The sequence below is a fragment of the Mucilaginibacter sp. A5337 genome, from assembly GCF_059690695.1.
The window spans coordinates 461,374-519,044 of sequence record NZ_JCAWEC010000002.1 but is presented as its reverse complement, the minus strand read 5'-3'; the positions used below and the strand labels follow the sequence as shown (position 1 = coordinate 519,044).

The 57,671-nt window shown below is 40.2% G+C and carries 39 protein-coding genes and 1 tRNA gene (2 of these 40 only partly in view); 15 read left to right on the top strand and 25 right to left on the bottom strand.

Annotation, left to right across the window (positions count from 1 at the left end; translation table 11 throughout):
- From AC59JO_RS07025 to AC59JO_RS07005, 5 genes are all read right to left on the bottom strand, one after another.
- On the bottom strand, positions 1-60 hold the beginning of the coding sequence (locus tag AC59JO_RS07025; protein ID WP_497304354.1) for a RagB/SusD family nutrient uptake outer membrane protein. 1,473 nt of this gene lie to the left of the window's left edge; the window shows 60 of its 1,533 coding nt (coding positions 1-60); it begins with the start codon at positions 58-60; its stop codon lies beyond the left edge, outside the window.
- A 21-nt stretch (positions 61-81) separates the two neighbouring features.
- A complete protein-coding gene (locus AC59JO_RS07020) occupies positions 82-3,495 on the bottom strand; it encodes a SusC/RagA family TonB-linked outer membrane protein (RefSeq protein WP_497304352.1) in 3,414 nt (1,137 codons plus the stop codon).
- Between the two features lie 282 nt (positions 3,496-3,777).
- Positions 3,778-4,968: a FecR family protein gene (locus tag AC59JO_RS07015; RefSeq protein ID WP_497304350.1), complete on the bottom strand. Its 1,191-nt coding sequence runs from the start codon at positions 4,966-4,968 to the stop codon at positions 3,778-3,780.
- A gap of 125 nt (positions 4,969-5,093) precedes the next feature.
- The gene (locus AC59JO_RS07010) at positions 5,094-5,792 is read right to left on the bottom strand and encodes a LytR/AlgR family response regulator transcription factor (RefSeq protein ID WP_497304348.1); all 699 of its coding nucleotides are present in this window, start codon (positions 5,790-5,792) and stop codon (positions 5,094-5,096) included.
- Positions 5,789-6,877, bottom strand: a complete 1,089-nt coding sequence (locus AC59JO_RS07005) for a sensor histidine kinase (RefSeq protein ID WP_413667990.1) — start codon at positions 6,875-6,877, stop codon at positions 5,789-5,791. The genes AC59JO_RS07010 and AC59JO_RS07005 overlap by 4 nt, the downstream gene beginning before the upstream one ends.
- A gap of 186 nt (positions 6,878-7,063) precedes the next feature.
- Between AC59JO_RS07005 and AC59JO_RS07000 the strand changes: the two genes are divergently transcribed.
- Positions 7,064-9,493, top strand: coding sequence for an outer membrane beta-barrel protein (locus tag AC59JO_RS07000; protein WP_497304346.1), 2,430 nt, complete (start codon positions 7,064-7,066; stop codon positions 9,491-9,493).
- Between the two features lie 173 nt (positions 9,494-9,666).
- On the opposite strand, the gene AC59JO_RS06995 is transcribed toward AC59JO_RS07000, so the two are convergent.
- The 8 genes from AC59JO_RS06995 to AC59JO_RS06960 all read right to left on the bottom strand — a co-directional run bounded on the left by AC59JO_RS06995 (position 9,667) and on the right by AC59JO_RS06960 (position 22,568).
- Positions 9,667-10,227 (bottom strand): RNA polymerase sigma-70 factor, encoded by a 561-nt coding sequence (locus AC59JO_RS06995; RefSeq protein ID WP_413667988.1) that lies wholly within the window; start codon positions 10,225-10,227, stop codon positions 9,667-9,669.
- A gap of 383 nt (positions 10,228-10,610) precedes the next feature.
- Complete coding sequence (locus AC59JO_RS06990) at positions 10,611-12,779, bottom strand: alpha-galactosidase (protein ID WP_497304344.1); 2,169 nt, start codon at positions 12,777-12,779, stop codon at positions 10,611-10,613.
- 172 nt (positions 12,780-12,951) lie between these two features.
- Entirely contained in the window at positions 12,952-13,200 is a 249-nt protein-coding gene (locus AC59JO_RS06985; protein ID WP_413667986.1) for a hypothetical protein, read from the bottom strand.
- Between the two features lie 4 nt (positions 13,201-13,204).
- Positions 13,205-16,627: a DUF8693 domain-containing protein gene (locus tag AC59JO_RS06980; RefSeq protein WP_497304342.1), complete on the bottom strand. Its 3,423-nt coding sequence runs from the start codon at positions 16,625-16,627 to the stop codon at positions 13,205-13,207.
- Between the two features lie 235 nt (positions 16,628-16,862).
- Positions 16,863-17,396: a hypothetical protein gene (locus tag AC59JO_RS06975; RefSeq protein WP_413667984.1), complete on the bottom strand. Its 534-nt coding sequence runs from the start codon at positions 17,394-17,396 to the stop codon at positions 16,863-16,865.
- 98 nt (positions 17,397-17,494) lie between these two features.
- Positions 17,495-18,187 (bottom strand): helix-turn-helix domain-containing protein, encoded by a 693-nt coding sequence (locus AC59JO_RS06970; protein WP_413667983.1) that lies wholly within the window; start codon positions 18,185-18,187, stop codon positions 17,495-17,497.
- 94 nt (positions 18,188-18,281) lie between these two features.
- Positions 18,282-19,724: a beta-helix domain-containing protein gene (locus tag AC59JO_RS06965; protein WP_413667982.1), complete on the bottom strand. Its 1,443-nt coding sequence runs from the start codon at positions 19,722-19,724 to the stop codon at positions 18,282-18,284.
- A gap of 54 nt (positions 19,725-19,778) precedes the next feature.
- On the bottom strand, positions 19,779-22,568 hold the full coding sequence (locus AC59JO_RS06960; RefSeq protein ID WP_497304339.1) for a TonB-dependent receptor: 2,790 nt from the start codon (positions 22,566-22,568) through the stop codon (positions 19,779-19,781).
- Positions 22,569-22,768: 200 nt separating this feature from the next.
- Here AC59JO_RS06960 and AC59JO_RS06955 point away from each other — a divergent pair, with 200 nt between their 5' ends.
- Positions 22,769-23,098, top strand: coding sequence for an ArsR/SmtB family transcription factor (locus AC59JO_RS06955; protein ID WP_413667980.1), 330 nt, complete (start codon positions 22,769-22,771; stop codon positions 23,096-23,098).
- A 19-nt stretch (positions 23,099-23,117) separates the two neighbouring features.
- On the opposite strand, the gene AC59JO_RS06950 is transcribed toward AC59JO_RS06955, so the two are convergent.
- Entirely contained in the window at positions 23,118-24,311 is a 1,194-nt protein-coding gene (locus AC59JO_RS06950; RefSeq protein WP_497304337.1) for a hypothetical protein, read from the bottom strand.
- 670 nt (positions 24,312-24,981) lie between these two features.
- On the opposite strand from AC59JO_RS06950, the gene AC59JO_RS06945 reads away from it, so the two are divergent.
- From AC59JO_RS06945 to AC59JO_RS06930, 4 genes are all read left to right on the top strand, one after another.
- Positions 24,982-25,338 carry a hypothetical protein gene (locus AC59JO_RS06945; protein WP_497304335.1) on the top strand — a complete coding sequence of 119 codons (357 nt, stop codon included), beginning with the start codon at positions 24,982-24,984 and terminating at the stop codon, positions 25,336-25,338.
- A 151-nt stretch (positions 25,339-25,489) separates the two neighbouring features.
- Positions 25,490-25,579 (top strand) — tRNA-Ser (locus AC59JO_RS06940).
- A gap of 867 nt (positions 25,580-26,446) precedes the next feature.
- Positions 26,447-27,487 carry a glycosyltransferase family 61 protein gene (locus tag AC59JO_RS06935; RefSeq protein WP_413668181.1) on the top strand — a complete coding sequence of 347 codons (1,041 nt, stop codon included), beginning with the start codon at positions 26,447-26,449 and terminating at the stop codon, positions 27,485-27,487.
- A 29-nt stretch (positions 27,488-27,516) separates the two neighbouring features.
- Positions 27,517-28,251 (top strand): sugar phosphate nucleotidyltransferase, encoded by a 735-nt coding sequence (locus AC59JO_RS06930; RefSeq protein WP_413668182.1) that lies wholly within the window; start codon positions 27,517-27,519, stop codon positions 28,249-28,251.
- Between the two features lie 360 nt (positions 28,252-28,611).
- Here AC59JO_RS06930 and AC59JO_RS06925 read toward each other — a convergent pair whose 3' ends face one another.
- From AC59JO_RS06925 to AC59JO_RS06895, 7 genes are all read right to left on the bottom strand, one after another.
- On the bottom strand, positions 28,612-29,457 hold the full coding sequence (locus AC59JO_RS06925) for a hypothetical protein (protein ID WP_497304333.1): 846 nt from the start codon (positions 29,455-29,457) through the stop codon (positions 28,612-28,614).
- Positions 29,457-30,524 carry a glycosyltransferase family 2 protein gene (locus tag AC59JO_RS06920; RefSeq protein WP_497304331.1) on the bottom strand — a complete coding sequence of 356 codons (1,068 nt, stop codon included), beginning with the start codon at positions 30,522-30,524 and terminating at the stop codon, positions 29,457-29,459. The genes AC59JO_RS06925 and AC59JO_RS06920 overlap by 1 nt, the downstream gene beginning before the upstream one ends.
- Positions 30,525-30,556: 32 nt before the next feature.
- Positions 30,557-31,063: a hypothetical protein gene (locus AC59JO_RS06915; protein ID WP_497304329.1), complete on the bottom strand. Its 507-nt coding sequence runs from the start codon at positions 31,061-31,063 to the stop codon at positions 30,557-30,559.
- A gap of 2 nt (positions 31,064-31,065) precedes the next feature.
- Positions 31,066-33,240: a peptidase domain-containing ABC transporter gene (locus AC59JO_RS06910; RefSeq protein ID WP_413668186.1), complete on the bottom strand. Its 2,175-nt coding sequence runs from the start codon at positions 33,238-33,240 to the stop codon at positions 31,066-31,068.
- On the bottom strand, positions 33,230-34,096 hold the full coding sequence (locus AC59JO_RS06905; RefSeq protein WP_497304327.1) for a DUF6625 family protein: 867 nt from the start codon (positions 34,094-34,096) through the stop codon (positions 33,230-33,232). The genes AC59JO_RS06910 and AC59JO_RS06905 overlap by 11 nt, the downstream gene beginning before the upstream one ends.
- A gap of 645 nt (positions 34,097-34,741) precedes the next feature.
- Complete coding sequence (locus AC59JO_RS06900) at positions 34,742-36,334, bottom strand: vitamin K epoxide reductase family protein (RefSeq protein WP_497304325.1); 1,593 nt, start codon at positions 36,332-36,334, stop codon at positions 34,742-34,744.
- 89 nt (positions 36,335-36,423) lie between these two features.
- Complete coding sequence (locus AC59JO_RS06895; RefSeq protein ID WP_413668189.1) at positions 36,424-37,497, bottom strand: glycosyltransferase family 4 protein; 1,074 nt, start codon at positions 37,495-37,497, stop codon at positions 36,424-36,426.
- 368 nt (positions 37,498-37,865) lie between these two features.
- Between AC59JO_RS06895 and AC59JO_RS06890 the strand changes: the two genes are divergently transcribed.
- Both AC59JO_RS06890 and AC59JO_RS06885 read left to right on the top strand, forming a co-directional pair.
- Positions 37,866-39,377: a glycosyltransferase gene (locus tag AC59JO_RS06890; protein ID WP_497304323.1), complete on the top strand. Its 1,512-nt coding sequence runs from the start codon at positions 37,866-37,868 to the stop codon at positions 39,375-39,377.
- A gap of 26 nt (positions 39,378-39,403) precedes the next feature.
- Positions 39,404-40,453 (top strand): glycosyltransferase family 61 protein, encoded by a 1,050-nt coding sequence (locus tag AC59JO_RS06885; protein WP_413668191.1) that lies wholly within the window; start codon positions 39,404-39,406, stop codon positions 40,451-40,453.
- 2,096 nt (positions 40,454-42,549) lie between these two features.
- Here the strand turns inward: AC59JO_RS06885 and AC59JO_RS06880 are convergent.
- The 4 genes from AC59JO_RS06880 to AC59JO_RS06865 form a co-directional block, all read right to left on the bottom strand.
- Positions 42,550-43,548 carry a hypothetical protein gene (locus AC59JO_RS06880; protein WP_497304321.1) on the bottom strand — a complete coding sequence of 333 codons (999 nt, stop codon included), beginning with the start codon at positions 43,546-43,548 and terminating at the stop codon, positions 42,550-42,552.
- 107 nt (positions 43,549-43,655) lie between these two features.
- Complete coding sequence (locus tag AC59JO_RS06875) at positions 43,656-43,847, bottom strand: hypothetical protein (RefSeq protein ID WP_413668193.1); 192 nt, start codon at positions 43,845-43,847, stop codon at positions 43,656-43,658.
- Positions 43,848-44,111: 264 nt separating this feature from the next.
- Positions 44,112-44,867, bottom strand: a complete 756-nt coding sequence (locus tag AC59JO_RS06870; protein ID WP_413668194.1) for an SDR family oxidoreductase — start codon at positions 44,865-44,867, stop codon at positions 44,112-44,114.
- Between the two features lie 178 nt (positions 44,868-45,045).
- Entirely contained in the window at positions 45,046-47,673 is a 2,628-nt protein-coding gene (locus AC59JO_RS06865; protein WP_497304318.1) for a sigma 54-interacting transcriptional regulator, read from the bottom strand.
- Between the two features lie 494 nt (positions 47,674-48,167).
- Here AC59JO_RS06865 and AC59JO_RS06860 point away from each other — a divergent pair, with 494 nt between their 5' ends.
- The 7 genes from AC59JO_RS06860 to AC59JO_RS06830 all read left to right on the top strand — a co-directional run.
- The gene (locus AC59JO_RS06860; RefSeq protein ID WP_497304317.1) at positions 48,168-49,841 is read left to right on the top strand and encodes a capsule assembly Wzi family protein; all 1,674 of its coding nucleotides are present in this window, start codon (positions 48,168-48,170) and stop codon (positions 49,839-49,841) included.
- A gap of 164 nt (positions 49,842-50,005) precedes the next feature.
- The gene (locus tag AC59JO_RS06855; RefSeq protein ID WP_497304315.1) at positions 50,006-52,489 is read left to right on the top strand and encodes an SLBB domain-containing protein; all 2,484 of its coding nucleotides are present in this window, start codon (positions 50,006-50,008) and stop codon (positions 52,487-52,489) included.
- Between the two features lie 31 nt (positions 52,490-52,520).
- Positions 52,521-53,591 carry a lipopolysaccharide biosynthesis protein gene (locus AC59JO_RS06850; RefSeq protein WP_497304313.1) on the top strand — a complete coding sequence of 357 codons (1,071 nt, stop codon included), beginning with the start codon at positions 52,521-52,523 and terminating at the stop codon, positions 53,589-53,591.
- A 91-nt stretch (positions 53,592-53,682) separates the two neighbouring features.
- Entirely contained in the window at positions 53,683-55,074 is a 1,392-nt protein-coding gene (gene wzx, locus AC59JO_RS06845) for an O-unit flippase-like protein (RefSeq protein ID WP_497304311.1), read from the top strand.
- Positions 55,071-55,931 (top strand): glycosyltransferase family 2 protein, encoded by an 861-nt coding sequence (locus tag AC59JO_RS06840; RefSeq protein ID WP_497304309.1) that lies wholly within the window; start codon positions 55,071-55,073, stop codon positions 55,929-55,931. The genes wzx and AC59JO_RS06840 overlap by 4 nt, the downstream gene beginning before the upstream one ends.
- Before the next feature lie 17 nt (positions 55,932-55,948).
- A complete protein-coding gene (locus AC59JO_RS06835; RefSeq protein WP_497304307.1) occupies positions 55,949-57,187 on the top strand; it encodes a glycosyltransferase in 1,239 nt (412 codons plus the stop codon).
- A gap of 31 nt (positions 57,188-57,218) precedes the next feature.
- On the top strand, positions 57,219-57,671 hold the 5' portion of the coding sequence (locus AC59JO_RS06830) for a glycosyltransferase family 4 protein (protein ID WP_497304305.1). Its footprint extends 690 nt past the window's final position; only the first 453 of its 1,143 coding nucleotides appear in the window; it begins with the start codon at positions 57,219-57,221; its stop codon lies beyond the right edge, outside the window.

Here is a 57,671-nt window from a genome sequence, read left to right as displayed (position 1 = left end):
ACTACTAACCATTAAAACGGCAGTCAAAAAAAGCATCAAATATTTTATCGTTGTTTTCATGATCGTTTCAAATAATAAATGTTAAAATGTAGCTCTTACACCAAAAGAGTAAACCTGATTTTGCGGGTGGGTAACATACCTTGTGTTGGAAACTATCCGTTCGGGATCAAGACCGGGGAACTTGGTGAACGTAACAAGGTTATCGCCTGCAAAATAAATCCGCAATCCCGACATAAACAGGTGTTTAACAAAATTCTTAGGTAAATTATAGCCAAGCTGAACGTTTTTTAACCTTAAAAAGGAAGCGTCTTTTAAATAATAGGTAGATGCCGTGTTGGCGTTGCTGCTGATGTTTCCCTGGCCCAAAACATATACCATAGGCATGGTTGTACTTGGGTTTGATGGTGTCCAGGCATTTAACCACTCTTTGGGCGGAGGCGATCCCTGGTTAAACGGCTGTATGCCCCAGCCATTAACGTATAATTTTTGCCCGTATGATCCATAAAAAAACACCGTGAGGTCAAAATTATTCCAGTTGACACCAGTGTTGAAAGCATAATTAAATTTAGGATAGGCACCAGGTACTATTACCCTGTCACTGTCATCAACCTTTCCATCGCCATTCGTATCCGCATATTTCATGTAACCTGGCTGAGGGTTATACTGCTGTGTTGGTGAGGCTGCAATTTCTGCCGCCGACTGAAAGATGCCCACGTATTTGAGCATGTAAAAGCTGCCATAGGGTTGCCCTTCCTGGTTAATGGTATTGGTACCGGTGCTGATGGCCGGAGCACCGTAAGAAACTAAAGTATTTTTATTGGCCTGAATATTTCCGCCGAATGAAAAGCCCACGTTTCCAAAGCGGTCGTTGTATTCAAATGAGGCTTCAATACCGGTATTTTTCATTTTACCATAGTTTATAACCGGCGCGTTCAAACCAAAATAAAGCGGGGTAAGCGTGGTGGCCGTTTCAAGAATGCCCGATGTTAATTTATCATACCAATCGAATGAAAAGCTGAGTTTATTATTCAACACTGTAACATCTGTACCAATATCAAATACCCGGGTGGTTTCCCATTTAATATTAGGATTGGTTAGTGAATTATTAATAACGCCGCTTGTTACTGTAGTGCCAACAAACGGATAAGCGTAGCTTGTTTTGTTATTATAGTAGCTTTTGAAGTTATAAGTTTCCTGGTAAGGATAGTTACCAATATTTTGGTTGCCTAAGTTACCCAGCGACGCCCTTACCTTTAAATTATTTAACCAACTTACATTTTGCAGAAATTTTTCTTTGGTAGCTGCCCAACCTAATGATACTGATGGAAAGAACGCCCACCTGTTGTTTGCCGGAAAACGTGACGAAGCATCATACCTGGCATTGGCCTCCAGCAGGTATTTCTCCTGGTAATCATAATTTAAACGGCCGTAGTATGAATGCAATGAGTAAATATTACTTGTTCCGTTGGTTAATTGTGAAGCTATAGGCCCGGCATCAATTTCCTGTAAAGTATTGGATGCAAAGGGCAAATTGCGCAACCCTTCCAGGTTTTGCGATTTATTATATTCAACCTGGGTACCGGCTAACAACTTAAAGTTATGCTCATTATTAATTGACCGTGAATATGTAAACTGCGTATAGGCAACCGGATAAAACGAATTATTATCGGTTACATCAATGCCCTGTCCGTTTACATCCAGGGTGCGTTCGGGTGCATCGCCGGGTTTTGCAAACCAGTTATACTGATTAATTACAGGCTTAAAATCAATGGTTTTATTATAATCAAAGTTAAAACCACCGTTGGTTCGCCATTCCAGCCCTTTTAAAAGATGGATGTTTAAATAAAAGCTGCTTTGTAAGTAATAGTCGTTTTGCTTATTGATGGCATTTTGGGCAATTGCAATTGGGTTTTTATTGGGTGTTTGAACACTCGGGAACACCGAATTGGTATACCTTCCGCTGCCATCGGGCAATATGGGGCCATACATCGGTTGTTGAGACAACGCCGATAAAAACTGATCCTGGCTTCCCCTTGAGGTATAACCTCTTTCACTGCTGTTTAAAGTAACACTTGCGCCAAATGCTGCCCATTTATTTAGCTTTGAGTTGAGATTTAATTGAATATTGTATTTTTTATAATAGTAACCCAGCATAACATCCGGCTGATCAACGTAACCTAAACCTACATTATAGGTAGTTCCGTTACTGCCACCGGTTATCCCCAAATGATGTGTTTGCACATTAACCGTATTGAATATGGCATCTAACCAGTTATAATCCGGATATAATTTATGATCCGTAGCATTGGTATAAAGTGCTATCTGCGCATCGCTATATTTATTGGGATAATTTGAATTGGTTGCGGCCTGGTTCCAGAGGGTCATGTACTGGGCCGAATTATATATAAGATTTTTGGGCAGTGAAGTAGCCCTGGTGATGCCAAGGTTATAATCATAAGAGAGCTGCATCTTACCCTCTTTGCCTTGCTTGGTAGTTATCAATATAACGCCGTTTGCAGCGCGGGTACCGTATATAGATGCAGAAGCCGCATCTTTTAATACTGTTACCGATTCGATATTCTGCGGATCAAGGGCCGTAATGCTTCCGGGTAAACCGTCAACAATGATGAACGGCGAATTGCCCGCGCTGCTGAAAGTGCCTGTGCCCCTTATGCGAAGCGACGTTCCTTCATTACCGGCCTCACCAGAGCCTTGTACAACCGACAAACCCGGCAATTTTCCCTGCAGTAATTGAGTTGGGTCTGTAGCTACCCTTTTATTTAACTCTGATCCTGTTACAGTAACAACGGCGCCTGTTAAATCAACTTTCTTTTGCGTTCCATAACCTACAACTATTACTTCGCTAAGCCTGTTAGAAGCTTCTTTCATAGTGATGTTGATGGCCGTTTTATCACCTACTACCACTTCCTGGGTTTCAAAACTCACGTAGGAGAATATTAACACCGCTTGCTCATCCGGTACTTTTATGGTATACTCTCCCTGTGCCCCGGTTATGCTCCCCAATGTAGCCCCTTTCACTTTTACATTAACGCCGGGTAAAGGCTGCCCTTTTTCATCAACTACTTTACCGCGGATCTCAATGCTTGCCGTTGCTTCTGCCTTTATCTCCTCTTCCTTTTTTTTTACGATGATAGTCCCCTGGATTATGGTATAAGTAATTGGCTTATCCCTGAAGCATACGTTTAACGCCTCTTCTACCGTGGCATTCTCCAGGTTAATATTTACCTTGCCCATCAGGGTTATTTCGGGCTTCACATTTACCAGCATAACGTGGTACCCGCTTTGTTTTTCAATATATTTCAGCACCTGTTTAACAGATACATTTTTTTCATGGAGGGTAACAGTTTGACTAAAGCTTTTGGCGCTTACACTGGTAAAAACAGTAATCATGATGATGGCAATCAGTTTCATAACCAATAAAACTTTAGTTATAGCAGGCCACACGCCCGCTACAGACTTAGAAATGAATTTCATACTTTTGTACGGTTTGGGTTAGACGTTGAATTTCAATTATGCTTTCCAGGGCTAATTGGTTTACCCAGATACTACCGGGCGGTGTTACGAGCACTTCCCGGTTATTATCTTCGTTTTTCGTAAAATCGCATTATAAGCATCTGCTGCTATAAATACGGGCGGAGTAAATTCCCTTTAGGGAGAGATAAGTATTTGTTTTCTCATCATTTTTAATTTAAGTGAATAACTGGTTGTTATATATATATTCAGCGGGTTAATCTTCTCACACATTAACCCCTGTCATTATTTTGCTACAATTACCGTTTTACCTTTGATGGTAAAGTTTAATCCGGCGTATTTTAATATATTGGTAAATCCGTAAAAATCAACTTTGCGCGATAGCTGGCCCGAAAACTGAAGCTCTGGCACCTTTCCCTCATAAACCACCTCAATATCATACCACCGCGAAACCTGTTGCAAAACATCTTTAATATTAGCCTTATTGAACATGAACAATCCGTTTTTCCAGGCTACCTCTTCATCAACGTCAATGTCGCTGGTTATTTTTTGCTGGCCACCGTTATCAATTATTGCCTGCTGCCCCGGCTTAATCTCATTTATCATAGCCGATGACCGTACCCTAACAGCCCCTTCCAAAAGCGTGGTCTTGCAAAGGTCTTCATCGTTATAAGCTTTCACATTAAAATGAGTTCCTAATACCTGAACCTCAGCTTTATCGGTTTTAACAATGAAAGGCATCCTGGCGTTTTTAGCCACTTCAAAATATGCCTCACCTGTTAAATAAACTTTACGTTCGCTGCCCGAAAAGGAAGTTGGGTAACGTAATGAGGATGCGGAATTCATCCAGATCTTTGATCCATCGGCTAATACCAGTTGATATTCGCCCCCGCGTGGAATTACAATAGTATTATATATTACCTCCCGTCCGGCGCTTGCATTTCCGGTATGTTTATAAGCCAATATTTCATTTTTGTTAGATACTGCAGTTCCATCATCTTCATTGATAGATACCTGTGTGTGATTTTTAAGCGCCACCTTTTGGCCGTTGCCTAAAATCAGTATAGCGTTATTACTTCCCGGGCGGATTTGATTTTGAGCGACAGGCTTACTATCATAATTTTTCATCCTGCTTGTGTTGTCACGATATAGTAAAACGGAAACGCTTAATACCAATATCACAATAGCAGCATATTTCAATAACGATAAATAATTAAAACGTTTTGCCGGCCCCAGCTCTGCTTCAGGTAACTTCCCCAGCAACTCATTCCACGCTTTATCATTATCAATTTTGTTCCAAAAGCTTAGTTTATTTTCGAGGGAACCAGCATCCGTCAGCTTTTCAAATTGTACCCGGTTTTCAGTGCTTTCATTAATCCAGCCTTTTAACCACAGATCTTCCTCCGGTGATATATCACCTTTTAAAAGTTTGCCGATTAGCTCAGCTACATAAAATTCACGCTCGTTTTTTTCCATTTAATACTATACAAACAACTAAAGGAAGCCAACGGGTGACAGCAGCGTGATATTTTTTTATTTTTTTGATCTGTGTGAGGATTCACAGATAGTCTGCAAGTATTTGCTGCATCTGTTTTTACTGTTCAACGCCCCTTCAAAAGTTTCATCACCGTAGCCTTGTAGCTTTCGCCGATGGGCAGTTCGGTTTTACCAATTTCCACATCATTGGCGGTAAAGGCCGTCACTTTTTGCGGGTTGACGATGAAGGAACGGTGGATGCGGAGGAAGCCTTTAGGTGTTAGTTCGGTTTCCAGGTCACTGATCCGGTATTTCGCCTGGAGGGTTTCGCCTGTGGTGACGATCTTGACATAGTCTTTCAGGCTTTCGATGTACAGGATGTTATCGGTCTGTAACCTGATATTTTTACTCCCGGATTTGATACAGATCGAATCCGGTAAGATTTCAGATGCTGACGAAGGCGGTTCATGGGTGCGCAGATAGCGCTCCACGGCTTTAAAGAAACGCTCGAAGGTAATAGGCTTGAGCAGGTAATCAACGATGTCGAGATCATAGCCTTCCAGGGCATATTCGCGATAAGCGGTGGTAAGAATGACTTTGGGCGGATGGTGGAGTGTTTTCAGGAAATCGATACCGCTGATGGCAGGCATGCGGATATCCAGGAAAAGGAGATCGATAGTGGTGTTTTTCAGTACTTCAACCGCTTTCAGTGCGTTCGGGCAGGTGGTTGCGACTTCCAGGAAATCCAGTTGCCTGATATGGTTTTGCAGCAACGAAATCGCCAGTGGTTCGTCGTCCACTAATAAACACCTGATCTTTTTCATGCGTATTGCTGGTTTAATGGAATATCCAGGGTTACCATAAATTGTTTTTCCTCCGGTGTTACCACTAACCGGTACTCGTCTCCATAGATCAGGTCCAGTTGCCGTCGCAGGTTACTCAGCCCGATCCGTTCACCCTTTAGCTGCTTTTCGGCGGCGCCTGCGATGGAGTTGGTGATATTGAATTGAAGTGCATCGCGGTTAACTAACAGCCGGATATGGATGGTAGGTGCACCTGCATCGTGGCCAGCGCCGTGTTTAAAAGCGTTCTCCACCAGGGATAGCAGGATCAGTGGCGCAATGTAAACTTCGTTTTCGATATGCGTGTGAAAGTCGATGGTCAGGCGTTCATCGTAACGCAGTTTTTCCAGGCCGATATAATTGTTGATGAGTTCGATCTCGGCGGACAGCGGCACCAGCGGATTGTTGCAGCGGTACAGGATATGATCCAAGATATCGGCCAGCCGCGCAATGGATACCGGGGCTACAGGTGAACCGGTTAAAGAAAGTGAATAGATATTATTCAGCGTGTTGAACAAAAAATGCGGGTGAAGCTGGGTCTTCAGCAGCTTGAGTTCGGCTTCGGTTCTTCCTTTTTCCAGTTCAAGGGCATGTTGTTTCACTTCGATCTGGTCTTTGAATAGTTTAAAGCAAACGAACACAAAGGCACCGGCCATGATCTGGAAAAAATAGACGTAGATCAGTTTGGGGATATCGGTGAGAATTTCTTTATACGTTTCAAAGGCTTTTGGAGGGACGCCCGCCAGCGGCTCACAGACTTTGACAATGATGATTCGGCCCAGTGCACTGGTGAGATAACTGATGCCAATGAAGGCGAGGACAGACCAGACATATTTTTTTCGCTCAAACAGTTTGGGGATGATCACATAGGCTACCGTATAAGCGGCGATCATATATGTGAGCTCATACAAAAAATCTGACAGGAACTCAAAGCCATAACTACCTTTTGCCCCGTCGCTGTACTTGCTGGAGCTCACGTCCACAAGCAATACCGCCGTCCAGTAAGCCACGTGGCTCGGCCAGCGGTGCTTGCGGTGAAACTCAAGGAGGCGGTCCAGCAAATTCATATACAAGTATAACGATCTGAACACCGTTCCAGTTGTATCGTCGACAAAAAGGCAAAAGCGCCCCCTGAACCGGCGTTTTTTGCGCACAGACCGGATTGAAAGGTCGTATGGGCCTATCTGTCACCGGACTCAGACGGTCTGCCGTCATTTTGATTTTCGGATGCCAGTGTAGTTTATTATTGACAAATGAAATCTACAGTCCGTTACTTCCTCCTTTTTTCAGGTATGGTTTATGCGAACCTGTGCTATGCGCAAGGGTACATGAGCGGCCGCGTTACCGATGACAAGGGCTTGCCTTTGCCGGGCGTGGTCGTGCGTTTGCAAAAGCTGCCGGATACGGCGCTGCTGCAAGCGGCGGCCACCGACACCTCCGGGAGATTCGTTTTTAAAAAAGTTGCTCCGGGAAACTACCGGCTGCAAACCTTGATGATAGGTTATCAAACCACTGTACGGATGGGACTGGTCATGGGTTCGGCGGATACTTTGGAAGTTGGCAAGATCGCTTTGACACCAGTTGCCACGCAGCTAAAGGAAGTTGCGATCCGCTCAACCATGCCTTTGATCGACCGGCAGCTGGATAAAACCGTCGTGAATATCGAACAGAATATTACCAATACCGGTACAAACGCGCTGGAACTACTGAAAAAGCTGCCGGGTGTGACGGTGGGCCCGGAGGGGCAGATCTCTCTCAACGGGAAATCGGGGGTGAATGTCATTTTGGATGGCAAGACCACTTTTTTATCAGCTGATGACCTGGCAAGCCTGCTGACTAATACGCCCTCTTCAGACATTTCCAGGATAGAACTGATGACCAACCCTTCAGCTAAGTATGATGCACAGGGCACCGGTGGTATCATCAATATCATCCGCAAAAAAAGCCACCAAAACGGGCTGAACGGCAGTTTTACTACAAGCGCGGGACAAGGCTTTTACGGCCGAAATAGTAGTAGCCTGGCGCTGGCTTATCAAACAGGCAAATACAATGTGTACCTGAATAACAGCTATGGCTATAACAAGGGTTATAACCTGAACCAGGTGACGACCGACGTGCTGAATCGTAACGCACTGGCTTCGGAACAGATGTCTGTTAATACGGGTGTTACAATGAACCGCACGTTCAATACATCGGGCGGGCTGGATCTGTTTTTGTCTAAACAAACAACCCTGAGCCTGACGGGCAGCGTGTCGGCACGCCGCTATTATAATCTCCTGACTTCGGGGATGACGCTCGCGGACAGCAACCGGAACAAAACTGGCAGCGAAAACTTTTCCGCGCTCAACCGGGATCAGCCGCTGAATTACATGGCAGGGCTGCAATTATTACACAAACTGGACACGGCAGGCAGGCAGTGGTCCGCTGATGTGAATTATGCCAGTTACCGTTACCAGCCAGGTCAGTATAATACGGCACTAAACTTTGATGCAGCCGGTAATTACGCAAGCCAGGACAATGTGTTTATCGATGAATCGCGGACGCTGAGGGTGTTTGGTGCAAGGGTGGATTATGTCCGGCCGCTAAGCGGCGGCGGCAAGCTGGAGGCCGGGCTGAAATCCAGCTATGTCAAAACTGTTAATAACAGCATTTATTACAACCAGTTGAACGGGCAAAATATTCCTGACCCCTCGCAAAGCGATGATGATATCAACACTGAAAACATCAACGCGGCTTATATCAACTTTAATCGCCAATATCAAAAGCTAACCGTGCAGGCGGGTTTGCGTGCTGAGCAAACCGTGCTGAAAGGGCAACAAGTGCTGACCGGTGAATCAGTCGATCAAAATTACTTCGGCCTGTTTCCAACCCTGTTTTTGAGTGATCAGTTAAACGACCAGCAGACTTTGAATTTTCAGTTTGGGCGCAGGACAGACCGCCCCGATTATCACGAATATGTGCCTTTCCGAAGAGCGCTTTCCCCCACAATCTATTTCCAGGGTAATCCCAACTTGCTGCCTGCCTTCAACTGGCATACGGAATTCACCTGGTCCTGGAAGCATACATTGGCAATCACCGCGGCTTATGATATCAACCGCAATTATATGCGCACGTTGTATTATCTCGATGCTAATCAAACGACGATCACCCGGATGCCGACCAACATACAGGGCGCGCGTTCCTGGAACTTAGACGTCAGTTATACAAAAGAATTGACGAAATGGTTAACTACCAGCACCAGTGCGACGATCTATCAGAATTACTTTAACGGCAGTACCTTTCAAGGTTATAGCCTAAACGATCCGGGTATGGCGACCATTGACCTGGTGTCTAATAATACCTTCCGCTGCAATGAAGGTTTATCGCTGGAAGCCGATTTTGAATATGAATCCAAACGCCAGTTTGTGGGCTCGATTTTCGGGGCCTATGCAACGGTAGACGCAGCAGTGCGGCAAAAGCTGTTTCATGGCAAGGGATCGCTCACGCTCAACGCGATCAATGCGCTGAATACAGACCGGCGCCGCTCGACGGACCGATACCTGAACCTTTACCAGCACGGTTCTTCGCATATTTATTCGCAGGCGCTCATCGCTACTCTCACCTACCGTTTCGGCAATGGCAAGACCCGGAAGACCCAGCAACGGTCGGGGTCAGAGGAAGAACAAAAAAGAGCCGGTAATTAAACAACGTGAACCGTTGCATTGGTCAAGTTCAAATCCTGTCACGCAGTTGGCCAGTAACCATTAAAATATTTATGGTTATGGGTTAGTGAAAGCGGATGATTATCTGTAAACAATCACAATTTGCAGCCTTTCAGAACCGAAATCTTATTAAAAAAAGAAAGAAGTTAACGCTATTACAGAACTTTATGCATCAGCAATACCAAGGCTGTTGGAGAATGCTTCAATATTTCACGAAGGATGCGCAGGCTGCGCACTTTTTGTGTTTTAACTGTATTGATGGAAACATTTAAGTAATCGGCAGTCTCCTGATTACTAAGTCCCTCAAAATAACTAAGGTAAATAACCTTACGATAGCTTTGCGGCAACTGCTGTACGGCCTGCTGAACTTCATCCAATACTTCGGCCTCTATAAGCCGATAAATTATGTTTGATTCATCTGTGCTTTCAGCCTGATAGCTCTCAAATTTTTCAACCACCTTTTGATGCTTATAGGTATTAAGACAGCTGTTTTTGGTGGTTAAGTATAAAAAAGCTTTTATTGATGTTAAACTATCGAAACTTAAGCGGCGCTCCCATAACTTTACAAACGCATCCTGAACAAGATCCTCCGCAGCATCTTCACTAACAATCCCCGCGGCAAAAAAGCACACCCGCTTATAAAACATATTAAAAATATGATTAAAAGCTTCCTTGTCCCCATTTTGAAATGCCACCATTGAAATTGCTTCAGGCATAAACATCAAACTTTAAGTTTACTAAAATTAAACAACAACAAACAACACAACCCGCCCAACTTAGTGTATTGGATACACATTAAACCCTGCCTTTTTTGCGTTTAAGCAACAATAAACAAACGGAGTTTAAACATGGCGGCAATGTTATTTGTTTTATTAATACCCTTATCAATGTTAAAAATCAACAACCATGTTGCAAAAGTTATGATTATGCATTGCCGGGCTATAATTGGTAAAACTAAAGTAGAGATAAAATTTAATAGTAAAATGATAATTTACTACAAAATACGCAAACGTTTGCGTTATGACTATTGCAAACGCAGTAATAACGTGTACGTACCCTGTTTAATCAACGGGCTATAGCTTAGTGTTATGAGATATTTTTAATTTGAGGCGTTTATTTCTATTATCATGCTGCTTAAAGGCATCAGTTTTCCGGGAGTTAAATTAAGTCCGATGGTCATCAGGTAATCCCCGCTAAATGTGCCACCGTTTTCTGCAAGGCTTGATTTAGTGCCTGGCATCAGGTTTGTTTCTTCTATCCGATACAATTTGTGGCTGTCCAACCCTTGTAAACGTACACGGTTAAATACTTCTTTGTAACGTGTATTCAGGTTATAGTTGAACAGTACAGCTTTTGATTTTTCGTTATTTACATACATAGCCACCATACGGTTTTCCTCATATGGCGAGATAATACGGTACAGATCGCCAAACCAAATGATATTGCTGAGGCGGTTATAGTTTTTGACCGCCTGTTGGCTAAACTGGAGCTCCTCATCCGTCATTTTATTAACCTTGATATCATATCCCAACTTATCCATCATGGCAACATCCGTTTTAAATTTAATGGATTGCTTACCCCACGAAGTAACATGACTCGATATCGTTAACGATGGAAAGAAATTGCTGTAGCCCCATTGAATATACACACGCTCCAAAGGGTCGGTATCATCGCTGGGCCAAAATTCGGTGAAATATTTTAAAGCTCCGTAATCGGTGCGCCCGCCGCCTCCGGCACATAACATAATCGGCAAATGCGGATATTTTTGGCGTAAACGATCCAGGATCTTATACAAGTTCAAAGTATAATCAATATATAAAGACGACTGTTTATCTTTTAAATAAGGCGACCAGGCATTGGTCATATTGCGGTTACAATCCCATTTGATATAAGCCAAACCAGGATTTTTAGTCAGCATATCATCTACAATATGATACACATAATCTGCCACCTTGGGGTTGGTAATGTCAAGCACCAGTTGATTTCGCTGGTAATTTTCATCACGGTTGGGCAATTTCAGGATCCAGTCGGGATGCTGCTCATATAGTTCACTTTTGGGGTTTACCATTTCAGGTTCAAGCCAGATACCAAACTTCAGGCCTTTGGCTTCGGCTTGTTTTACCAGGTAAGCAATACCATTTGGCAATTTTGATTTATCTTCCTGCCAGTCGCCCAGTCCTGCTTTGTCATTATTGCGGGGATATTTATTTCCAAACCATCCGTCATCTAATAAAAACAGATCGGTACCCAGCTTTTTGGCGCCCTCAAATAAATTAACTAATTCCTTTTCATCAAAATTAACGTGCGTAGCTTCCCAATTATTAAGTAAGGTAAGGCGCGGTTTATTACCATCAAGTACACCATAATTACGGGCCCATTTATGTAAGTTACGACTGGCCTGCCCTTTTCCGTTAGCCGAATACGTAAAAATAAAGGCCGGAGTTGTAAAAGTTTCGCCATTCTTTAGCTCATATGCCGATGCATAAGAGTTAATACCCGGTATGATCCTCAAGGCGTTGCGCTCATCAATTTCAAAGTGAAATTTAAAGTTGCCCGTCCAGGCCAGCGTTGCGGCTATTAACTCGCCCTTTGTTTCATCTGCCGGTTTATTCATTGCAAGAAAAAAAACCGGAGTTTGATACATATCGGCCCTTGTACCTAATTTGCTCTCAATCTCTTTTACGCCGCTGGTCAATTTGCTTTCCTGCATTTTCATCTCAGATGCCCAGTCGCCGTGAAACTGGGTAAGCCAATAGTCCTTAGCATCAAGGTGAAGCATGCATGAGGCATAGTCTTCGAGGGTTACGCTTCCTTTTTCATTGTTGGTGATTTCTGTCCATGCTTTTATAACATCTTCCCTGTTATAGGCCAGGTAGTGCAAAATCACTTGTATGGGATATTTCGGGTCCTGCAACTTAATGGTTGTTTCGCTAACATTATCGTTGAGCTTTTTCGTGATACGGCTAACATATCTCAACTCAAGCGAAGGATTATGATCGTTATGTATTAAACGGATGGCAGGCTGCAGTAAATCCTCCATCCCACCGGTAATATATGCCTCATGTTTTCCGATAGGGATAAGGCTGATTTCTTCGCTATTTAAAAGCCGCTTACCCAGGTACGATTGATACACCCTGCTATTTGCACCAATGTTAAGCACCATGCTTACATTATCGGTATTGATCATTATTGCCTTACCGGTTTGTGCATTTACAACAGCCGAACTGCAAAAAAGGGCTATGGAAACAACCCATATAAATTTATTCATGCTATACGCTTTGTATTAATACAAGCGCTATGAGGTTTGGTACCATGCTAATGTCCTTAAATATGCGGGAAGGTTTGGTTGAGTTACCGATACAATGATAGCAGGCTTCCTTAAAAGAATGAAAGCCCCAACCCGCATGCCATTGCGCCCTGGTTTAAAATGAGTACCCAGATCAGCCGGCTTGTTGCGGCGCTGTCTTTACGTTATTTCTCCGGCTCAGGTGCTTTATGGTAAACGCCGCAGCTACTAAAATTAACACCCAAACCCATGTATCTAACGGACACCCATCCGGCCCGCCATCATTGCCATCGCAAAGACCATCTCCCGGATCGGCAAAACTCCAGGATACAGCGAATAGGTTGATTATTATAATAGCTAATATTGTTTTCCATTTTGATGTAATCATAGGTAATATGTACATGCTGTTATTGTTTAAAGAACATTCCGCTTCCAATTCTGTCTCCCGTGCTTTCATTAACTGCAACCACTATGTAAAGTCCCCTGCCCAGGCTATTAACATTTTCCTGTAAGGTATTTGTACCTGTTGCCGACAGCTTTCTGACAATAGCCCCCGAAGGACTAACTATACTTATCCTAACAGGCCTGGAGGATGTTTGTTCTAACTTTATATTAACGGTACTGGCCGAAACTACGGTTGGATATACCAGGAATTTATTTAAACCAGGGCCTGGCTGTATTTCAAAACTGAGGTTATCAGACAATTTATTTTCGCCGGTTACCAGGTTTTGGCTCAGCCGGTAAATGATCCGGCCGCTGCCCGGAGTTTGATCGGTATAAGTATATTTACCCGCCCCTGTTGATTGCAGGCTATCGACGGTTAAAAAAGTTTTGCCGCCATCGGCACTTTTCTGAACCGCGAATTTGGTAAAGCTGCTTTCATTATTGGTTTCCCAGTTCAGGACTATCCCTTCAGTAACTTTCTTCCCTGTAAAGGTCAATAGACGGTAATCATGTCCGGGTACTATGCCAATTTTAAGATAAAACCTGTCATGAGCGTAGCTCGCCGGGTTTGACTCAACCTTAAATGCATACTCGGCATTATGCACAACATCAAGCGAATCGTTGGTGTATTTATCTTTGAGGTAGATTGAATACCTTGCGTCGATATTCTTTTTTACCGGCGAGGTAAGTTTATATGTTCCATAATTGGAGAAAGTAACAATCAGGTTTACCCGTTTTAATTTTTCGAGATTGCCGGTGTAGTTAGCAAAGCAACCTATCGAATCGCTGCTTAACGAGTAGAACAAATCGCCCTGCCCGGATGGCTGATAGTATGGAGCATCTTCGCCCGGAACAAATTTAGAGCTGGCATTACCATCGAAATTAATATCGGTTGAGTTGTGAACTACTGTATCCTGCACCAGTTCCATAGTAAGGCGGGGCAAGGGGCTTTCAATATCATTGGTAGCCTTGCTTGCAAATGAAGCGGCAATATTTTTACCAGGATTACCTACCACATTAAATATCGGATTGGATGAAGGGGCGCCTGTATATGCCGAATAGGCCACTTTCATACTTTCATCAAATTTGATGGCCGATGCCGAAGCTGCTAAAGTGAAAAAACCCTGCCCGGATAAAGCATAACGGCTTGAGCCCGCACCTACAGAGCCTGTGCTGGCATCATACAACGCAAACTTGGTAGACGAACTGTTGGTTCCGGTACTGGCATCTTTTACCAGCATGTAGTAAAATTTATTAGTAGTATTTGCCAGGTAAAGTGCGTGCAGGTCAATTACCGAGGCATAAGGGTTACCAATAAGATTAAGCCCCTTTTTTGTAGAATTACTTGAACTGAACGACAGGGTTTGCGGAGCACTTACCGCTGTAGCGGTATAATAAGTTGGCGGCGTAGAAGGAAAATTGACAATATTGGCTGTTAGTTGTGCGTTGGTGGCTCCTGAACCTTTAATGACTGCTCCAAAAAAATTTAAAGTGGCGTTATCTGTTGCGGGGAATGGCCTTACAAATGGATTAGCTACGCTCCTGCTCCCTCTGAAATAATATAAAAAACCGTTGGCGGCCGGTAACCCCTGGCTTGTTGAACTAAATGGTTTATATTCATTATTTACGACCTGGTTGGGATCTGTACTGGCAGGTGCGTTTTCATCATAAACAAAAACCGAAGGGCTATTATTCGTGGCGGTGGCATTATCAAACCCGTTTGTTGAACCGCCAGGCCCGGTGATATAAGTTGTTGCAATAAGTGGAAGGAGATTATAAGTAGAAAGCGACCCAGTTGTTAAAAACGTAGTTGTACCATTAAGCACCGGCGATGAAAGCAACATATACCGGCGTAAAGTACCTTTCACATAACGTTGAACATTTATATTGCCAGTAATAGTACCAGCCGCAAGTGTACCAATACTGGCATCTCCTGACTGTGTGGATAGTAAGGTAAGCGCCGTTGTGCTTGAACTACTACCTACCGCAAGAGTTGACGATGAATTTACATTTAACGTATATAATGGAGCAACAGTAAATTTGCTGCCTGATGCCATTGTTTTGGTTCCGCTACCCGTGAAAGTCACGTTGTAAAAATTTGTACCGGTGCTTGTTGCATCTGTAAGAGTTTGCGTTGTACCATCAAATGATATCAGTGCCGATGCGTTTGGTGTAAAAGTGCCTGTATTGGTATAATTGCGGGCAATGGTTGCATTCCCCGCCCCCATGGTCATTGTTCCTGAATTGCTAAGGTCGCGGTTAATATCTGTTGTACCTGCACCACCTGTAACGGTAGCGCTATTGGTCCAGTCGGTACCTACAGTGGTAGCAGTACTATATGTAGCAAACGTTACATTGCTTGTAGTTGTAAATGCAGAATCAAGTATTAAGGTACTAGCATTGGTTGCGCCTGAGGTACCTATTGTGGCAGTACCCGTACCTTCTATAACGAGGTTATCATAAGTTGGCGTAGTGCCATTATATGAACCTCCACCAGATCCAAAGCCAGTATAAGATGAAGTATAAATTGTAGGATTTGCCCCTGTATAGTGAATAGTAACCCTGCCCCCCGAAGTCCCCCCTTGTCTGTTGCCATTAAAGTTAACAGAACCGTAGGGAGGCGTTATTGAAGCTATCGCACTACTGTTACTAAGATACAGACTTGGACTACTTTTAGGGGAGTTTGTGTTATAGGTTCCATTTACAGTGAAATATACCAGGTTATTACCTGAAGTATACCCATTGGGATTTGTAATAACTATCTGCCCATCAAGTTTCATAATGCCATCCTCTAACCTGAAGCCGCTGCCATTAACTAAACTTGTACTCGGGATGAGATAAACGCTGCCGGTTACATATAAATTAGCTACATGCGAAAAAAGGAAACTGTTTTGCCCCCCTGTGGTACCGGAAGTGCCGACTCTTATGTTGGCACATTGAACGGAAGCTGTGCCATTTATAAAGTTATTAACGGTTGTATTGGAGCCATTGGTGGTATTAGGGGTTTGGCTGATGTCGCCTGTAACCATTAGTTTCCCTGTTGTGCCATTGACTGTTAAAGTAGTGCCGGTAACACCAGAGGTGATGCTATATTCTCTTGGCCCGAATGTAATTGACGCTACGGTTAATGTTTGATTGGTGGTTAATGTTAAAGTGGGTTGAGTAAGGTATAAAGCGATTATGTTTACACCAAACTGCACGACGTCGGTATTCCTGTTTTGACCTGGATATTCGAGTGCGACAACCCCTCCTACAGTCCAGTTTGCGGCGGTGGTCCAACTTGTTGAAATAGTTCCGTTCCAATCAAAAGTAGCTGCAAAAGCGCGTATATTTATTAAGAGTGCACAGATTGACAGCAGGGTTATTTTCAGATAGCTCGTTTTCAAATTGTTTTGCGCTCGTTGTTTTTAGGCATTTCTTTATACGCTATAATTTTCTTAAAAGTTATGCTATCAATGCAAAAAAACACGTTACAATTAACAAATGTGCATAAAAAGAATTATTACAAATTTCAGCATGATCCATAACGTTCAGCTTTTTTCAAGGAATTTAGCTGAACCTATACAATGAAACGGTACTCTTATTAACCTGGAGTGCCACGGAAGAAATCAATTATTACGACTAATCAATTACAAAATTTGGATAAAAATATTGTTTAATAAAAACAGTGTCTTTTAATTGAGGGTTTTCATCGGCCTGTAAAAATATCTTTGCCTCTACAAGCCATTTTGTTTGATCGGCCGGCTTACCCGGAGTGGTATTAATACCTTTTACGTAACCATCCACCGGCTTAAATGGGATCATATAACAAGCGGGACATGAACTGTTAACTTGTATTTTACCGGCAAGGATGTCGGCTTTTGTGAGCGAAAAACTTTTACCCGGCATAGGGGCTTTGATATATAAAGTAGAGGTAATACCTGAACCCTGTTGAATGCTCCAAAATACACGGTATGTACCTGGTTTAAGCGTAGTGTAGCCTTCAAAATCAGCTTGTTCGGTAAACATGAAACTACAATTGGCGCCTGCTGTACATGTAGTCAAATTCTTGTCGTCTATTTTTAATTCGTCTTTTTCACTCTTTTGTTTACTGCATGAGCTAAAAAAAGCGGCGCTACTTAGTAATAATAATGGCAGGATAAGTTTTGATTTCATATTAAAGGTTATTTATACTGAATATAACGTACAGATAACCTATTGTGCTACAATTAACTATATTAATTTTATATTAATTTACACATATCCAAAAACTATCAAACCGCAGGCAAAAAATAATTGAGCCTGGCTAATACACTTTTTAATATTACATCGCTAAAACCGCTTTCTTCAACCATATTTACTATCCTTGAGCTGTAGTACTCCCTGGTAAGGCTATCCAGATCGATATAAAGGGCTTTCGACAGTAATATTAGCTTTTCAGAACCGGGGTTTTTCTTTCCGCATTCAATCCTGCTTAATTCGGCCCTGTCGATATTCATTTCCCGGCTCAATTTTTCCTGCGAAATTTTTAATGCTAAACGATGTTTCTTTATAAATGCTCCAAAACTAAGGTTGTTACCAGGAGTTTCCAATGCCGTGCCGGCTATGTTACTTACGGTTTGGGTTTCTTTTAAGGCTGGCGCCTGCAATTGCTCAATGTTGTTTAAATTATCAAACAACGAAAAAAAACGCGATACCATCCGGTTAAACAGAGGGATATCTATACTGTATATTGTATTAGGTTTTACCCCGCTTACTTTTATAATTCCTGTTGCTTTAAGTTCGGCTACGTGCTTCAGGATATTTTCCATTTCAAATGGCACATTACAAATCTCCTTTTTACTGATGGAATTACCATTTTCAACAATCATCCTGATGATATAAACTCTTACAGGAAGTGCAAGTATGCGGGCAAAGCGGGCCAGTTCACTATCAGTTTCAGTAAATTTTGATTTTAATGTAAGCATAGATATGAGATAAGCACTAAAAAACAGGATGATATTCATGAATGTAAAAAGGCCTCCCAGCTTGCTGAGAGACCTTTTTCAACATGTAGTTTAATTATTTTTTAACAGCGCCGGGTGTTGTATATGGCATTGTTTGAGGATCAAAGTTAGCCCAACCAGCAGTCCAGTCGGTTGAACCGAAAGCACCTTTGTAATCAACTTTATCAAAGAAGGCATCGGTTAATTTTGCATCAGTAAACAAAGCACCGGTGGCAGCAATTGAACCTGCTTTCACAGTAAAGTCAGGAGTACCTGCATTAGCAAAATCAGATGAGAATTTGAATGGGGCATTGATAACTAAATCAGCATATTTAAGAGCATCAAAAACGTTATCAGCCCTAAGTTTGGTTTCAAATGATGCTTTGTTTTCGCCTTTAACCTCGTTGCTTTTTTTGTTGCTGCCTAAAATAATGTTGTTTTTGAACACCAAACGACCTGCAGTGTAGTTAGCTAAAGTTGAGTTAGGTGTGGTTTCTTTTGTATCATCGATATAAATGCCTTCAACATAACCTGAGAAGATTGAATTAAAGATACTTATAGCTGAGTTACGACGAATTTGAGCAGCGTGCTGATAGTTAGCGTTAACGTTAGTTTCGCCATCTTTAGTGATTGGGCCTAACAATGTCATGTTAGTGAACACCGCAGAAGTTTGCGGTGTTTTGTCTGAACCAGAACCATCGTTATCGCTTTCAAAGCTGTTTGAGCCAGAGATATCGGCGATGGTTTTGAAGCGCTGGCTTAAACCAAACTGTATTTTACCGGCAAATCCAAAGTCGGTATCAAAATCGTCATCTAAACTACCCATTGCAATAAGGTGTTTACATTGTACTGTACCACCAAACCATTCAAAAGCGTCATCACCTGAACGGTAAACTTCAACATAATCAATAGTAGTTCCTTTACCAACACCACCGAAAGTTAAACCGTTAATTTCATTATCAGGCGAAAAAGGGATACCGGCATACTCTATACGTACATATTTCAAAGTACCGGAGTTGTCGTTAACATCTGTACCACCGTATTGGATATATTTGGCGGGGTCGCCTTTTGCGTCCAGGCCACCTTCTATACCAACGTTATCGCCCTGGTTAACAGGGGCTTTTCCCAACAGGATAATGCCACCCCAATCGCCGTTTGCACGTGCGCCGGCATCAAATTGCGATGTAAATACAATCGGCTTATCGGCAGTACCAACCGCCATGATCTTGGCGCCACGGGTTATTGTAAGGGCAGCTTTGCTTGATTTTTCGCCTTTAATTATTGTTCCTGGCTCAATAGTAAGTGTAGCACCATTGGTAACGTACACAAACCCTTTCAATAAATAAATTTTATCAGCTTTCCAGGTAGTGTTGGCAGCAATATCGCCGGTTACAGTAACAACATTACTTACTTTGGTAGTATCTTTTGGCGGATTAGTGTCAATAACAGCTTCTTTCTTGCTACAAGCAGCTGTGAAAAGAGCCACAATACACGCTAATAATAATCCTTGTTTTTTCATAATTTTGCTTTTTTCGATTTGAATCAGTTTGTTTTAAGTTATTCTTATCCGTTGTTAAAAGGTATAGTTGAATGAAAGTGCGTAGCTTGAGCCTGTGCGGTAGCTTTTGAATATATAGCCCGATCCGGATGGGATATAAGGCTTGCCATCAAGCTCATATATGAAACTGTATTTCTGGTTAAGTATATCCGTAGCACTTAACTTTATTTCGCCTTTGCTTTTCAGCACTTTGTAGCCAATCTGGCAGTCGAGCACGTTTCTCGGTTGTTCGTAAACGCTTGAAAACCTTTCGCCGCCAGCATAAAAGATCCTTTTACCAAGTCTGTTGAATAATACATTCACCGATAATTTGTTGTCAAATTCGGTATGTTGCAAACCTGCATTTACCACATAAGGCGATTGTCCTACCAGGGCACGGTCTTTTTCAAGCCTCACTACCCCGTCATCAGGGTTGGTTACTTTTGATTTGTTGATGGAAAGGTTAGCATATGCCGTTGTAGTTTTAAAGAAAGAACCACCATTTATAAAATCAAGCGTTTTACGGGCTTCCATCTCAAAACCATATACGTATGCCGATTTTGAGTTGAAGTAGCTGATAGTAGTTGAAGAATTCTGATCTTCGATCTTAGGTTCAATAGCATTCTGGAATTTTTTATAGAAAACAGAGAAGGATAAGATCTGCCCTGCTGAAGGATAAAATTCATACCTCAAATCGGCATTGTCGATAAGTGTACGTTTCAAATCAGGCTCGCCCTGCAGGGTTGCCAATAGTTCGTAATCGTAATAAGCAAAAGGTGCAAGTTCCCTGAATTCGGGACGGGCAACAGTTCGGTAATATGAAGCCCTGAAATTTGCTTTTTGCGTTAGGCTATAGGTAAAGTTTACTGATGGTAAAAAGTCGGTATTATCTAATTCCGCGCGTGGCTGTTGAACAGCAACCTCTTCTGTACGAAGTTTCAAATTAAACTTCTCAACCCTTAAACCGTATACTATCCTGATTTTTTCGCTGAACTTACTATCAAGCATTGCATAGCCGGCGTTAGTTAAGCTATGGGCGTTATACCTATCTGTCGGGTTTGAAATTTCATCAAGCGAATAAAGACCGGTGTTGACAAGATTTGGCCCAAAAATGGTTTGGATTGGCCGTTGTAATATGGTATTGATATCATAATCAGGATTGTTAGTATTGATAACAAGCCCAATGAACCTTGCATCAAATTTCCTGTCGCGGTATTGCGAATTAACACCCAGTTTAAGTGTACTTTGTTTAAATAAGTTAACGGGCAGGTTAAAGTCCACTTTACCAGAGTAGATATTTTCGTTTAAGTGAGAGAAAACACGGGCGTTCTCTTTGCTCAGGTTAGTAACCTGGGCATAAAATGGCTCGCCGGCAGCGCTTTGCCTGTAATTGGTTTTACGCTGATCGGGCTGATCATTAATGATATTACTATAGCCAAGGTTCCATTTCAACTTTGAGCTTTTTGCGCCAAGGGCGTGCTCACCTTCCAGCGTAGTTTTAAACAAAGATTTTTCGAGCAGGTCGTTAGCATAAAAACGACTGTCATAGCTTCCGTTGCTGGAGTTTGAGCCTGTACGGTAAGTAAACTGATCATCAAAAACCCGATTGTAGAGATTTTTTAAAGTGATCTTATTTTTACCAAAGCTGTATGCCAGGTTGGCGAGGGCGCCAACATTGGTCGAAAACTTATATTGCGTATTGCTATAATTATAGTTATCAAATTGTTGTATCAGGTCGGGTATTATAGTCTGTGTGTTGCGGTAAGTTAACGCCACCGTGGTACCCAGCCTGTTTTTATTAGCGCCAAGTTCTTTTACATTCCCTATGGTAAACTGGTAATTTTGACTTGGTAAGGCAGTGCTCTTGTAAATATTAAAATCGTTATTCAGGCTCCTTATAGACTGGATTGTTTGAGTGGTACTTAACTGTTTGTTAACAATTTGAGTTGTTGTGGGAAAATTGCTCACCAGCTTACGTGTTCCGTCGTCAAAACCAAAGTAGTCGCTGGTAGCACGAAAACCGCTTTGAAAATCTTTAAAGGTACTTTGTGAATTATACCCCACACCTACTCCGAGGCTTACAAAGTTCTGATCGGGTATATCCTTTGTTATGATTTGCACGTTACCACCTGCAAAATCTCCCTGGATATCAGGCGTAGCAGTTTTGCTGATAATGATGTTTTCGATCAAACTTGCAGGAACTATATCAAAAGAAAAGGCTTTGCGGTTGGGTTCGGTGCTTGGCAGCGGAGAGCCATCTAACGAGGCCGTATTATAACGATCGCTCAAACCTCTTACCACAACAAATTTATTGTCTTGTATGGTTGTACCGCTTACCCTTTTCAAAACATCACTTGTACTACGGTCTGGCGACCTTTTAATTAATTCTGATGAAATGCCATCGGATATTGAAGCACTGTTTTTTTGAACCGCATACAGGGCAGCCACAGAAGCCTGCCTATAAGTAGCTTTTACAACCACCTCTTTAAGTGTAGTTGAAGTTGCTGCACTTAAAGCAATATCAAGTGAAGTAGCGGCCCCGGCTTTTACCTCAACATCCGAAATTGACTTGGTTTGATAACCAATATATTTAATGATCAAGGTATATCTTCCTGGTTTTACATCAGTTAATACATAGCTTCCGTCCACGTTAGTGGCTGCCCCCCTTTGGGAACTTTCAATACCAACAGTAGCACCAATAAGGGTTTCGCTTGTTTTTTGATCAATGATTTTACCAACTATTTTCCCGTTGCCCTGGGCAAAAGCGCCGGAGGCGATAAAAAATACGGATAAGGTTAACAGGAGTAGCGTTTTGATTCTGTTCATAAATTTTTAATGACGGGTCAAAAGTATCCCCGTTAAATTAAATTCATGTTAAGTCAGAATTATCAAATCGAATATCTTAAATATTAAATTAAATAGAAAAGAATGGATTTTATCTAATATCATGAAGATTAAATGAAGAGGCAAATTTCTAATGACTTAGATTTTAATATGAATTATATATTTGCAGCACACATTTAAACATGGCTAATCACAAAAAGGCTGAGTTTGCCGCAACAGATCAGGATATATCAATGGTAGCAAGGGCGCTTTCTCACCCCGCCAGGATTGCCATTATGCGCATTTTGGCGCAGCATAAACATTTTACTTGCGGCGAAATAGTTGAAATACTTCCGTTAGCGCAGCCAACTGTATCACATCATTTAAAAGAATTATTGGATGCCCGGCTAATCACAGTTGCAATTGATGGCAAAAAATCGTTATATGATGTAAACTGGCCCACCTGGAACAGGTATACAGCTGAGTTTGAGAATATGCTTAGTGCCATTAACAACGCAGAACAACAAGCCTGACATATTCCCCGAATTTAGTTTATGGGGTATATTCATACACAACCTTGTACGGTATTTGTGTAAGCGAGGCTGACACCTGCCCTATCTTTAAATCGTGCAATTGTGGTGTAGGTTCACAAAATGAATAAGCTTTTCCTTTATAAAGCAAAGGTTTCCCAACCGGTTTTTCAAATTGCACTGCCATAGTTATGTGCGTAGGATATAACACAGCTATCATAGGCAAATTGTAGATCTCTTTTACCAGGTAAAAAAACAGCGCAGCGCGGTCATCGCAGTCGCTATACTGTGCAAACAAGGTTTCTTCCGGGCTTAGCCGCTTCTCCTTGCCAAAATTTATATTATCATTTTCATACAAAAAGGCATACCGGGTAAAATGCATCAGGTAATCAACTCCTTTTGTGACATCCATCCTGCTCACATTTTGTTTAAGTAAAGGGATCAGTGATCCATAAGTTTCCTTACTTAAAGGGATATTGAAATATGATTCAAAATCAACAACCGGGTAGTTCCTGAAAATAGAATCAACCAATGGATTAAGCTTAATTTTGAAATAGTATGCCTTGTGCCTGTAGGTAAACTGCAAATCTTTTTCAATATAATCCGCCGGCGTAAATTCAGGCATCCGTGTAACTTTATATGAAAACGGGTTAACAGCCCCAGGTACATCGATATTAACAGGCATAGCAGGCTCTGTTGTGAGATCTGTACCCGGATAATCATGAATATTCAGGCACATATACTTTTTGCCGTCAACGGTATATGAAGGTATATCGGATATATCCTCGTTGTTGTACACATAAAAAATGATCTTTTTCCCAGCCAGTGCTAACCGGGCATCATACCCAGATTTAACCATCAGGAACCATTTATATAAGGTATAGTTACTATAGTTTTTTTCTTTGGGGCTTATTTGCTGTGCAGTTTTGCGCACAAGCTGATAGTAAAGCCAGTCGTTTAATTTGTGCTCCTCTTTATAACTTAACAATGCCTGAAGTAAAGAATTATAATTACCCGCGTTGACATTATCATAAAAGTTTTCGATGTTTTTTAAAGATGGCTCATGTGCAGTATCGGAAAGAAGCAAGGTACCTGCATCAGCATTAAATGTACCATCATAAAAAGCAAAGCAAAGCCTCCTGTTGTTTTGAGCATACAAGTTAATCGTACTAAAAAGCGACAAACAAGCTAATAAAATCTTAACATATCCGTTCATCAAAAGGGAATTATTACCTGCAAAAGAATTGAAAAGAGCCCGGGCTTATAACTTTTATACAAGTTAACAATTAAACGCCAATTCAATTAATATTATTTTAATCATTGATAAACACAATAATAACACTGCGCAGCTAAATTTGTATTTTGAAAATCCGGTTCATGAGGTCAGTATCATTAGGAAAAAGAATACTTTGTTTATTTATAGCAATTGGGTACTTCTTTTTCTCATGCCTGTATGTTACACGGTGTCCTAAAGTTGCCGGTCATACTAAAACCGGAGCGTATTATTTATTTAACAATCAGGTAAAACAAAGTAACGCTGTCATTTCAAGTACCGCTAACAACAAATCTATACCGGTTCTTTTTTTATCACGCCCTCGTGTTGTCTTTGGTAAAAACCTGGTAGCCTTAACTAATCAATTCAGATTAATACGCGCTTTTGAGTTTTGTCCGTTCCGATATTTAACAAAAAATGATGTTCAGGATAGATTTAGGGCCCACAAGATATTTTACACCGCCAATATCTTTTCCATTATCCGTACCTGGAAAATCTGAGCTATCGCTCCTCTCCTGCTGATACCTTTTACAATGTTTCTTAATTTTTATCACCTGCATTTTACGGCCACCATCGCTGCTATGTCAAATGCAAAAAAACGTACGGATAAGTTATGCCTTATTTTAACTTAAAATTTTCAAATACCGATAACGAGCTGGCCAACTTTGCAAAAGCCCTGGCTTTACCTGTCAGGATTGCTATTGTCCGCATCATCATAGCTAACAACAATTCAATATCTAAAGAAAGTTTATACACAATTCCATTTAACCATGAAACAACAACCAAGCATCTTGCCGAATTAAAACGGATGGGAATAATCAAGGCGCATGGGTTTCGCGGTTCAATTAAGTATAGCCTCGATGAGCAGCTATTTAAGCAAATGGCCAGCGGATTTGCAATGTTATTTGAAAGCATGAGGCCTGCAGAACATGATATACAGTTTACTAAACATATTGAACGCGGTTTTTAGCTGATTTTTGCAATTAAAATGGCTGATCGTAAAAAAAAATGCATTTATAATAACCTGATAAACAGGCACTGTATTATAACATTTACTTAACCTAAGCTTAAAGTACCAATTAGGATTTGGCAATTCGGTTCAGATTTGTACTTTTGTCGCCGGAGAGTTGGCAGAGTGGTCGATTGCGGCAGTCTTGAAAACTGTTGAACTGTGAAAGGTTCCTGGGGTTCGAATCCCTAACTCTCCGCCAGATATCAATTAGGATCAAAAAGCGCTGTAAAATTATTTACGGCGTTTTTTGTTTTTAACCCACTGGCGTTTCTATCGAAAGCGTATCTAAAATGCTCGGCCATACCAATATCAAAACAACTCAGCACTACGCGAAAATCCTTGATATGAAAGTCGCACAGGACATGTCTAAACTTAGGCAGCTTGATAGTTGCAATTAGCGCCCTCAACGCTGATCGTCAAACAATGTTTTCCCTGTTTTTTCAATAAGTGATTCTTCTTTCTCAAAACATGCCTGCCTATTTGATTTATCATTTCATTAGGATTTAACTCCTGTTTAAAGCACAATGTGGCGGTCATTATTTTGGTGAAAACGGATATCAAAATCTGTATACACATGTCACCGAAACGTTATAAAGTTCGCGGTAACCATATCACCGGGGGCAGGCAGAAGGCTCATCAACGCATTTTGCAACCTCCTAAAAAACTCCATTAGCCATATTAGAAAAGAAAGATATGCAAAAGCATCGCTGATCACGGAGTTTCCGCAGGCTATAAGAAATCTACCTCCGCAGCCATTCGATCCTGCAAATGACCTGTTATGAGGGGAGGCTAAAAGAAGCCTGCCTTCGGACAACGCATTGTAAATAAGCCTATAAGATTCAGAACCATCTTTACAGGACGATACAATTATTATTATCCGCATACTTGCATTTTGAATTTTTAATATTATTTTTATAACACCAGACATAAACCCATAATCTCTATTATCGCTTGCTTTTGCTGTCCTGTATTTTCCTTTGGGAAAACTATCTTTCAGTAGTTGCCTGCGGCAGAACAGATTACTTGAGTTTATAAACCTAAACAGTCCGCAGACCTAACACTACTTATGCCAGAATGTATTGTTTTATCGCTTCCCCGTAATGTGCAAGAAGGGGAGAAACATTTATTCGCCTCATTTCTGTCTTTCAAAACTCCGCAAATAAAGGTTAAAAATTTAAAAAACGTATTTGTAACAAACAGCGGTTTTTGCCTTAACGATAGCGGCCTCGTTAAAGAATCACATCACGCATATCCAGCACACCTCGATAAATATTTGAAAGAGGCTAGTTTCTATTATTACGATGCACTTGACAATCCAGATAAACTTGTATACCTCGAAAGTGAGGATCGCTTTTTAATGATTCACCATCCCTGGTTTATGTATTACCATTGGCTATGTGAATCGATATTCAGACTTTGGGCGGTCAAAGACAATCTGTCACAGCTCATACTTTTATTGCCTGAAGAATACGCAGGCATCGATTTTGTGAACAAAACCCTGCTACCTTTTGGCATCGGAAAAATCTTTTACATTCCCAAGGGGAAAAGCTTAATGGTAAGAAATTTATGCCTTCCGCAAATTAAGCCGTTCATAGAATCTTATGATTATAAACTCCTCCTGCAGGTCAGGGACTTCTATCTGAATTATGTGACCAGTAATTATACCTATAACTTTAATCTCGGCGACCGACTTTATATAAGCAGGGAGAAGGCAGCAAGAAAAAAGATCATTAACGAACCCGAATTAGTCCCGGTTCTGGAAAGATATGGTTTTAAAGTCATATATAACGAAGATTATGACTTTTTTGAACAGGTAGCGATTTATTCCAGGGCGAAATGTGTGATCTCTATCCATGGCTCCGGTTTGACCAATATGCTTTTTATGCCCCCAGGGGGCGTTGTTTTTGAGTTCCAGAAACGACTGACAAATAGCAGGGATTGGCATAGTGTTGCTTTTTGGAGCCTATCTGAGGTATTAAAACATCATTACTACCACCAGATATGCGAACCATCAGATATACAAGCGGACTATTTTACTGCCAATTATGTCGTTGACATAAACCTTTTCGAAAAAAACATGGAGTTATTAGCTCTGGATTTGAAATAATTTTTTTCGTTTCTTAAAACAACCCACCAATGAAAAAACTTTACGGACTGTTACCGGCCGCCGGGCATGGTATGAGGATGCGCCCCTTTAGATATCCTAAAGAGCTGCTTCCTGTTTATTATGAATCTGTCAACCAGGATGAATATGTGCGTCCTAAACTACTTATTGAACATTCGCTCAAAGCATTTTCGTTGACCGGAATCCAGGATATATATGTCGTTGTACCTGAATGGAAACCGGAGATCATGCGATACCTCGAAGATGGAAAACAATTTAATCACCATATCGCCTATTTATACAACGGTAAGGCAGCAGGTTTAGCCGACGCGCTGTTATCCGGTTATTCCTGGCTGAAAGATAAATACACGTGCTTTGCCATGCCTGATACGCTATTTTCTCCGGCGAATGGATTTGAAAGTTTGCAGCAAATGATGGATGAAAAGAATGCCGATCTCGTATTAGGAGTTTTTCCCACGAACGAACCGCAACATTTCGCCCCGGTGGAGTTCACTAGCGATCAGCGTGTTATTGGCACCGAAGAAAAACCGGCGTCTACCGCATTTAATAACACTTGGGGAATTGCCTTATGGAGTCCTGCTTTTTGGGAATTTTTTAAAAATGAAAATGAAGACCTTGAACATGGCATATCCGTTACGCAGACGTTTGATAAAGCGGCCAAATCTGATCTAAGGGTATATTGTGTCTATTTTGAGCATGGTTGGTACAAAGACGTTGGGAGAATTGACAACATCACAATAGCTTAATGCGCAAAAGCCATTTCAGTTTTCTCCATGTATAAAACCATTAACAGACTTTAAAGGAACCTTTACGCACAACCTGAGATAAGGCAATTAACAGGCCGGGATTGCTGCGGAGGAGCAGGATGGCGGTGCATCTGCAGCGCCGACTTTAATTGCTGCAGCATGTGTGGATGTTAAAGCCTACATTCTTAAAATCCGGGATTCTCACGAGTTCCCGGATTTTAAGAATAAAAGATGAAACTTTAAGAAACGACGGGGTTGCAATCAGAACGGGACTTAATCGAACATAACGTATAAATTGAGAAATATCGCGAAAGATGAGACGTTTTAAGACATATATTCATATAATGCCACGGCAGATAATCAAGATTGGCCAGAGTGTCGCCAGAAATGACCGATCAGGTTTAAAACATACAACTTGGAAAGTTCGCTCAAACCGATCTGATAACAAAAGGTTTCTATGAATTTTTTTTTTCCTTCGCCGGAGATTAGTTTTTGTCCCTGTATCAGCCAAGTTGATAATATTATTTGATCTTCCAATGATGATTCTTCATCAACAGGATTATATGCGCAAAACGATTGTAAAATATGCTGATTATGAGTTGCGGCGTCTGCCGAGTCTTCTAATACCTGGCCAATAGTTTCCGAATCGCTGGACGCCCCCAAATCGTTTATAAGCTGCTTTACCATGGAATCAAAAAAGGCATTAGTTTGCGTATCAACATGGTTAGAGATCAATTTAAGTAACAGATGCGTGGCCAAATTAATGATGTCTTCCATCTCTTCAATTTGCCCGCTTAGAAATTGATTTAGAATCATACGCGACGTAGCCCTGGTAAAATCTAATAAAGGGCTTGCATCGGCTAAGAAATAAGTATCATAATTGTTGATTTCAAAGGAATTATTAGCGTAATTCATCCAGATACTTTTGCCCGGGGTGAACCTGATTGATGGTTCCGAGGATGGCATCTCTGCCAAAAAGTTTAAGACCTGGGTTCTGAAGCTATTGATAAGAACTGTCTTGTACCCCTTCTCCGGTTCCAGGATTAACTTAATATGATCCCCACGGTAGTTCGACAGGAATATATAGAAATGTGCGATAAAAACCTGGTTTTGTTTCAAAAAAGGAGCGATAACATTTCTGATCAGTTCCTGCCAGGCTTGATCTGCATAGTAGATGGAAAATCGAATGAGTGCCCGGTTAGTCATTATATTTTAGGAACAAGCTCCAATAATTCACCCTGTCCATACCCTTCCGTATTCACCGAACTTCTGTTGACATAGCTTTCATGAAAAAAACATTTTCTCCGGTTATCTATTTCTGATTTATTAATGATCAATTGATCAAATACATTACGATCTGACACTTCAAAAAATATTCTGTCCCGGTAATTTATGGCACCTTCAGCAACTTTAACCATCTTCATTAACTTTTGCGTATTGCCGGATAACAAATAGTTTTCCTCCTTTAAAAGCCAGGAACCTGACTGCCACCCACTAAGAAGTGAAATCTCGTTATCTTCGCTGCCTCTGAATAGTTTCCTGGCTTTAATTAATTCACTGTCTAATATCCGGCCTTTTTCATAGCGGCCGTCATTAAAAAAGAATATAACTTCTGATAAATAAGGCTTTAAATAAGCAATGTAAATTTTTTCAATATGCTTACCTAAAAATTCATTCTGATACCGTTCTATGTTGGGATGGCTGATGGCATTTAAGAACTCCGGATGCTTATCGATAAATCCATGTAGTAAACCTTTCGCTTCAAGGCGTTTATAAATATCCATATCATCATATCCGTATCCTTCCAGATGTTCATTGAACCCACGTACTTCAGCAAAGTCAGTTGCCTTTACGCACAGACGCCCCATGACGTCTCTGACACTATAATCAGGTGTCAAAAACGCATTAGGGTTTGACTTGAAATACTCACCGATGTACTGTGCAAAAAACGGTCCGGTGAAATTGTCCGCATCGATATTACATAGAACATCACCACTCGCTTTTTTGAAAGCCATATTTCTGGAATGCGAACGATTAAAATAATGTGGTTGATTGGTACGATAATACCTGACCAAACCCGTGCTGAGTTCCTTCCGGAAATTGGTGGATATCCATTCATACAATCCGTCACTTGAATTATAATCGACAATGACAAACTCGACACACGGATATGTTCGGTTATCGGAGATATTTTGAGGCAGGGTTTTACTTAAATGATGTAAACGGTTCATGCAAACCGTGCAGAAAGATATTTTCGGGTCGTTATGTTTCATAAGATAACCTTGTGCACTTCTATGTTGTACATTTAAAAGGAGAGCCTATTGAAGATTCGTCGTAAAAATGATTCCTTCTTGATGACAATTTCCATGTTGACCACGGCCCCCTCCTGATATTGCTTCGATATTTGAAAAAGATCATCCCCCCTTAGCGTAATTGTCAGAACAAGGATGGCATCGCCGGGATTACCGGATACGGACGATACCTGCGCCCGTAAACGTGCTGTGCCGTCAGATTGAAGATTCCTGCTGAGGATGACAAGCTCCTGACCGACATTGAAATTTTTAATTTCGCCGGATCGTATTTGAAATTCGAGACAATTGCCTTTGATACTCATTAGCTTCAATTTTGCCGTCACGACTTGAGGATATTGGATAGCAGACGCAGCGTAGAGGGCAATCGCTACAATAAAAAATAACAACGTAGTTCCCCATTGAATTAGCCACTGTGGCTGTGATTCAATAATATCTGCGATATTTTTTGTATGTCTTTGGCTGGCAGACCGTATAGGTGTGTCATTTGTATCTGTTTGCATTCCTATGCTCCTAATTCTAATTGATTTTTGACCAGGCTGTAGTAACGACCTTTAGAATCGGTAAGTTCCCTGTGCGTTCCCTGTTCTGTAATAACTCCCCGTTCCAATACAATTATGTTGTCTGCATGGCTGACCGTACTTAGTCTGTGAGCAACAATAAGCACCGTCCGTCCCTTGAAAAAGGCTTTAAGGTTTTCATTGATGATATGTTCATTAGTGGCATCCAATGCATTCGTAGCTTCGTCAAAGAATATATAATGGGGATCTTTATAAACAGCACGGGCGATGAGAATACGCTGGCGTTGCCCCTGACTTATTCCGTTTGCTTCCGATCCTATCCTCGTATTCAAACCAAGGGGCAGCCCTTCTATAAAATCTTTAAGATTGGCCACATGAATGGCCCGAACAAGACGGGTCAGGTCCGGTTTGCCACTTCCGACCGCAATATTCCGTTCTATGGTATCAGAAAAAATAAAACCATCCTGCATCACCATTCCACATTGTTCCCGCCATGTTTTAAACTTTATCTGGTTAATAACTTCATCGCCAATGGTTATCGTGCCGCTTTCCGGTTCATAAAACCTCGTTAGCAACTTTAATATCGTAGTTTTACCACTTCCGCTCATTCCTACAATGGCAGTGGTCTTTCCTTCAGGTATATACAGATCTATATTCTTCAACACGGCTTCATTGCCAGCACCTGGATATCTGAATGTCACGTTGTTTATGCTGAGACTTTTATCAGTGGGTAAATGAGATATCCATTGTTTTTCTGCAGTTTCTTCATCCTGCATTTCATTAATTTCATTCAATCGTTCAAGACTAATCCTGGCATCCTGAAAATTTTGAACGAATGCCAGCAGGAGATCGACAGGATTGCTCAGTTGGCCAACAATATATTGTACGGCAAGCATTGCTCCAAGGGAGATTTGGCCATTGATAACGGCGGTGGCACTTAAAAAAGTAATCAGGAGGTTCTTCCCCTCATTGATAAAAGTTGTACCTGCCTGCTGATACTGGCTAAGTGCAATTTTCTTTACACTAAAATTAAAAAGCTTGGCCTGGATTTCTTCCCATTCCCACCTTTTTTCCTGTTCACAGTTATTCAGTTTGATTTCCTGCATACCGGTTATCATCTGAACCATGCAGCTTTGATTTTTTGCGGCAATTTCAAAGTTCTTGTAGTTAAGCACCCGTCTTTGCCTCAAAAATAAAGACACCCAAAATGTGTATAATAAACTGCCACCGGCAAAAACATAGAATATGCTTAAATTATAAAAGGCCAATACAACCGAAAATATAATTAAATTAAATACCGAAAAGACGGTCGTCAGCGCCGAACTGGTTAAAAATGTCTCGATTTGCTTTTGGTCATTCATTCTTTGCATAATATCCCCGGTCATTTTCGTATCGAAGAAACTCATCGGCAGTTTCATCAGTTTAATCAAAAAATCCGTCAGGATTGCAATATTGATTCTTGTACTTATGTGCAGGATTATCCAGGCGCGAATGAATTCGAGGCTAACTCTACCGACGATCAAAGCGGCCTGTGCCAGTAAAATCGTATTCAGATAGCTGATATTATGGGTATTGACACCGATATCAATTATTGACTGTGTAAGAAAAGGTGCGATCAATTGCAGCAGACTACCAATTAACAGACCTAAAATTAATTGAAACAATAGCTGTTTATATTTGATCAGGTATCTGAATATAAACAGCCATTGCACTCTTTCTTTTTTTTCGCCCTGCTGCTTATAAAATTCCGGGGTTGGAAAAAGAAGCAACGCTATTCCTTCTTCCTTTTCGTCATTTAACCAGTTATTTTTAAAATCGTTTTCGTTAAGCGTTATTAATCCAGATGCCGGATCTGCCAAATAATATTTGTCATTTTTTATTCTATAAAGCACGACGAAATGACTTTGCCGCCAATGAAGAATAACCGGCTTTTCAGCAAAATTCAATTGCTGTACCGTCATTTTAACACCAAGGGTCTTAAAACCGATTTTTTGTGCAGCATCGTTAAGGCCAAGCATCGAAACGCCGTCTTTATTGAAGCCACAGATATTGCTCAGTGTGCGCAATTGAAATTTACGTCCATGATAGCTCGCCACCATACGCAAACACGTAGGCCCGCAATCCATACTGTCAAGTTGCTTGTAGAATTTAAACTTCATTGCAGAAAAGAGGTGTTTTGTGATGACGGATTTTCGATGGCCCTATGCTAAAGCCCACTGTGGTAAATTGAGGGGCTCGTGATGGCGGATTTTGCTTTTTAAAATAAATCAGGTGATACAAAAGTATTTCAAATCTATTTCGATAGTAGAGCTTTCCGTTTCTCCAGTGCAGCCTACCGGGAGTTCCTTCAATAATGAACAGGTCAAAAAAAGGTTTTATCTGGTGATTTACGGCTGCCTTTTGCACCACATGCATCATGCTTTCAACATCTGTGTTAACTTCGTAAAACATCTTTCCCGCGGAAAAGGCGTCATGGGCGAAGTTGGTTTCATCGAAACAAAAATGCTCCTTACTAGTAAATACCCGGATATAATCTTTGCTTTGCATAAACAGTCTGTTTATATGGGGTACGTTTTTATAAAGTAAAAAGCAGCCGGTCAACCAATCGGGTCTCACACTGATCAAGTCGTGCATAGTCAATAGTTCGTCACTGATGAAGTCGCGGATTTGACCAAAAATGATATCAATATCTGTATGTCCCCAAAAATCATATCCTTCAAGATAATCAGAGAATATGATACCATAAGCAGGTTTAAAATCACACAGTTTATAACCGTTAAAAAGCGCAACCTCCAATTGAAGTTTACTGCTCGCGATGGCCCTGATTTCTTTGATATCCTGTCTAATGATCTTCAGGTTTGAAGGCACCGGGCTATCGTAGCTTTCATCGTCCGTTATTATAAAAAAATCAATATCCGGATTATACGAGCAAGAGTGAACAAAGTAAACAAAATACCATGGTAATTTACCAATATAACAAGCAACAAGGCCGATACTTATTTTGCTGGATATCATAACTTAACTCGTAAGGTCGAATTTATAGCCGTCCGAAGTCAGGCAGCTACTATAATTATAGAAAGAATTATTCGATCAGCATTTACGTGATCAATTAGCATCCAGCGATTTTATATTAGCCGTTACACGCAGTTCTGTACCTCCTATAGTGTAAATTGCGTTGCACTACCTGAGCAGAGATCGAAGCGACGGGAACAAATGTGAACGGGGCCGCTTTCAATCATGATCTTTATCATTGCAATGCAATTAAAAGCATTGAAATGCTTTTAATTGCATTTTTTTATTCCTCTGAAATTCAACCATTCGCTGGTTTCGAATTCTTTGGGTTTTAGTCGAATGAACGATTAGCTGGATCAATTACATTAATATCCGCAGCCTCCGCCAGATTGTTCGCATCCTCCGTTACATACAGTTCCACAGTCAGACGTGGTTTCAATTCGCTTGGTCGCCCCTGTGCAGAGATCGAAACAGATGCAACAAGTTCCTTGTCCGCTTCCTGCCATAATTTTTTTCATCTCTGTCCGGCTAAGCACACTTTTAATGTTTTTCAGGTTCATTTTTTTCATTTTGTTAAAATTTAAGTTTATAGGTTAAAATTGATTTAAATTTCATGTTTGGGTAAAACGATCTCATTCCGAATTCATGTCAGGAAAATTCAAGCATGTATTTCAGGTCTGATACTTTGTACTGCTGCGGCAAATATGTCCCGTTCAACAACATTGTAGGTGTACCTTTTACCTTGGCGATATCGCACCATTCCCGGTGCTTTTCGATTTCCCCTTGTTCGTCACCTGTTAACTCGACAGGGTAGTTCTTCGCCCAGCTTGCGTAATTTTTTTGCTTTTGCGCGTACCAGTCTTTCAATGCATTTTTGACTATCGTTTTGTCGGCCAATTTACTTAGTGCCATCAGATGGCTTCCGACGGGAGTTGCAGGGTTTATGTCTTTCGATATAAAAACGATTCTTGCCTGTAAGTCCTTGCGTTGTTCCAACAGTTCATGTAACAGCTCATGAGCCGCAGAACAGGGCTCGCAAAACGGATTAGTAACCATCGTGATGGTATTGCTTGCTTCAGCATTTCCGAGGACAATCGACCATTCCTGATTCGGCATGATATATTTAGGTTGTTCACCCAGAATGGAACTAAAAGTATCGGTGTTATATTTAAAACTCCTTAATTGGTCTTTAAGAGTTGATGCTTGCCGAGCCTTCATGAGCAACGGTTTGGTCATCATCCATAAAGCTGCGGGCAGTATTAAACAAATAAAAGCAGTGACAAATTCGCTTGTTCCGGGTAAAGCAAATGATCGTATGGGAAAAGGGGTTAAATTGGGGATCAGTTCTATCCATAACAGGGACTGTACAGTGCAGCACAGCAAACACCATTTTTTGATTTTAGCCTGATAATAAATAGAATAAAAAGTGTAAGGTAAACCCGCGATGTTCAGCAAAACGATAACCTCTCTTATAAAGGCCGTAAATCCTCCAAATAATAATAACAGGAGCGTCCCGGAATAATAGAAAAAGCCAACTTCACTCCATGACAGATTCGCCGAGATTTTAGCCGCGGGTGAAGATAATATAGCGTCGCAATCTACTTTTTCCCCGCTCTTACATATTTTTTGTATTAGTGGATTATTGCTATCGACGGTTTGGATTAACAGTAATACCGAAACCGCCAGGCCGGCGATTTTAATCAGTGTCAGGAACAAAGTCTGCCAGGTCAGGTCGCCTCTAAAAAAACCGGATTTAAATATTACGCCGGTTAAAAATATACTTAATAAAAGTAGCCCGCCAGCCTGTGGCGAAAGGACTTTGTCAAGAAATGATTTTCGGGGTTGAGATTGAACATCACCAGGTTCTTCAACTATTAAAACAACCCCTGTAAAATGTTTTTTAAACTCTGTCAGACTTTCCTTGCGTCTGTTCCATTTTCCTCCTGATAAAGCTATCCTGCCTGACTCCATCCCAGTCACCAGCAAAAATTGATTATCCGGGTAATTGGTATGCGCTATAAATGGCAAACTCAAGTCGGACAGGTCGTCAAAACTTACGTTGGCCGCGGCATTTTCGACACCCAGAACAGTCAATACGTCGCTGACTGCGAGTAAGCTGGCATATTCAGGGTGTTTCTCCAGTTCTTCAGCAATCAATGACTCGCCAATATTTTTTTTGAAATAGTTAAACAGTTCAAAAATCACCGACACTGCGTTGGGACGATTTGTGAGATAAAGCATGAATAGGTTTATAATTAGTTACAAGGTTTTTAAAACTAAATATTAAGTATCAAAAAAACAAGAATAAAATATTATTTTTTTGTACAATGTCAGGCAATAATATGCAGTAAGCCGGAAAAACAGACTTCTTCGGAAAAATTCTGCCTGATGAACCGATAAGCGGCAGCACCCTGTGATTTCCGTAACTCATAATTATCGATCAATTGTACCACTGCATTTACAAATTCTTCCGGTTGATCCGCTATTTTGATAATATCCGCAGGAATTTTACCCAGTCCGGAAGCACCGTGCGAAGTTGTTACCAGTGGCAGACCATTACCAAGCGCTTCTATGTTTTTAATCTTAAGTCCCGCTCCGAACCGTACCGGATTGATAATGATGTCGGCATCGGCATAAACATCATCCAGGTTTGCAGCAAAGCCCTTTATCATAATGTTTTTCTCAGGAGCGGATTGGAACTTTTCACACACCGTTCCAATGACATTAAGCGTAACATCATATTTCGAACGGATAGCGGGCCAGCAGTTTTCAATAAAAAAGCTTATACCATCAACATTGGGCAGATATGAACTCGCGATAAAGGTTATATTGCTGACAGCATTACGTAGTTTTTTCGGAGTGGTGACTACCGGATGAGGACTAAGAATTGTACGCTCGGGCCCTAAAACACCGGAAACTATTGTTTGATCATTGGAAGAAAGCACCATTACATGATCATAACACTGAAACAGGCGGTATTCATCTTCTTCATTCATTTCGTATAAAACGCCTTGATAATTAAAAGCGGCGAACTGTCGTGCACGTTCACTGACAATGTCATGTGCATCCAGAATCATCCTGACGTTCTCTGGAAAACAATTTAAAAAATAGCTGCTGTGTACATACTCTATAATTATCGAATCAAAGCTCCTGTTCTTTATCACAGAACGGAGCCTCCGGATGTAAGCGGTTGAGTTGAGAATCCTGTCGCTCTCTAAAATAATGAACTCTGCCTGATAGCGGTCTGCAAGATAGGTTTCCATATGTTTAGGCGCGGGTCCAGTATTAACGACAGTAAGTTTCACGTGTTTAGCAATATAACTGATCAGCGCTTCGATCCGCGCCCGGTTTCCAGAACACTTTTCCCAGAAGTTTACATCTGTTATTAAAATTACGTTTTTCATTCGGTGTCCGTTAGCTGACAGCTCTAATGGGGATTTTTAAGGGTGGTAAATCTCGGCCATAGCTTCCATCGTTGCGAAAACCTTAAAGTTCCTTTAAGATAGCGTGCTCTATGGAGTCATGCCTGAAAATATAAACTTATCCCTGTCTAAATAACATCATGATAAGGCTGGCTATTAATTGGTTTAATTGTTATAAACATATTGAAAAAATATCATATAAAACAATTTGTCGCTATTTATTTATCTTCATTATCAATGCGATAAAGGCTGCTTTATACTAAACCAATATCAGTCACCTTTATATTTATATAGTGTTTTAAGAAAAAATTATTCTTACTTTGGATGCAATAAACCTAATCCAATCTGTCATGAAAACTAAGATCTCTTGCTTAATGATTTGCTTTAATAATCAGCAAACAATTAATCAAAGCATCGACAGCATTTTAAATCAACATTTTAAAGACTTTGAATTGCTCATTATCGATAATGCATCAGCGGACGATACCCCTCAAAAATTGAAAAGCATCGATGATGAGCGGGTAAAAATCATTTATAATGAGGAAACTCGTGACAGATCCGATTTGATTAACAAGTGGTTGCTTGACAATAAATCCAAGTATGTTTGTTTCAGCGAACCTGATATGACTTACACAAAGGACAGGCTTTTAAGACAATTTGAATACATGGAAAGCGCCCCCCGTGTTGGCGCCTCCGGAACGCAGTTGATCTTCCCAAATATTGCCCAAGCGTCGTTTGATTTCTTATGGAAGTCAAATTTCAAGAAATACATTAAAGTAGTACTTCTACATCACAATCCATTTTCATTTTCTACCATGATTTTCAGAAGATCGTTGTTAATGAAATATGGCCTGCTGTTCGATTCGACCTTCAAGAACTTATCATTTTATAATTTTATGGATGAAGCATCGCAATGTTTTTCGATAAGTTTATTGGAAGGAGATTCGGCATCGCCAGTTTTAGGCAGGAAAAAACTCGGTGAGTCCGTTCCTTCCGGGGACTTAAATGATTTGAAACGAAAACAAATCGGACGGATACTTGAAAAATACACTATAAGAGAATGGGAGGCTTATCTTAAATTATACGATGGCAGCGTTATGGCAGACCATGAATTAAATATCGCTTGTGATTTTATAAACAATATTATATGCGCCAATCAAAAGCAGAGAGTCTACCCAAGGGGCACGCTTTATAAATTCTTCAGAAGTCAGCTCATTAGTGCAGCTGCCAGACAATTCAATTCTTTGAACGGAATAACAAGGAGTCAGCTTATCAATTTGCTGATTCAGAAATTCAGCTATACATCCTATCTCGAAATTGGCACCTCAAATCCAACTCAGAATTTCGACTTGGTTCAATGTCCAAATAAAACTGCCGTTGACCCGGAGCCATTAAGAGAAGACATTATCGGCTTAACGTCAGATGCTTTTTTTGAGAACTTACCTGCTGAAAAGAAATTCGATCTTATTTTTATCGATGGCCTTCATCATGCGGACCAGGTTACAAGAGATATTGACAACGCGATAATGCACCTGGCTAAAAATGGAAGTATTGTTTGTCACGATATGCTTCCGGAAACCGAAGAGATGCAAATGGTACCAAGGATATCCGCCAGATGGATGGGGGATTGCTGGAAATCCTGGGCCCATTATCGAATGCATAAAACTGATCTTCAAATGGTAGTTGTCGACAGCGACTGTGGCCTTGGTATTATCAGACGGGGGCAGCAGGAATTATTTCCGGCGGAAGACCACGTTGATTATGCGTTTTTTGAAAGAAACAGGACAAAACTCATGAACGTAATCAGTGTTACCGATTTTTCAAAATTGTTAGAAGATGAATCTACCGTCCATGTGTTATAGCAGCTACAAACTCATTTTTTTATTAAGTGAAAACCGCTAATCCTATGCCTTCAACCGTTACAGTACCATTTCCCATAAATTTGAAAAACGAAAACAGGCATCTGTATGCCTCTCGTTTGACTTTTGAGGTGGCCCCGTTGAAAGTCAAACGCCTCAAAAATATTTTCGTATCCTTTACTGGTTTTTGTATGAACAAAAATGGACTGATAAAAGAGAGCCATCACGATTACGCAAACCAGCTAAAAGACTACCAGAGTGAAGTAAGCTATTATTACTATAATGCACTTGACCATCCCGGGAATTTAATTGAGCTCGATGGCTCTCATACTTATTTAGTGATACACCATCCCTGGTTTAACTATTACCACTGGATTTGTGAGTCAATTTTCAGGTTGTGGAGCGTTCGCGATAAACTCGATGAGTTGATATTGGTTCTTCCTGAGCACTACAAAAATGCCGATTTTATTATGGGTTCACTTGAGCCCTTTGGAGTAAAAAACATTTACTTCATTCCCGATGGCAAAAGTCTTTGGGTAGAAAGTTTGTGCCTTCCGCAGATCAAACCCATTTGTGATTCTTACAGCGCCACCGAACTAAAACAAGTCAGCAGCTTTATTCGCAACTATGTGAGGAATTCAAAAAAGATATTTTCCCAAAAAAGACCAAAACTTTATGTCAGCCGCGAACTTGCCGGACGTCGGAAGGTGATAAACGAAGAAGCCGTCCAGGAAGTTGTAAAAAAGTATGGATTCGCAGTCTTTTGCCCCGAAGAGCATTCGTTTTTAGAACAAGTAGCCATTTTCTCAGAGGTCAGGTATTTAATCGGGACACATGGTTCCGGACTTACAAATCTCCTCTTTATGGAAAGCGGTGCCGCTCTTTTGGAGCTGCATCAGAAGAATACAAACGAACTTGACTACCCTAGCCCTCTGTTTTGGTATATGGCAGAGTGCCTCAAAATAAACTATTATCATCAGATATGCCAAACATCCGGAAAGGAAGACTACTTCGAAGGGGATTATTATATTGATCCGGTTTCCTTAGAAAGCAATATCCGGATAATGCTCGGATTATGAGATTGAATACCGACGACAATCAGCTGGAGGCAGAATTAATGGTTTGTCCAGCAGACATTATTTCCTGAATTCCTGTTAAAAGTTACGGCCAGGCCCTTGTTGCTGATAGTCACATTTATTAACCAGTTCCTGGCAATGATCGGTCCTCCGCCCGTTCCGGGCGGAGGACCAATTACAATAGATCAAAGGCAGCCGGTGTAAAGCGTGCTGGAACAAGGACCATTACAGGCTTGCGCGCAATTGCTGCTGACCACTTGCCATCCTGTACTAGTACAAACGTTGTAGCAATAACAGCAATCACTTCCGCCGCTTCCAGCCATTACTTTTTTCATTTCTGACCTGCTTAAAACATTTTTGATGTTTTTGAGACTTAATTTCTCTGATTTCATAAAGTATAAATTAGATAAATGATTAACAAATAGTTATCACGGAACAACCGGCATTATGAATAAGGAAATGCATCCTACTTTGCAAAGTGCTTTTTTCAAAATCGAATTCAAAAAAACTAAGGTCCTGAAATTGACATAACTAATAAATTCAATCTACCTAACCATATAATGAAAGACCTGATGTCCAAGATTACCATTTTCATCTATTCCCTCAATAGCAATTCTATATCTTCCTTCGCCGTCAGCGTTAAAATATCTAAAGCTTGCTTGGCCATCTCTATTCGTTTGCAATTCAGGTTCCCGGAAAATAGTACTACGCAGGTCCGGACGGCTGCCGCTCTGACCTTACGTCAAATAGAACGCATGCATAACAGCAGACCGGCGGTGGACCGCCCGTATCAATGCCTCCAATGCCACATGCTACATATGTAACACAGCCACCACCTCTACTACCAGCCATAATTTTTTCATCTCTGATCTACTCAGAACATTGGCGATGTTTTTCAAACTTAGTTGCTGATTTTTCATAAAATTTCAATTAAGGTTTAAGCTAACTTAGCTATCACGTAGCAACTGGCAGGCAATAGGTGCATACAGCCTCTCTTTGCAAAGTATTTTTACGGGCGAGCAATAGTACCTATGAATCAATACCTGCGTGATAACTCATGATGTATACCATCAAAATCATCAACTGGTAAACACTCACCAGATCATTTCTTTATTCCAAAAATTTGTAATTTCAGTTCTTTAACCAGAACTAATGATAATTTTAGATATTTTCAATTCAGTGTAAGGTATTTGGTTTAAATAATTGGTTGTTATAAAAGTAAAGATTATTTTTTTATCATAAAAACTATCAATCAAAAAACAATAATAAATATCCATATCTTCTCTCAATTTTTAAACCAACAAGATAACAATCACTATCAAGTAACCTAAAACCGTTTTACTTGATCCGTTTATAGTTGCGCACGCTCTCCAGTTATGATCGTGTCCATGCTTGTATTGCCTTTTAACAGCCTTTTCCGGAAAATAGGCCCTGGTATAAAATTCCCCTCATAAAAAACAAAACGACAATTATAGGGAATCAATGTCGGCAGTGGGTTGATGACCTGCACATGGCCGAACAAGATATAGTACTCGATCATTGATTAGATACCCATCCGTGTGTAATAACTATTATCCAGGTAGCCCTCCCATGACGGGCGGATATCCAAAGCTGTTTATTCATTCATTAACATGAGCCCCGTGAGAGGACAGCATATCTACTTTCCTCGATCTCAGCTTTTTGCAAATTATCAAACAAATACATATACTACTATTTTTAGTACATATTATAAATATAAACAGAATAGCCGCGGGATACGAGATCATTGGAACGGGAGAGAAAACCCTAATCAGAGCGGCAGATATGCAGGTGAAGGTGAGCGTCGATCCCAGAAAACTCGGGGTCGGCTTGTGCATTGAGATATCAATACAGGGAGAGAGGCGAGTTATAGCGGAAATCAAACTGGTTATCGAATCCCTAACTCTCCGCCAGAAAAAGTTCGGTAGCACCAAAAACTACCGAACTTTTTTTATAAATTTCATATGTGATTTCATTCCTGTTCGTTTGATCTGCTTAAAAGAAGGAAAGAATACAATAATAAACCTGCCTTTTTTAAGCAAAGTTGCAGAACAGCATAAGCTTTGGTCCCAACGGAAATCCTATTGATATAAACTTATGATATCTTCCTGATTAAGGTCGCTGACCCACTTTTCAATGTAAGCGATCATGTCATCCTTATCAGGATTTGAATTATTTTCTCCGCGTGAGGCAAAAACAATTAATCCAAGGGCAATGCAATACCTGATGTCAAGCTGCAGTATCAGACCTATAGCAAAGCCGGCAACGAAATTGTCCCTGGCGTTATCCGCAACCTCAAGGTTTTTGTCTACTACCTTTCGTGTTAGCACAAATTGTTGCTCTTCGGAATATACTATCGCGTCATTTGCAGACCAGATTAGCAACCGGTCCACGGCCATTGTCCTGAATATGGAAAAGTATTTCCTTTTTAAATCTCCTGGTGTGAAAGTCCTTAATCCCGAACCTGGACTCTCCCCATTTAGAACCATCCACAATTTAACAGCTTCACTTTCGTCCAGGCAAAAGGTAACACGGCCATGTTTTGAAAACGCACTTATAATGTCGAGGATCTCATCCACCTGGAAAAACAGCTTTTTAGCAGGATCTCCGAGATAAAAAATAAAATCTAAATTCTTTTCCGTTAAAGGCCGGATAACATCTGAAAGTAAACCGCGCCATAAGTCAGAAGAATTGGCAATATTTGCCCAATCATCAAAAGCAATCGTACGACATCCCCGGAACAGTTCTGAAAGATCAGCAACCAGTTTTTCGCTTTTAATTTCAGACCATTTATCGCTTTTATTACCTGCCTCTTCAACATCAGAGAGGCACCTGGAAAGTACATCTTCGACATATGGCGAGCTCAAAGTTAAGCTACGGATGCCCAAATGGGTAAAAAAATCAGGCAATTTACGCTCTTTAATTCCAAATCCCTTTTTAAGGATTCCCGACTCAGGTGTGCTGTTATCATATGTACGGCTCAGGTAAATATTTTGAGGGGCATTAAAGCTCCTGATGGTTTCAACCAGGTCCGTTAATATGGGAAGCACATTTTTGATTTCGATATCAAATACTTGCATGGCTTAATTTTTTAATTTTTCAATTCAACTTAGATTACATTACAAGGTGATATTATTCAGGCGTAAAAGGCAAAATAGTTTCATTTACTGCTCTGCCTTGGGGAGTACTACAATAAATTATGGTTGCGCCAGGTATCAATTTTATCTTCGCTAAACATTAACGGCAAATCTTTCATACGAAGCGCATCATCCAAAAACTCACCGCCTTCGCTAAGCGGAGCTCCGTCAATGGTTAAGTCGGGCTTATCTGATTGATCTTTCAGATCTTCATCAGCTGGATATAAAAAAGTGGGATTCATAATCTTACGTGTTAGTTTGTTTTTCTTTTAACACCAGCCGGTCTGGTTAACCAGACCGGCTGGATGATTGTTGTTAAAAAAATAGGTAAAAGCACAATCTGCTGCCTGCTGACTTGCCGTGTTGCTGACCGGTTTGCGTAAGGATAAATACGCCGGCGTAGGGATATCCTGGTGCACGAACTGGTGGAAAGTGCATTCCCGTTACAACAGCCTCGGCAAACTGCCACCCGTCATCTTCGTTTCAACAGGGTACAGATACTACTATCAGGCCTTTTGTAATTGGCTGCTCCACCATTGCTCAAAGTTAATGGTACCCAGTTCTGCCTGGCCAGCCGGCACCAGTGCTTTATGGCTGATTTCTCCACCGTAGTAAGAGGGCTTGCCGTCTGATAACACCTTGCGCTGATCATTTGCATGCCGCAGATAACGGGCCACTACTTCATATAAAGCAAAGCGTTCCGGCCCGGCTATTTCAGTTGTGCCATTAACAGGGGCCATCAGGGCGTACCTGGCCACAAAAGTAGCTACGTCTTCTGCGGCAATAGGCTGGAACCGAACATCTGAGAGGTGCACTTCATTGCCTACGGTAGCCTGATCAGCAATACCTTTCAGAAACTCAAAAAATTGGGTGCTCCTTACAATGGTATATGGCACTCCCGATTTTTTGATCAGATCTTCCTGAACTTTTTTAGCCCGCATATAACCGATGTTCTGCATAAGGTCGGTTCCAACAATGGAAAGTGCTACGTGATGTTTTACTCCTGCGTTAATTTCTGCTGCCAATAAATTGCGGCCGGCTGTCTGAAAGAATTCAAGGACTGCCTGGTCTTCAAAAGACGGAGAGTTTGCCAGGTCGATAACAATATCCGTATTGCTCATGGCTTCTGCAAGTCCTGCTCCGGTAATGGTGTTGATCCCAGTATCGGGCGAAGCGGCGATGACCTGATGTCCATGCTGACGAAGTTTTGCAACTACTTTAGATCCGATGAGGCCAGTGCCTCCAATAACTACGATTTTCATAATGTTGATTTTTTTAATGATTTGTTTCTAAAAAGGCAAAGCCGATGCCAAACATTGCAAATCACTAACAATCAACAAGATACATAATTACAGCAATAAAACTTTTCACTATATAAAGTGAAAGCACTATGTATCTCACTATATAAGAGGAACAATGAGAAAATACGTGGAGATATTATCAGACAAAATAATCCCTTTTTGCAATGCCTAATTTTTTTATTTTGGAGTGCAGGGTATTGCCGGGGATTTTCAAAATATCAGCAGCGCCACCCACACCTGAAATTTTACCGTCGCACCGTTTCAATGCTTCAATAATATAACTGCGTTCAACTTCTTCCAGCGACCGGTTAAAAAGATATGCCTGGTCCTGTTGTCCCTGGTTCGTTTTTTCGGGTATATATACATCTTGCAAGATATCACCGATTGTCAATATGATGCTGCGTTCCAGTAAGTGTTCTAACTCCCGTACATTACCAGGCCATGCGTAGGCGCGTAATTGCTGTATTACTTTTGTCGCAACCTTCCTGATTTTGCGGCCGGTGTTCCTGCTGTATTTCTGTACAAAGAAATGGGTAAGCGGCTCAATATCTTCCGGCCGCTCACGTAACGGAGGCAGGTTGATGGGAAATACATTCAGGCGAAAAAACAGGTCTGCACGAAAGCGGCCCGCATTTACTTCTTCTTCCAGGTTGCGATTGGTGGCTACAATCAGCCTTACATCAATCTTTATAGTCTGTTTACCGCCAATTCGCTCCAGTTCTCGCTCTTGTATCACACGTAACAACTTAGCCTGCGCTTCAAGTGGCAGTTCGCCCACTTCATCAAGAAAGAGCGTACTGTTGTTAGCCAGCTCAAATTTACCTATACGCCGGTCGATAGCCCCCGTAAATGCACCTTTTTCATGACCAAACAATTCGCTTTCGATAAGATTTGCCGGCAATGCAGCGCAATTAACTTTTACCATTAATTTATCTCTGCGGGGCGAAGCATTATGAATACCTCTCGCAATTAGTTCCTTTCCCGTGCCCGTTTCGCCGGAGATCAGCACGGTAGTATTGGAATCGGCTACCAATGACATCAGGCGATATACTTTTTGCATCTGCTCGCCCTTCCCTATTATTTCCGAGAAATTATAAATGGTTTTTATCTGTTCTTTCAGATAATCGTTTTCAACCTCCAGCTGTTTTTTATAGTCAAGCAATTTCTCGTTAGCTCTAATATTATCAACCGCTATAGATATTTGAGCACATATCCCTTTTAGCAGTAACGGGCTCAACCGGTTTGCGAGCAGCCAAATGGTGCCGATGTTTTTTTCCCCTACCCGTAGCGGCAGGGCATACATATTTTTCAGCCCTGTTGTTTTCCATAGCTTTGCGTAAGAATTACCGGTTTTTAATTCCTCTTCCACATTAAACACCAATCCATCCCTACTGGCAAGCACCTGTGCCGTATAGGTTTCATCAACGGTAATCCGGTCGCTCTGCTTTTTATCATAAGTTGTTTTGGCCTTATTAAACAATGTTTCGTCATACATAAATGAGGATAAGTGGACACCATCGTCATCTATCACGCGTAGCATTGCGAGCTTGGTATGCATTGTTTTATCCAATACCCTGAAAATCGCATTCTGCAAATCGAGCTTAGTTCTTGACCGTGAAATATCGTTACTGAAATCCAACAAAAAAGCTTGCTCTTCCTGTTTTTTATTGATTTTCTCGTGGGCGAAAATATTGGCCAGGGCTATGGATATTTGCGCACAGATACCCTGCAGCAGTTGAACGTTGATCTCTCCTATGTCTAAAAACAAAATTCCGTGGTTTGTTTCTGCATTGCGCAGCCGGATACCCACAATATCTTTAAATCCCATCTTCTTCCAATATTGCAGATAGGTGGAGGTGATACCCCGTTGTATTTCCCTGTCAACATTAAACAATAAAGGGATGGAGCTATTCAACACGCGGTTTTGAAGTCCGTCATTGATGGGGTACCGGGCATTCTCCAGCGCAATTACAACTTTTGGATCTTGTGCCTTGCTAAGATCATACACGTAGGGGCTCATGGTTGTTTTGTCTTCATTGATGCGGCGAATAACAAAACCGCCCGGTGGGTTTAACTTGCTTAAACCGGCGCGAACTGCACGGATAAGTTCATCTTTTGTTCTTACCGTTACAATATCACTGCTAAACTCCAGGAGAAATGATTTTTCATTTTCGTTATTAAGCAGATCCTCATTTTTGATAATGTTGGATACAGCACTCGACAATTGTGGCGCAATGCCTTTTATTATATTTCGAAATTCACTGCTAAAGCTGCCCTGTTTATCCGAATAAATATGAATAAACCCCATTGGCTTTCCCTCTTTCATCAGCCGGGTCATCAGGATTTCCTTTACACCTTTTTCGTAATTAACACGAAGAAAAGCCGGGCTTTGCGGCTTGTCCATTATATCTTTTAGCAAAAAAGATATAGGTTCTTCTGACTGCAATACCAACTGAATAAAGGGTTCATTTAACGAAAAATGTGATTTCACCATTTCGTCGTATCTTAGATGCGACCGGATTGGGGAGCCCTCATTGTCCAACAGGAAAGGAACATAGGTTTCGTCCTTATAATCAATCAGGGTAACAATTGTATGCGTGAAATAAAATAAGCTTTTAATCCTTTTTTTAAAAAGCGTGATAAGGTCGTTCTTATCCCGAACCCGGGTTATGTCATTTCCCAGGTCTAACAATATCTGCCTTTCCTGTTCAAGTGTAGCCAGCAAGGGAGATGACAGATCAGATCCGGAAATACCCTTTTTTTTCATGCTGGCAATTTATGGAAAATACGGGGGGATTGAAAGCCGGGTTTATGTCAGGCGGTCTTGTTGTTCTCATTTTCCTTTTTTAACGCCTACTCGATCTACTGCTAAAATGCCAAAGATGTTTTCGCATCCGTGAAATTTGCGGGCACCACGATTGTGAACTAACGGCCCACCAAACTTCAGGCATGGCATTACCGTTACATAGTCTTTGGCCAAACCGACTATCCCGCGCGCCAGGATACAAAAATTAAAATACCGTTGTAATGTTTTACTTCGTACTAACGTATGGTAATTAAATTGTAGTTTTTTTATTAAACTTTAAAAAACGTTTTGGAATTTTAAAAAAAACCCGATAATTGTTGTTATAAATATCAGTCAATTCAAAATATTGATCTAAGATTAGTACACAAGGACCTAAGCCTTTAATTAATATTAAAAAAATGATATTTTAATATTACCGTTGGGTTAATTATTAATTTCCTAAACCTTTCTTTTTGATGAGCATTAATATAACTATCCGATCCGTATATATCTTTGTTTTGCTAAGCCTAATTGCTTCGTTAAAAAGCTACAGTCAAACAGTGCCTGTTGGGAGTTATACTGAAGAATTATTGCGCCGCGAGCAGGTAGCAGGAAATAGCGATAATAAATCATCGTTTGTTATCCGGCCTTTAACTTCTGTTGTGGCTGATTCTGCCCTTGAACCGCTAATTGCAAGCCGCGAATACGTTAAATTTAATTTCATGGGGATGCCTTCGGGCTTGCGTGTTCTTCCGGTTAACTGGTTAAACGAGTACAATGTAAAGCGCCCTTATGGTTACAATAATTCTTCATTATACCCTAACGCCGGTTATCAAAGTATGCTTAGCGGTGGTTTTTTATTAAAAACCGGAATCCTTAACATACAAATAAAACCAGAGTTGGTTTATGCGCAAAACAAAAGCTTTTCGACTTTTGCCGATGTTCAGGCCCAAAATAACTCGCAGGCTTTAATGAGTGCCTACTTTACCCAAATCAACGGAATAGACGCACCCGAACGATTTGGCACATCATCATTGAAACATGTTTATCCGGGGCAATCAAAAATCACTTTGGCATATAAAAGCATAGAAGCAGGTGTATCTACCGAAAACCTATGGTGGGGGCCCGGAATAAGAAATTCTATCATGATGAGCAATTCGGCGCCGGGCTTCTTTCACTGGACATTCAATTCAACCAAGCCTGTTAATACAATAATTGGTTCGTTTGAATGGCAAATTATAGGCGGTAACCTGAAACAATCTGGTTTTGCTCCAGACGATGTAAGCAAACTTATATACGGAAGTAATCTATATATCCCGAAACCTAAAGTTTCGAGATATATTTCGGCTTATAGCATTAATTGGCAACCCAAATGGTTAAAAGGGTTATATCTTGGCCTTTCTGCTTATGATTATCTTGACAAAGACTCAATTTATCATAACAAAAATATCATCCGCAAAATAATCCCGGTTATTACCGGATCTTCAAATAAGGCCAATAATATTAATAACGGGCAAAATGGAGATCAACAAGACTTTGCGTACTCACTTAATATCCGGCAGCTTTTGCCCTTATATAAAGCCGAACTTTACTTTGAATGGGCGCGTAACGACCGCACAGGAAGCCTTTCTGATCTGTTAGAAGAACCTGAGCATTCAGCGGCATATACTCTTGGCGGGCGCAAATTATTTGAACTTAGCCGGGGAGGGTTTATACAGATCAAATCCGAAATAACGCAGTTACAACGATCGCCAACTTATTTACTTCGTGATGAACCTATATGGTATGTCCATTCGGAAAGCCCGAGAGACGGATATACTAATGATGGCAGGTACGTGGGTGCAGGTATTGGCCCCGGAAGCAATAGCTTTATCTTTGACATTAGCTACCTTAAAAACTACAATTCATACGGCCTTACATTGGAAAGGCTATTGCATAACAATGATTTGTATTACCAGGCTTTTACTGAAGCCCGGATAGGTAATTTACATTGGGTGGATATTGCAGGTACATTTTATGCTAATCATAAATTTGAAAACTATTTGATCTCGGCCGAGGTTACACCTGTTTACACACTGAATTATGAATACAGAAATGGCTCGAGTTTTAATTTGCATGCCAGGGTTAACTTTACTTATTTTTTTAATTAACGAACAATTTCAGACAGCTTTTTTCAGTTTATCGGTCATTACAACAGTTATACTACAAATTAAAAAAAAATACTTTATCCCCGGCAACGGGAAATTGGTTTACTTTTGCAGAAAATAATATCATTTATTAGAGTGTTATTTTTATGCTCTGATAACTTTTACATATGAACAGACTTCGCTTTTTTATATTTTTAATTGCCGTGCTAAGCTTTGGAGCAGTTACTAATATCACCGCCCAAACCAACTTACAAAACATTTCTTCAATTAATGTTGACGATCTTTCGGATCAGCAGGTGATACAACTGCTGCAACAAGCTGAAAAGGCAAACTTAACCGATACGGATGTACTGCAACAGGCTCAAAGCCGCGGCATGTCGGCTGCACAAGTTCAAAAATTAGAGCTTCGCATAAAAAAGCTAAGGACCAAAAACAACGGATCATCCAATACTCAACCTGATTCAACACAAACACAACAGGGAAGGCAGTTAAACTATAAACGAGATACAACGGACACCGTTTACACCAACAAAGACCTTTTTGAAAGCCTAAAACCTAAAATTTTTGGTGCAGACATTTTTAAAAACAAAAACAGCTCATTTGAACCCAACCTTAAACTTGCAACCCCGCTGAATTATATTGTTGGTCCTAATGACCAGCTGAATATTAGTGTATATGGCAGCTCGTTAGTAAACTGGAAACTGGATGTATCACCCGAAGGAAATATAAACATTCCGGGCGTTGGTATTTTAAACGTAGGCAGTAAAACTATTGAACAAGCTACAGTATTAATAAAAAGCAAGCTTGCCGCAAACAATTACGCTATTGGCCGTGGCACAAGCGTGCAGGTTACGCTCGGCAACATCCGCAGTATCCAGGTAATTATTATAGGCCAGGTGGCTAAACCGGGCACCTATACCCTACCATCGCTTGCTACTGTATTTAACGCGTTATATACTGCGGGTGGCCCTAACGATAACGGAAGTTTAAGGCAGATTGAGATTATCAGAAACAATCGCATTATCAGGCACCTGGATGTTTATGACTTCTTACTAAAAGGCGATCAAAAAAATAACATCACCCTTCAGGATCAGGACATTGTGCGCGTACCAACGTACCGCACCAGGGTACAACTTGTTGGCGAGATTAAAATACCGGCACTATTTGAAGTTTTACCAGGGGAAAGCCTGGATAATATTATAACCTATGCCGGCGGCTTTACCGACAGCGCATATACCGCAAGGATCAAAGTATCGCAGGTAAGTGATCAACAGCGCAAAATAACCGATGTGCTGGAAGCCGACTATAAAAACTACATTCCCTTAAGAGGGGATAAATATACCATTGAACCTATCATTTATAGGTTTGAAAACCGGGTTGTAATAAAAGGAGCCGTTTTTAGACCTGGCGATTATGAACTTCAAAACGGGTTAACATTACTGCAATTAATTGACAAAGCAGCAGGACTAAAAGAAGATGCCTTTACGGAGCGCGGTACCATTACCCGCTTAAAACCTGACAACAGCACCGAAATAATAGGATTTAACGTTAAAGATGTTATTAATAAGACCCAGAACATACCGTTGCAGCGTGAAGATATCGTTAACATCTCATCTATATTTGATTTAAGGGATAAGTATACTGTTACCATTAACGGTAATGTCAGAAAACCGGGAAAGTTTGCATTTTCAGAAAACATGAAGGTAGAAGACCTGATTTTAAAAGCGGGTGGCTTTGCTGAAGGTGCCAGTACAAACCGCATTGAAGTAGCAAGAAGGGTGACAGATGCAGACCCATCATCTAAAAACAGTTCGGTATCGCAAGTTTTTAGTGTTAACATTGATGGCAACCTGAAGCCTGCCGATGCTAACTTTGTGCTCACGCCTTTTGACATTGTTTCTGTTTATAGCCTCCCCGGATATGAAAAACAAAAAACTGTAAAAGTGGAGGGTGAAGTGTTGTATCCCGGATCCTATACAATTAAAAATAAGAACGAAAAAATATCGGACCTGATTACAAGAGCGGGTGGACTTACCGCTTCAGCCGATGCGGCAGGTGGTTCGTTAAAACGTGATAATTTTGCGATACTTGGTATTGATAAAAATAAAACTGATACCGCCTCAGTCAACGCTGAACGCTATGGCCGGATCAACAGGCTAAAAAAATCATATAAGGACTCAACAAATACAACAACAGATACCACCCAGCTAAGAAACAATTATGTGGGTATTGAACTGGATAAGATCCTAAAGTCACCAGGCTCGAAGACAGATCTGCTATTAGAAAACGGGGACGTTATCAGGGTGCCTAAGCAACAACAAGTTGTACGTGTTAACGGACAGGTACTTTACCCTAGTGCAGTTGTATTTGACAAGTCAAAATCATTTAATGATTTTGTTTCAAATGCCGGTGGTTACGGGCCGGATGCTCTGAGACGCGGTGCATATGTGGTTTATCCAAACGGAACTGTTAAAGGCACACGCAAGTTCCTGTTCTTTAATAACCATCCTTCAGTAAAACCAGGCAGTGAGATATATGTTCCTAAAAAATCGGAAAGCAAGGGTAATACCGCGCAAACTATCTTAGGATTTACTACAGGGCTGGCTTCATTGGGGGCAATTATTTTAGGGATTTTAAGTTTGAATAAATAAGATAAAAACCAGTAATTATCAGGCCTAACCCATGAGCACAACAAATCAGGAGCAATCAACCTATAATTCGGCCAACGAAATATCTGTCAATGAACTATTAACTAAAATAAAGTCATCAATTGCTTACATTAAAAGTAAATGGCTTACCATTTTTATTTGTTCGTTAACAGGGGCTATTTTAGGATTCGGATACTCATTCTACAAGAAGATTAATTATACAGCTGAGTGTACTTTTGTACTGCAGGAATCAGGCAGCGGTTCCGCACTTAGTCAATACGCCGGCCTTGCAAGTCTGGCTGGCATAAATCTTGGTGGGGGAAGTAATGGGATCTTTGAAGGAGATAACATTATTGAATTGTATAGATCAAGAAACATGTTAGCTAAAACCTTGTTAACCGAGGTCAATTTTGGCGCTCAAAAGCAATCATTGCTTGAACGATACATAGAGCATAATGATTTAAGAACGAAGTGGAAAGAAAAAGATCACATAACAAATATAAAATTCACCGGCGATCCCGAGAAGTTTAACAGAAAGCAGGATAGCTTAATTACAAATATTGTTGCGCTCTTAAATAAAAAGGCATTAAAAGTAGGAAAACCAGATAAAAAGTTAAATATAATAAGTGTTCAATGCAAATCTGACGATGAATTATTTGCGAAACTGTTCACAAACGAACTGGTTGAAATGGTAAACAGTTTTTATATTCAAACAAAAACAAAAATATCATATCAAAATATAAATATCCTGCAAAAACAGGCCGATAGTATAAAGACTATTTTAAACTATGCACTATCAGGCGTGGCATCGTCAATTGATGCAGCTCCGAACGCTAATCCTTTTTTATCAACACTTAAAGTATCGTCACAAAGGAAACAAATTGATGTAGAAGCGAGTAGAGCTATGTATGGCGAGATTGTAAAAAACTTGGAAATTGCCAAAATAGGATTAAGGCAGGAAATGCCTTTAATACAAATAATTGACAAACCAATTCTCCCACTATCAGATGATAGAGTAAGCAAAAAAGTAGCCGTAGTTGTCGGTTTTTTTACCTTTGGATTTTGTACATTAATTATATTAATATTAAAGAGGTTAATCGCTTAACGGGATACATAAAATCTATTCTTAAAAGCCTTTGTTATTTTAAAACCGCCTATTACCCCTTAATGCTGAAAAAGCAATAAACGAACTATTAATGAATATTACCAAAACGGATGTTTTATGGAATTATGCAGCTACATTTTTCAAAATATCATCCTCAGTATTGTTATTACCAATAATTTTACACAAGTTACCAAGTGAAGATGTTGGTATATGGTCTGTGTTTTCATCAATAGCTGCATTAGTTTTTTTAATTGATTTTGGATTCAACTCATCATTTAGCCGAAATGTAACTTATGTATTTAGCGGCGTAAATACTTTATTAACTTATGGCCATGATATATCGCCAGCCGAAACCAATGGCGTCAATTATAGCTTATTTAAAGGTTTATTAAATGCTATGCGCTGGTTCTATTCACGCGTATCATTAACCCTTTTTGTGTTGCTTGCTACTGTTGGCTCAATATATATATACTCTCTTTTGCAAAACTATCATGGTAATAAACCCAATGTGTTCATCGCATGGGGGCTTTTTATAGCGATAAATACTTATAATTTATATACGTTATATTATGACGCTTTGTTAGAGGGCAAAGGTTTAATCAAAATCTCAAAGCAAATTACCATACTTGGCCACATCGTTTATTTAGTGGTTTCAACTATTGCTATCTATTTAGGCTTTGGGTTGATAGCGTTAGTATTAGCTCAGCTTTTATCAATAATAATAATAAGATCAATTTCTCAGCGAACATTTTTCAATGCCGACATGGTTTTGAAACTAAAAAATTGTGAAGCACAAGATAAAAAAGAAGTGATTAAGGCAATTTACCCTAATGCCATGAAATATGGAATTACATCGCTGGGGGGATTTATGATCCAAAAATCATCTATTTTCATCGGTTCATTATTCTTATCGTTAACAGCAATAGCTTCTTTTGGCATAACAAAACAGATGATGGATATTACGGTTGCTTTAGCAAATATTTCATTATCTACCTTTTTACCACAAATTGCCAATTTGAGAATAGAAGGTAACAAAGAGCGTATCAAAGCCATATGTGTCAAAGGCTTTATTGTTGCCAACGCTATTTTTATAACCGGTTCAGTATCTATTGTTTTGTTGAGCGAACCATTATTGCATCTTATAAAAAGTAACACTAATTTAAATCAGCAAATTATCATATTTGTAGCTATATCATCTTTCATCGGATTAAATTCTGGCATTTCAGGAGCAATTATTTCGACCAGAAATCATATCCCATTTGTTAAGCCCTCTATAATATCAGGAGTTGCGACTGTTGCACTTTTATATATCGTTTTAAGATTTACCAATCTCGGACTCATTGGCCTGGCACTTGCCCCCGGAATTATTGACCTATGTTACCAGGGCTGGAAATGGCCGTTGGTTGTTATTAAAGAATTGGATATTAAGTTCTTAGACCTGTATAAGGTATTACGATTGGAAACGCATAAAAACACAAAATGAAATTATCAGCAATTATAGTCACTTATCATCCCGAGATACAAGAACTGGTTAAAGATATTCAATCGTGTATCAATGATGTTGAAAAATTAATTATATGGGAAAATACTCCCAATAGTTCATTAAAAGATTTAAGTGAACTTCAATTGTACAAAGAACAATTGGTTTTTTTAGGTACAGGTAAAAATGTGGGTATAGCAACAGCACTGAACATGGGAGTAAAATGGTCAGTAAAAAATGGATATACACACATACTAACATTAGATCAAGATAGTTATTTTGAACCAGGTGTTCTGGCCAGGTATAAATCTTTGGTTGAGGGCCAATCTGATAAAAAGATTGGGATTTTCGGTATAAACCCTGTATGTAATCAGTCTTATCTATTTGAACCAAATAATGAGATGATACAAGTCGCAGATACTATTACCTCTGGTTCTATCTTTCCCTTGCACATATTTGAAGAATGTGGACTATTTATGGATGAGCTTTTTATAGATGCAGTTGATTATGAATTTTGTTATCGCGTAAAAAAAAATAATAACTACCAAACTGTGGTATTTACCAATATAATTTTACAACATAAAGTTGGGTATGTTACAAAAAGCAAATGGGGATTTAAAACGGACAATTACTCAGCTTTCAGGACTTATTTCATAGTTCGAAACCATATAACAATGTGGAAGCGATATCCTGACATTTTTCCAAAAACTTATAAAACCGTTCTGCTTAGAACCCACATTATAAGTAGAATAATAAAAGTTTTACTTGCAGAAAATAACAAGTTAAAAAAGGTAAAAGCGATATTTATTGGCTTAGTACACGGTCTACAAGGCAAGTTGGGATATTACAACGTTAGCTAAATGTATAAATGATAATGATGAAAAAGAAAGCGATTTTTACTATTTGCGCCAAAAATTATTTGGCACAGGCTAAAGTTTTGGGCTATTCGGTAAAAAAGTTTTGTCCTGATTGCAATTTTGATATTGTTTTATCGGATGAACTTGACGGACATGATTTAATGTGCGATGACTTTAATGTTATTGAGGCAAAAAATATTGGAATAGATAACTATTACGATATGGCGTTTAAATATGACGTAATAGAATTCAGTACTGCTGTAAAGCCATTTTATCTTGAAAAACTGTTAGACGAATACGACCAGGTATTATATCTCGATCCCGATATGGTTGTATATAACAGTCTTGAGTTTCTTTTTGAGTATTTGAATAATTACGATGCCCTACTTACGCCTCATATAGTAAAGCCCTATATTTCTTTTGAAGGTGCTACTGCTGAGGAATCTCTTTTATGGGTTGGTATTTACAATCTTGGGTTCTTCGGTATAAATAACTCTGAAATTGGTCGCCATATAACTAAATGGTGGAAAACAAAACTCACAAACCAATGCTTTGCCGATAAAGAAGACGCATTACATGTTGACCAAAAATGGATGGATTTTTTGCCCTCATTATACGGTGATCGGGTTTTAATTATTCATAATCCTGCCGTTAATATTGCTTTTTGGAATTACCATGAAAGAAAACTATTTAAAAAAGGCGATAGCTTTTTCATAGACGACGAAAAGTACCCATTAACAATTTTTCATTTTTCGAGTTTTGACCCCAACGATATAGAATGTGTAGCTAAGAGGCAGGATAAATTTACACTGTCAACTATACCAGAGTATAGAGAGATATTTGAAAACTATTTACAGAATTTAAAGACTCACGGTTTAGATAGCCTAAGCAAACTAAAATACCATTACAATCAGTTTGACAATGGTGTGTCTATTTTAAAACCGCACAGAAGGCTTTATCGCGGTCTTGTCAAAGAAGGATATGTATTTCATAATCATTTTTCGACAGCACCTGGCGGCTATTATGATTTACTCGAAAGAAACAATATCAAACTTAATGATAGGGAACAACAACTTAAATCGTTAAAAAAGACATATGGAGAGAATCCACCGATTTTAAACAAAATATTTAGCATGTTAAGCACTTTTAATCGGGTGTTTGGAACAAAGAAATACTACTTAATGATGCGCTTTTTTGAGATATACAACAGGTTTGAAAACCAAACTTTTTTAATAAAAAACAAAAGATCAATAAGATAAGAAACAGTATTATTTGACTCAACCCTATTTGATGAAAATATTTTTTGATTGTACCTATTTAAGGAATAAACATACAGGAGTAGATGTTTATTTTTTTAACTTGATACACCACCTGCTTTTGACCGATCAGGAAAACGACTATACTATACTGATAGATACTCGGTATAATAGCAGTTTTTTGCTTAGGGAGCTGGACAGCTTTAACAACTATAAGATATTAAGAGTATTTAGCCCGTTGCCTTTACAGGTGTTTTATTCCAGTTTTTTAATTCCCTTTTATTTAAGGTTTAAAAAATTTGATATCTACCATAATCCCTATTTTTTTGGCCCGTTAGTGAAATTCATCTGCAACAAAACAAAAATTGTCATAACGGTGCATGATTTGTATCACAGAACGGTACCTCAAATGATGAATAAGTATCTAAACTTGGTATTCAAAGTATTCGGCGATAACGCGATCAAAAATGCAGATGAAGTGATCGTT

Bases quoted from the DNA above. Each gene is read 5' to 3' on its own strand.
- AC59JO_RS06950 (WP_497304337.1), bottom strand. From the start codon at position 24,311: ATGAACGGATATGTTAAGATTTTATTAGCTTGTTTGTCGCTTTTTAGT.
- AC59JO_RS06990 (WP_497304344.1), bottom strand. From the start codon at position 12,779: ATGAATAAATTTATATGGGTTGTTTCCATAGCCCTTTTTTGCAGTTCG.
- AC59JO_RS07010 (WP_497304348.1), bottom strand. From the start codon at position 5,792: ATGAAAAAGATCAGGTGTTTATTAGTGGACGACGAACCACTGGCGATT.
- AC59JO_RS06855 (WP_497304315.1), top strand. From the start codon at position 50,006: ATGAACAGACTTCGCTTTTTTATATTTTTAATTGCCGTGCTAAGCTTT.
- AC59JO_RS06960 (WP_497304339.1), bottom strand. From the start codon at position 22,568: ATGAACAGAATCAAAACGCTACTCCTGTTAACCTTATCCGTATTTTTT.
- AC59JO_RS06945 (WP_497304335.1), top strand. From the start codon at position 24,982: ATGCCTTATTTTAACTTAAAATTTTCAAATACCGATAACGAGCTGGCC.
- AC59JO_RS06895 (WP_413668189.1), bottom strand. From the start codon at position 37,497: ATGAAAAACGTAATTTTAATAACAGATGTAAACTTCTGGGAAAAGTGT.
- AC59JO_RS07005 (WP_413667990.1), bottom strand. From the start codon at position 6,877: ATGAATTTGCTGGACCGCCTCCTTGAGTTTCACCGCAAGCACCGCTGG.
- AC59JO_RS06875 (WP_413668193.1), bottom strand. From the start codon at position 43,847: ATGAATCCCACTTTTTTATATCCAGCTGATGAAGATCTGAAAGATCAA.
- AC59JO_RS06835 (WP_497304307.1), top strand. From the start codon at position 55,949: ATGAAAAAGAAAGCGATTTTTACTATTTGCGCCAAAAATTATTTGGCA.
- AC59JO_RS06900 (WP_497304325.1), bottom strand. From the start codon at position 36,334: ATGCTTTATCTCACAAATCGTCCCAACGCAGTGTCGGTGATTTTTGAA.
- AC59JO_RS06840 (WP_497304309.1), top strand. From the start codon at position 55,071: ATGAAATTATCAGCAATTATAGTCACTTATCATCCCGAGATACAAGAA.
- AC59JO_RS06930 (WP_413668182.1), top strand. From the start codon at position 27,517: ATGAAAAAACTTTACGGACTGTTACCGGCCGCCGGGCATGGTATGAGG.
- AC59JO_RS06865 (WP_497304318.1), bottom strand. From the start codon at position 47,673: ATGAAAAAAAAGGGTATTTCCGGATCTGATCTGTCATCTCCCTTGCTG.
- AC59JO_RS06905 (WP_497304327.1), bottom strand. From the start codon at position 34,096: ATGATATCCAGCAAAATAAGTATCGGCCTTGTTGCTTGTTATATTGGT.
- AC59JO_RS06910 (WP_413668186.1), bottom strand. From the start codon at position 33,240: ATGAAGTTTAAATTCTACAAGCAACTTGACAGTATGGATTGCGGGCCT.
- AC59JO_RS06880 (WP_497304321.1), bottom strand. From the start codon at position 43,548: ATGCAAGTATTTGATATCGAAATCAAAAATGTGCTTCCCATATTAACG.
- AC59JO_RS07015 (WP_497304350.1), bottom strand. From the start codon at position 4,968: ATGGAAAAAAACGAGCGTGAATTTTATGTAGCTGAGCTAATCGGCAAA.
- AC59JO_RS07020 (WP_497304352.1), bottom strand. From the start codon at position 3,495: ATGAAATTCATTTCTAAGTCTGTAGCGGGCGTGTGGCCTGCTATAACT.
- AC59JO_RS06965 (WP_413667982.1), bottom strand. From the start codon at position 19,724: ATGAAAAAACAAGGATTATTATTAGCGTGTATTGTGGCTCTTTTCACA.
- AC59JO_RS06975 (WP_413667984.1), bottom strand. From the start codon at position 17,396: ATGAAATCAAAACTTATCCTGCCATTATTATTACTAAGTAGCGCCGCT.
- AC59JO_RS06925 (WP_497304333.1), bottom strand. From the start codon at position 29,457: ATGACTAACCGGGCACTCATTCGATTTTCCATCTACTATGCAGATCAA.
- AC59JO_RS07000 (WP_497304346.1), top strand. From the start codon at position 7,064: ATGAAATCTACAGTCCGTTACTTCCTCCTTTTTTCAGGTATGGTTTAT.
- AC59JO_RS06890 (WP_497304323.1), top strand. From the start codon at position 37,866: ATGAAAACTAAGATCTCTTGCTTAATGATTTGCTTTAATAATCAGCAA.
- AC59JO_RS06970 (WP_413667983.1), bottom strand. From the start codon at position 18,187: ATGCTTACATTAAAATCAAAATTTACTGAAACTGATAGTGAACTGGCC.
- AC59JO_RS06995 (WP_413667988.1), bottom strand. From the start codon at position 10,227: ATGCCTGAAGCAATTTCAATGGTGGCATTTCAAAATGGGGACAAGGAA.
- AC59JO_RS06955 (WP_413667980.1), top strand. From the start codon at position 22,769: ATGGCTAATCACAAAAAGGCTGAGTTTGCCGCAACAGATCAGGATATA.
- AC59JO_RS06920 (WP_497304331.1), bottom strand. From the start codon at position 30,524: ATGAAACATAACGACCCGAAAATATCTTTCTGCACGGTTTGCATGAAC.
- AC59JO_RS06935 (WP_413668181.1), top strand. From the start codon at position 26,447: ATGCCAGAATGTATTGTTTTATCGCTTCCCCGTAATGTGCAAGAAGGG.
- AC59JO_RS06985 (WP_413667986.1), bottom strand. From the start codon at position 13,200: ATGTACATATTACCTATGATTACATCAAAATGGAAAACAATATTAGCT.
- AC59JO_RS06915 (WP_497304329.1), bottom strand. From the start codon at position 31,063: ATGCAAACAGATACAAATGACACACCTATACGGTCTGCCAGCCAAAGA.
- AC59JO_RS06850 (WP_497304313.1), top strand. From the start codon at position 52,521: ATGAGCACAACAAATCAGGAGCAATCAACCTATAATTCGGCCAACGAA.
- wzx (WP_497304311.1), top strand. From the start codon at position 53,683: ATGAATATTACCAAAACGGATGTTTTATGGAATTATGCAGCTACATTT.
- AC59JO_RS06860 (WP_497304317.1), top strand. From the start codon at position 48,168: ATGAGCATTAATATAACTATCCGATCCGTATATATCTTTGTTTTGCTA.
- AC59JO_RS06870 (WP_413668194.1), bottom strand. From the start codon at position 44,867: ATGAAAATCGTAGTTATTGGAGGCACTGGCCTCATCGGATCTAAAGTA.